The 54,627-nt window shown below is 68.9% G+C and carries 58 protein-coding genes, 1 tRNA gene and 3 pseudogenes (2 of these 62 cut by a window edge); 35 read left to right on the forward strand and 27 right to left on the reverse strand.

What is annotated here, in order from left to right; translation table 11 throughout:
* The 5 genes from ACFC1I_RS13705 to ACFC1I_RS13725 form a co-directional block, all read left to right on the forward strand.
* Window positions 1–231: the 3' portion of a mechanosensitive ion channel domain-containing protein gene (locus tag ACFC1I_RS13705; RefSeq protein WP_376010266.1), read on the forward strand. The gene continues 603 nt to the left of window position 1, outside the view; only the last 231 of its 834 coding nucleotides appear in the window; the start codon falls outside the window, past its left edge; it ends in the stop codon at window positions 229–231.
* A gap of 59 nt (window positions 232–290) precedes the next feature.
* The gene (locus ACFC1I_RS13710) at window positions 291–1,943 is read left to right on the forward strand and encodes a SulP family inorganic anion transporter (RefSeq protein WP_376010268.1); all 1,653 of its coding nucleotides are present in this window, start codon (window positions 291–293) and stop codon (window positions 1,941–1,943) included.
* A 38-nt stretch (window positions 1,944–1,981) separates the two neighbouring features.
* Window positions 1,982–3,853, forward strand: a complete 1,872-nt coding sequence (locus tag ACFC1I_RS13715; RefSeq protein ID WP_376010269.1) for an alkyl/aryl-sulfatase — start codon at window positions 1,982–1,984, stop codon at window positions 3,851–3,853.
* Window positions 3,854–3,989: 136 nt separating this feature from the next.
* On the forward strand, window positions 3,990–4,460 hold the full coding sequence (locus tag ACFC1I_RS13720; RefSeq protein WP_376010272.1) for a hypothetical protein: 471 nt from the start codon (window positions 3,990–3,992) through the stop codon (window positions 4,458–4,460).
* A 5-nt stretch (window positions 4,461–4,465) separates the two neighbouring features.
* Window positions 4,466–5,443: a cation diffusion facilitator family transporter gene (locus ACFC1I_RS13725; RefSeq protein WP_376010882.1), complete on the forward strand. Its 978-nt coding sequence runs from the start codon at window positions 4,466–4,468 to the stop codon at window positions 5,441–5,443.
* 27 nt (window positions 5,444–5,470) lie between these two features.
* On the opposite strand, the gene ACFC1I_RS13730 is transcribed toward ACFC1I_RS13725, so the two are convergent.
* The 4 genes from ACFC1I_RS13730 to ACFC1I_RS13745 form a co-directional block, all read right to left on the reverse strand.
* A complete protein-coding gene (locus ACFC1I_RS13730) occupies window positions 5,471–5,734 on the reverse strand; it encodes a hypothetical protein (RefSeq protein WP_376010275.1) in 264 nt (87 codons plus the stop codon).
* 83 nt (window positions 5,735–5,817) lie between these two features.
* The gene (locus tag ACFC1I_RS13735) at window positions 5,818–6,156 is read right to left on the reverse strand and encodes an ATP-dependent DNA ligase (protein ID WP_376010278.1); all 339 of its coding nucleotides are present in this window, start codon (window positions 6,154–6,156) and stop codon (window positions 5,818–5,820) included.
* Window positions 6,157–6,315: 159 nt separating this feature from the next.
* Entirely contained in the window at window positions 6,316–6,999 is a 684-nt protein-coding gene (locus ACFC1I_RS13740; protein WP_376010281.1) for a DUF6766 family protein, read from the reverse strand.
* A gap of 2 nt (window positions 7,000–7,001) precedes the next feature.
* Window positions 7,002–7,127, reverse strand: a complete 126-nt coding sequence (locus ACFC1I_RS13745) for a hypothetical protein (RefSeq protein WP_376010284.1) — start codon at window positions 7,125–7,127, stop codon at window positions 7,002–7,004.
* Window positions 7,128–7,349: 222 nt separating this feature from the next.
* On the opposite strand from ACFC1I_RS13745, the gene ACFC1I_RS13750 reads away from it, so the two are divergent.
* On the forward strand, window positions 7,350–7,655 hold the full coding sequence (locus tag ACFC1I_RS13750) for an NIPSNAP family protein (protein WP_376010287.1): 306 nt from the start codon (window positions 7,350–7,352) through the stop codon (window positions 7,653–7,655).
* A gap of 116 nt (window positions 7,656–7,771) precedes the next feature.
* Complete coding sequence (locus tag ACFC1I_RS13755) at window positions 7,772–8,689, forward strand: NADP-dependent oxidoreductase (RefSeq protein ID WP_376010290.1); 918 nt, start codon at window positions 7,772–7,774, stop codon at window positions 8,687–8,689.
* Between the two features lie 57 nt (window positions 8,690–8,746).
* Here ACFC1I_RS13755 and ACFC1I_RS13760 read toward each other — a convergent pair whose 3' ends face one another.
* Window positions 8,747–9,328 carry a VanZ family protein gene (locus ACFC1I_RS13760; RefSeq protein ID WP_376010292.1) on the reverse strand — a complete coding sequence of 194 codons (582 nt, stop codon included), beginning with the start codon at window positions 9,326–9,328 and terminating at the stop codon, window positions 8,747–8,749.
* A gap of 365 nt (window positions 9,329–9,693) precedes the next feature.
* Window positions 9,694–9,900: a hypothetical protein gene (locus ACFC1I_RS13765; protein ID WP_376010295.1), complete on the reverse strand. Its 207-nt coding sequence runs from the start codon at window positions 9,898–9,900 to the stop codon at window positions 9,694–9,696.
* 149 nt (window positions 9,901–10,049) lie between these two features.
* Between ACFC1I_RS13765 and ACFC1I_RS13770 the strand changes: the two genes are divergently transcribed.
* Window positions 10,050–10,238: a hypothetical protein gene (locus tag ACFC1I_RS13770; RefSeq protein ID WP_376010298.1), complete on the forward strand. Its 189-nt coding sequence runs from the start codon at window positions 10,050–10,052 to the stop codon at window positions 10,236–10,238.
* A 35-nt stretch (window positions 10,239–10,273) separates the two neighbouring features.
* Here the strand turns inward: ACFC1I_RS13770 and ACFC1I_RS13775 are convergent, their stop codons facing one another.
* Both ACFC1I_RS13775 and ACFC1I_RS13780 read right to left on the reverse strand, forming a co-directional pair.
* A complete protein-coding gene (locus tag ACFC1I_RS13775; RefSeq protein ID WP_376010301.1) occupies window positions 10,274–10,729 on the reverse strand; it encodes an SRPBCC family protein in 456 nt (151 codons plus the stop codon).
* A gap of 238 nt (window positions 10,730–10,967) precedes the next feature.
* A pseudogene (locus tag ACFC1I_RS13780) lies at window positions 10,968–11,147 on the reverse strand (hypothetical protein); the annotation flags it as partial.
* 71 nt (window positions 11,148–11,218) lie between these two features.
* On the opposite strand from ACFC1I_RS13780, the gene ACFC1I_RS13785 reads away from it, so the two are divergent.
* From ACFC1I_RS13785 to ACFC1I_RS13805, 5 genes are all read left to right on the forward strand, one after another.
* On the forward strand, window positions 11,219–12,013 hold the full coding sequence (locus ACFC1I_RS13785; RefSeq protein ID WP_376010304.1) for a hypothetical protein: 795 nt from the start codon (window positions 11,219–11,221) through the stop codon (window positions 12,011–12,013).
* Window positions 12,010–12,426, forward strand: a complete 417-nt coding sequence (locus tag ACFC1I_RS13790) for a phage holin family protein (RefSeq protein WP_376010306.1) — start codon at window positions 12,010–12,012, stop codon at window positions 12,424–12,426. Before ACFC1I_RS13785 ends, ACFC1I_RS13790 begins: the two co-directional genes overlap by 4 nt.
* On the forward strand, window positions 12,426–13,073 hold the full coding sequence (locus ACFC1I_RS13795) for a DUF3618 domain-containing protein (RefSeq protein ID WP_376010309.1): 648 nt from the start codon (window positions 12,426–12,428) through the stop codon (window positions 13,071–13,073). Before ACFC1I_RS13790 ends, ACFC1I_RS13795 begins: the two co-directional genes overlap by 1 nt.
* Before the next feature lie 228 nt (window positions 13,074–13,301).
* Complete coding sequence (locus ACFC1I_RS13800) at window positions 13,302–14,249, forward strand: manganese catalase family protein (RefSeq protein WP_376010312.1); 948 nt, start codon at window positions 13,302–13,304, stop codon at window positions 14,247–14,249.
* 78 nt (window positions 14,250–14,327) lie between these two features.
* A complete protein-coding gene (locus tag ACFC1I_RS13805) occupies window positions 14,328–15,035 on the forward strand; it encodes a glycosyltransferase family A protein (RefSeq protein ID WP_376010314.1) in 708 nt (235 codons plus the stop codon).
* 188 nt (window positions 15,036–15,223) lie between these two features.
* Here the strand turns inward: ACFC1I_RS13805 and ACFC1I_RS13810 are convergent, their stop codons facing one another.
* On the reverse strand, window positions 15,224–16,399 hold the full coding sequence (locus ACFC1I_RS13810; protein WP_376010317.1) for a zinc-dependent alcohol dehydrogenase: 1,176 nt from the start codon (window positions 16,397–16,399) through the stop codon (window positions 15,224–15,226).
* A 179-nt stretch (window positions 16,400–16,578) separates the two neighbouring features.
* Window positions 16,579–17,061, reverse strand: a complete 483-nt coding sequence (locus ACFC1I_RS13815) for a GNAT family N-acetyltransferase (RefSeq protein WP_376010320.1) — start codon at window positions 17,059–17,061, stop codon at window positions 16,579–16,581.
* A gap of 470 nt (window positions 17,062–17,531) precedes the next feature.
* On the opposite strand from ACFC1I_RS13815, the gene ACFC1I_RS13820 reads away from it, so the two are divergent.
* Window positions 17,532–18,626, forward strand: coding sequence for a cytochrome P450 (locus ACFC1I_RS13820; protein WP_376010323.1), 1,095 nt, complete (start codon window positions 17,532–17,534; stop codon window positions 18,624–18,626).
* Between the two features lie 64 nt (window positions 18,627–18,690).
* Here the strand turns inward: ACFC1I_RS13820 and ACFC1I_RS13825 are convergent.
* The 3 genes and pseudogenes from ACFC1I_RS13825 to ACFC1I_RS13835 form a co-directional block, all read right to left on the reverse strand.
* Window positions 18,691–18,843 (reverse strand): annotated as a pseudogene (locus ACFC1I_RS13825) (SDR family oxidoreductase); the annotation flags it as partial.
* Between the two features lie 178 nt (window positions 18,844–19,021).
* Entirely contained in the window at window positions 19,022–19,792 is a 771-nt protein-coding gene (locus tag ACFC1I_RS13830) for a nucleotidyl transferase AbiEii/AbiGii toxin family protein (RefSeq protein WP_376010326.1), read from the reverse strand.
* On the reverse strand, window positions 19,785–20,435 hold the full coding sequence (locus ACFC1I_RS13835; RefSeq protein ID WP_376010329.1) for a type IV toxin-antitoxin system AbiEi family antitoxin domain-containing protein: 651 nt from the start codon (window positions 20,433–20,435) through the stop codon (window positions 19,785–19,787). The genes ACFC1I_RS13830 and ACFC1I_RS13835 overlap by 8 nt, the downstream gene beginning before the upstream one ends.
* A 655-nt stretch (window positions 20,436–21,090) precedes the next feature.
* Between ACFC1I_RS13835 and ACFC1I_RS13840 the strand changes: the two are divergent.
* The 3 genes and pseudogenes from ACFC1I_RS13840 to ACFC1I_RS13850 all read left to right on the forward strand — a co-directional run.
* Window positions 21,091–21,639, forward strand: a pseudogene (locus tag ACFC1I_RS13840) (extracellular solute-binding protein); the annotation flags it as partial.
* The gene (locus ACFC1I_RS13845; protein WP_376010332.1) at window positions 21,566–22,222 is read left to right on the forward strand and encodes a carbohydrate ABC transporter permease; all 657 of its coding nucleotides are present in this window, start codon (window positions 21,566–21,568) and stop codon (window positions 22,220–22,222) included. The pseudogene ACFC1I_RS13840 and the gene ACFC1I_RS13845, both read left to right, overlap by 74 nt.
* Window positions 22,219–23,202: a carbohydrate ABC transporter permease gene (locus ACFC1I_RS13850; RefSeq protein ID WP_376010334.1), complete on the forward strand. Its 984-nt coding sequence runs from the start codon at window positions 22,219–22,221 to the stop codon at window positions 23,200–23,202. Before ACFC1I_RS13845 ends, ACFC1I_RS13850 begins: the two co-directional genes overlap by 4 nt.
* A 6-nt stretch (window positions 23,203–23,208) precedes the next feature.
* On the opposite strand, the gene ACFC1I_RS13855 is transcribed toward ACFC1I_RS13850, so the two are convergent.
* The 3 genes from ACFC1I_RS13855 to ACFC1I_RS13865 form a co-directional block, all read right to left on the reverse strand.
* The gene (locus ACFC1I_RS13855) at window positions 23,209–23,886 is read right to left on the reverse strand and encodes a DUF6766 family protein (protein ID WP_376010337.1); all 678 of its coding nucleotides are present in this window, start codon (window positions 23,884–23,886) and stop codon (window positions 23,209–23,211) included.
* Window positions 23,887–24,160: 274 nt separating this feature from the next.
* The gene (locus ACFC1I_RS13860) at window positions 24,161–26,806 is read right to left on the reverse strand and encodes an AAA family ATPase (RefSeq protein WP_376010339.1); all 2,646 of its coding nucleotides are present in this window, start codon (window positions 26,804–26,806) and stop codon (window positions 24,161–24,163) included.
* Window positions 26,807–27,292: 486 nt separating this feature from the next.
* Complete coding sequence (locus ACFC1I_RS13865; RefSeq protein WP_376010342.1) at window positions 27,293–27,553, reverse strand: hypothetical protein; 261 nt, start codon at window positions 27,551–27,553, stop codon at window positions 27,293–27,295.
* A gap of 415 nt (window positions 27,554–27,968) precedes the next feature.
* On the opposite strand from ACFC1I_RS13865, the gene ACFC1I_RS13870 reads away from it, so the two are divergent.
* Window positions 27,969–28,211: a hypothetical protein gene (locus tag ACFC1I_RS13870; RefSeq protein WP_376010344.1), complete on the forward strand. Its 243-nt coding sequence runs from the start codon at window positions 27,969–27,971 to the stop codon at window positions 28,209–28,211.
* Between the two features lie 486 nt (window positions 28,212–28,697).
* Window positions 28,698–29,039 carry a hypothetical protein gene (locus tag ACFC1I_RS13875; RefSeq protein ID WP_376010347.1) on the forward strand — a complete coding sequence of 114 codons (342 nt, stop codon included), beginning with the start codon at window positions 28,698–28,700 and terminating at the stop codon, window positions 29,037–29,039.
* A gap of 163 nt (window positions 29,040–29,202) precedes the next feature.
* Here the strand turns inward: ACFC1I_RS13875 and ACFC1I_RS13880 are convergent, their stop codons facing one another.
* The 3 genes from ACFC1I_RS13880 to ACFC1I_RS13890 form a co-directional block, all read right to left on the reverse strand.
* Window positions 29,203–29,601, reverse strand: coding sequence for a hypothetical protein (locus ACFC1I_RS13880; RefSeq protein ID WP_376010349.1), 399 nt, complete (start codon window positions 29,599–29,601; stop codon window positions 29,203–29,205).
* Window positions 29,602–29,636: 35 nt separating this feature from the next.
* Window positions 29,637–29,930 (reverse strand): hypothetical protein, encoded by a 294-nt coding sequence (locus tag ACFC1I_RS13885; protein ID WP_376010352.1) that lies wholly within the window; start codon window positions 29,928–29,930, stop codon window positions 29,637–29,639.
* Between the two features lie 332 nt (window positions 29,931–30,262).
* Complete coding sequence (locus tag ACFC1I_RS13890) at window positions 30,263–30,685, reverse strand: Hsp20/alpha crystallin family protein (protein ID WP_376010354.1); 423 nt, start codon at window positions 30,683–30,685, stop codon at window positions 30,263–30,265.
* 95 nt (window positions 30,686–30,780) lie between these two features.
* Between ACFC1I_RS13890 and ACFC1I_RS13895 the strand changes: the two genes are divergently transcribed.
* Both ACFC1I_RS13895 and ACFC1I_RS13900 read left to right on the forward strand, forming a co-directional pair.
* Window positions 30,781–31,137 (forward strand): MerR family transcriptional regulator, encoded by a 357-nt coding sequence (locus ACFC1I_RS13895; RefSeq protein WP_376010357.1) that lies wholly within the window; start codon window positions 30,781–30,783, stop codon window positions 31,135–31,137.
* A 293-nt stretch (window positions 31,138–31,430) separates the two neighbouring features.
* Window positions 31,431–32,774, forward strand: coding sequence for a serine/threonine-protein kinase (locus tag ACFC1I_RS13900; protein WP_376010359.1), 1,344 nt, complete (start codon window positions 31,431–31,433; stop codon window positions 32,772–32,774).
* 403 nt (window positions 32,775–33,177) lie between these two features.
* Here ACFC1I_RS13900 and ACFC1I_RS13905 read toward each other — a convergent pair whose 3' ends face one another.
* Window positions 33,178–33,636 (reverse strand): MarR family winged helix-turn-helix transcriptional regulator, encoded by a 459-nt coding sequence (locus tag ACFC1I_RS13905; protein ID WP_376010362.1) that lies wholly within the window; start codon window positions 33,634–33,636, stop codon window positions 33,178–33,180.
* Window positions 33,637–33,797: 161 nt separating this feature from the next.
* Here ACFC1I_RS13905 and ACFC1I_RS13910 point away from each other — a divergent pair, with 161 nt between their 5' ends.
* Window positions 33,798–34,235 carry a hypothetical protein gene (locus ACFC1I_RS13910; RefSeq protein WP_376010365.1) on the forward strand — a complete coding sequence of 146 codons (438 nt, stop codon included), beginning with the start codon at window positions 33,798–33,800 and terminating at the stop codon, window positions 34,233–34,235.
* Window positions 34,236–34,847: 612 nt separating this feature from the next.
* Here the strand turns inward: ACFC1I_RS13910 and ACFC1I_RS13915 are convergent.
* On the reverse strand, window positions 34,848–35,072 hold the full coding sequence (locus ACFC1I_RS13915; protein ID WP_376010367.1) for a helix-turn-helix transcriptional regulator: 225 nt from the start codon (window positions 35,070–35,072) through the stop codon (window positions 34,848–34,850).
* A gap of 148 nt (window positions 35,073–35,220) precedes the next feature.
* Here ACFC1I_RS13915 and ACFC1I_RS13920 point away from each other — a divergent pair, with 148 nt between their 5' ends.
* Both ACFC1I_RS13920 and ACFC1I_RS13925 read left to right on the forward strand, forming a co-directional pair.
* Window positions 35,221–35,769: a hypothetical protein gene (locus ACFC1I_RS13920; protein ID WP_376010370.1), complete on the forward strand. Its 549-nt coding sequence runs from the start codon at window positions 35,221–35,223 to the stop codon at window positions 35,767–35,769.
* Window positions 35,770–36,002: 233 nt separating this feature from the next.
* Complete coding sequence (locus ACFC1I_RS13925; RefSeq protein WP_376010373.1) at window positions 36,003–37,127, forward strand: tyrosine-type recombinase/integrase; 1,125 nt, start codon at window positions 36,003–36,005, stop codon at window positions 37,125–37,127.
* Between the two features lie 26 nt (window positions 37,128–37,153).
* Here the strand turns inward: ACFC1I_RS13925 and ACFC1I_RS13930 are convergent.
* Window positions 37,154–37,226: transfer RNA gene (locus tag ACFC1I_RS13930), tRNA-Arg, on the reverse strand.
* A gap of 44 nt (window positions 37,227–37,270) precedes the next feature.
* The gene (locus ACFC1I_RS13935; RefSeq protein ID WP_376010375.1) at window positions 37,271–38,095 is read right to left on the reverse strand and encodes an SGNH/GDSL hydrolase family protein; all 825 of its coding nucleotides are present in this window, start codon (window positions 38,093–38,095) and stop codon (window positions 37,271–37,273) included.
* Window positions 38,096–38,256: 161 nt separating this feature from the next.
* On the opposite strand from ACFC1I_RS13935, the gene ACFC1I_RS13940 reads away from it, so the two are divergent.
* The 10 genes from ACFC1I_RS13940 (at window position 38,257) to ACFC1I_RS13985 (ending at window position 50,559) form a co-directional block, all read left to right on the forward strand.
* Complete coding sequence (locus tag ACFC1I_RS13940) at window positions 38,257–39,111, forward strand: transglutaminase family protein (protein ID WP_376010378.1); 855 nt, start codon at window positions 38,257–38,259, stop codon at window positions 39,109–39,111.
* A gap of 43 nt (window positions 39,112–39,154) precedes the next feature.
* Window positions 39,155–40,822 carry an arginine--tRNA ligase gene (gene argS, locus ACFC1I_RS13945; protein WP_376010382.1) on the forward strand — a complete coding sequence of 556 codons (1,668 nt, stop codon included), beginning with the start codon at window positions 39,155–39,157 and terminating at the stop codon, window positions 40,820–40,822.
* A 2-nt stretch (window positions 40,823–40,824) separates the two neighbouring features.
* Window positions 40,825–41,643, forward strand: coding sequence for a DUF2993 domain-containing protein (locus ACFC1I_RS13950; RefSeq protein WP_376010384.1), 819 nt, complete (start codon window positions 40,825–40,827; stop codon window positions 41,641–41,643).
* A 148-nt stretch (window positions 41,644–41,791) separates the two neighbouring features.
* Complete coding sequence (gene lysA / locus ACFC1I_RS13955; RefSeq protein ID WP_376010387.1) at window positions 41,792–43,240, forward strand: diaminopimelate decarboxylase; 1,449 nt, start codon at window positions 41,792–41,794, stop codon at window positions 43,238–43,240.
* The gene (locus ACFC1I_RS13960; protein ID WP_376010389.1) at window positions 43,237–44,550 is read left to right on the forward strand and encodes a homoserine dehydrogenase; all 1,314 of its coding nucleotides are present in this window, start codon (window positions 43,237–43,239) and stop codon (window positions 44,548–44,550) included. The genes lysA and ACFC1I_RS13960 overlap by 4 nt, the downstream gene beginning before the upstream one ends.
* Window positions 44,551–44,574: 24 nt before the next feature.
* Window positions 44,575–45,663: a threonine synthase gene (gene thrC, locus ACFC1I_RS13965; RefSeq protein WP_056370328.1), complete on the forward strand. Its 1,089-nt coding sequence runs from the start codon at window positions 44,575–44,577 to the stop codon at window positions 45,661–45,663.
* 35 nt (window positions 45,664–45,698) lie between these two features.
* Window positions 45,699–46,607, forward strand: a complete 909-nt coding sequence (thrB, locus tag ACFC1I_RS13970) for a homoserine kinase (protein ID WP_376010884.1) — start codon at window positions 45,699–45,701, stop codon at window positions 46,605–46,607.
* 204 nt (window positions 46,608–46,811) lie between these two features.
* A complete protein-coding gene (gene rho, locus ACFC1I_RS13975; RefSeq protein ID WP_376010393.1) occupies window positions 46,812–49,025 on the forward strand; it encodes a transcription termination factor Rho in 2,214 nt (737 codons plus the stop codon).
* Window positions 49,026–49,028: 3 nt separating this feature from the next.
* The gene (gene prfA / locus ACFC1I_RS13980) at window positions 49,029–50,111 is read left to right on the forward strand and encodes a peptide chain release factor 1 (protein ID WP_376010396.1); all 1,083 of its coding nucleotides are present in this window, start codon (window positions 49,029–49,031) and stop codon (window positions 50,109–50,111) included.
* Between the two features lie 49 nt (window positions 50,112–50,160).
* Window positions 50,161–50,559 (forward strand): hypothetical protein, encoded by a 399-nt coding sequence (locus ACFC1I_RS13985; protein WP_376010399.1) that lies wholly within the window; start codon window positions 50,161–50,163, stop codon window positions 50,557–50,559.
* A 19-nt stretch (window positions 50,560–50,578) separates the two neighbouring features.
* Here the strand turns inward: ACFC1I_RS13985 and ACFC1I_RS13990 are convergent, their stop codons facing one another.
* Window positions 50,579–51,184, reverse strand: coding sequence for a TetR family transcriptional regulator (locus tag ACFC1I_RS13990; protein ID WP_376010402.1), 606 nt, complete (start codon window positions 51,182–51,184; stop codon window positions 50,579–50,581).
* Window positions 51,185–51,290: 106 nt separating this feature from the next.
* Between ACFC1I_RS13990 and ACFC1I_RS13995 the strand changes: the two genes are divergently transcribed.
* Complete coding sequence (locus ACFC1I_RS13995; protein WP_376010405.1) at window positions 51,291–52,076, forward strand: SDR family NAD(P)-dependent oxidoreductase; 786 nt, start codon at window positions 51,291–51,293, stop codon at window positions 52,074–52,076.
* Between the two features lie 39 nt (window positions 52,077–52,115).
* Here the strand turns inward: ACFC1I_RS13995 and epsC are convergent, their stop codons facing one another.
* The 3 genes from epsC to cysK (ACFC1I_RS14010) all read right to left on the reverse strand — a co-directional run.
* Window positions 52,116–52,700: a serine O-acetyltransferase EpsC gene (epsC, locus tag ACFC1I_RS14000; protein ID WP_376010408.1), complete on the reverse strand. Its 585-nt coding sequence runs from the start codon at window positions 52,698–52,700 to the stop codon at window positions 52,116–52,118.
* The gene (cysK, locus tag ACFC1I_RS14005; protein WP_376010411.1) at window positions 52,697–53,650 is read right to left on the reverse strand and encodes a cysteine synthase A; all 954 of its coding nucleotides are present in this window, start codon (window positions 53,648–53,650) and stop codon (window positions 52,697–52,699) included. The genes epsC and cysK (ACFC1I_RS14005) overlap by 4 nt, the downstream gene beginning before the upstream one ends.
* A 91-nt stretch (window positions 53,651–53,741) precedes the next feature.
* Window positions 53,742–54,627: the 3' portion of a cysteine synthase A gene (cysK, locus tag ACFC1I_RS14010; RefSeq protein WP_376010414.1), read on the reverse strand. Its footprint extends 53 nt past the window's final position; the window shows 886 of its 939 coding nt (coding positions 54–939); its start codon lies off the right edge, out of view — the gene reads right to left on this strand; it ends in the stop codon at window positions 53,742–53,744.

Below are 54,627 nucleotides of genomic sequence, written 5' to 3' on the forward strand. Positions count from 1 at the left end.
GCCGCCGCCGAGGGCGTGCACGCCGATCCGGCGGTCGGCGTGCTGGTCACCGCCGTGTCGGAGAGACGCATCACCGCACGCGTGCAGTTCTGGCACGATCCCGTGCGCGGCCTCACGGTCACCTCCGGCGTGGTCGCCGCCGTCACGCGAGCGCTGGCGCAGCGCGGGTGGACCTCGACGGTGACGAGCGAGGCGGTCGTTCCGCCACTCGTGCCGGGCGATCCGGTCTGACGACCGGCATCCATGCCAAGGTGGACACGACTGTGTCCCCACGGATCCCAGGAGCAGGAATGCAGCGACCCCTCGCCGGCCTGACCAGGCGGAATCTCGTCACCGAGCTCACCGCGGGCGTCACGCTCCTGGCCATCGCGATCCCGCTCAACATCGGGTACGCGCAGATCGCGGGGCTGCCGGCGACGGCAGGGCTGTACGCCCTCATCGTGCCGACGATCGTCTATGCGCTCGTGGTGTCGTCGCGCCAGCTCGTGGCGTCACCGGATGCGGCGGCCGCCGCACTCGTCGCCTCGTCGATCGGGGGCCTCGCCACCGCGGGCAGCGCCGACTACGCGACGCTCGCGCTCGCGCAGGCGATCATCTGCGGCATCATGTTCGTGCTGATGGCGGTGTTCAAGCTCGGCTTCCTCGCGAACTTCCTCTCGAAGCCGATCCTCATCGGCTTCGTCGGGGGACTGGCGCTCGACATCCTGGTCAGCCAGATCGCGAAGATGCTCGGGGTCAAGATCGACTCGGGCGGCGAGTTCGTCGACAAGGTGTTCGGGCTCGTGTCGAACCTCGAGACGATCAACGCGTGGTCGCTGGCGATCTCGGCCGTGTCGGTCGCGGTGCTGCTGCTCGGCGCGCGGTTCCTGAAAGCCGTGCCGTGGGCGCTCGTCGTGCTCATCCTCTCCACGCTGCTCGTCGTGCTCACCGGACTCGATCAGCGGGGCGTCGACGTACTGGGCGAGGTGCCCGCCGGGCCGCCCACGCTCACGTGGCCGGTCATCGACTGGCAGATGTGGCTCGCCCTCATCCCGTCGGCGATCGCGCTCACGCTCGTCACCACCGCCGAGGGCCTCCTCGTCTCGCGCTCATACGGCGAGAAGCACGGCTACCCGTTCCACGCGAACCGCGACCTGCTCGCCTTCGGCCTCGGCAACATCGCCGCCGGCGCCCAGGGCAGCTTCTCGATGGGCTCCTCCACTTCGCGCACCGCCGCGATGGATCAGGCGGGCTCGCGCACCCAGCTCCCGTCCCTCGTGCTTGCGGTCGGAACACTGCTGCTCCTGCTCTTCGGCACCGCGCTGCTCGCCGACATCCCGTCGCCCGCCATCGGCGCCGTCGTCGGCGTCGCCATCCTGCCGCTGCTCGGCATCCGCGAGTTCCGCCGCCTGTGGCGCCAGGATCGCTTCGAGTTCGCCATCGGCGCGGTGTGCTTCCTCGTCACGCTCTTCGTCGGGGCGATCCCCGGCATCGTCGTGGCGTTCGTGCTGGCCCTCATCAACCTCGCCAAGCGTGCCGCGAACCCCGCGATCGACGTGCTCGCGGCCGACGACGACGCGAAGCAGTCGCTGCTCGAGGACGCCGCGGCCGGCGCGACGACGGCGCCGGGCGTCGTCGTCGTGCGGATGGCGGCGCCGCTGTTCTTCGCGAACGGCGCCGTCTTCTCCACCGCCGTGAAGCGCGCGGTGACCGGCGCCGACGAGCCGGTCGCGCATGTCGTCATCGACATGGAGGCGGTGACCGACATCGACGTGACGGGCGCCGAGGCGTTCGAGGCGCTCGAGGAATGGCTCAGCGATCAGGGCGTGGGCCTGGCGTTCAGCCGGGTGCGCGTGCCCACGAAGGCACGCCTCGAGGAGCTCGGACTGCTGTCGGGGCAGACGTTCTACGCGACCAACCGCGAGGCCGTCGCGGCTCTCGAAGCACCCGCGCCGCGGGACTGAAGACCACGGCCGCCGGGGCCGGGACGAAGGGAAAGACCATGCAACAGCGGGAACCGGAAGCATCGATCCGCGCGGCGCACGCCGCAGCACTCGGATCGCTGCCGTTCGACGACGTCGCCGACATCGCCGCCGCAGAGCGCGGATTCGTCGGCACGCTCGACGACCCGAAGATCCGGAACGACGAGGGCGACGTGGTCTGGGATGCGTCGACGTACCACTTCGTCGAGGGCGACGCGCCGGACTCAGTCAACCCGAGCCTCTGGCGCCAGTCGAAGCTCGTCGCCAAGCACGGACTGTTCGAGGTCGTCCCGGGCCTGTACCAGGTGCGGGGCCTCGACCTGTCGGTGATGTCGTTCATCGAGGGCGACACCGGCGTGATCGTGGTCGACCCGCTGATCTCGGTGGAGACGGCGGCTGCCGCGCTGGCGCTGTACCGCCAGCACCGCGGCGACCGCGCCATCCACGCGGTGATCCACTCGCACAGCCACATCGACCACTTCGGCGGCGTGCTCGGCATCGTCAGCCAGGACGACGTCGCGTCGGGCGCGGTGCAGATCGTCGCGCCCGAGGGGTTCCTCGAGCATTCGGTCGCCGAGAACGTGTACGCGGGAACCGCGATGGCGCGTCGGGCCGGCTACATGTACGGCGCGGCGCTCGAGCGCGGGCCGAAGGGACAGGTGGGCGCAGGACTCGGGCAGACCACCTCCACCGGCAACCCGACCATCCTCCCGCCGACCCTCGAAGTCACGACGACCGGCGAGACGCACACCATCGACGGCGTCGAGTTCGACTTCCAGATGGCGCCCGGCACCGAGGCGCCTTCCGAGATGCACTTCTACCTGCCGCGCTACCGCGCGCTGTGCATGGCCGAGAACGCCACGCACACGCTTCACAACCTGCTGACGCTGCGCGGCGCGGTGGTGCGCGACCCGCACGTGTGGTCGCAGTACCTCACCGAGGCGATCGAGCGCTACGGCGACGAGGTCGAGGTGGTGTTCGCCTCGCACCACTGGCCGACGTGGGGCAACGACGAGATCCGGGCGTTCCTCGCGATTCAGCGCGACCTCTACGGCTACCTGCACGACCAGACGCTGCGGCTGCTCAACCAGGGCTACAACGGCGCCGAGATCGCCGAGATGATCGAGCTGCCGCCCGCGCTCGAGGCCTCGTGGAGCACCCACGGCTACTACGGGTCGGTCAGCCACAATGTGAAGGCGATCTACCAGCGCTACATGGGCTGGTTCGACGGCAACCCGGCACGCCTGTGGCCCCACCCGCCGCAGGCGCTCGCCGAGCGCTACGTGTCGGCGATCGGCGGCGTCGACCGCGTCGTCGAGGTCGCGCAGGAGGCGTTCGATGCCGGCGACTACCGCTGGGCGGCGACGCTGCTCGATCACGCCGTCTTCGCCGACGCCGGCCACGACGCGGCGCGCGTCCTGTACGCCGACACGCTCGAACAGCTGGCATACGGCGCGGAGAACGGCACCTGGCGCAACTTCTTCCTGTCAGGCGCCACCGAGCTGCGGGAGGGCAACTTCGGCACGCCGACGCAGACGGCTGCGCCGCTGATCATCGCCCAGCTCACGCCGGAGCAGCTCTTCGACGCCGTCGCCATCCGCGTCAACGGCCCGAAGGCGTGGGATCTCGACCTGTCGCTCGACGTGACGCTCACCGACCTCGACCGCAGCTTCCACCTGACGCTCCGCAACGGCGTGCTGGTCTACGTCGAGCGCGACGCCGATCAGGCCACGCCGCTGCAGCTCACGCTGTCGAAGCCGCGCCTGATCCGGCTCGCGGGCGGCGACACCGACTCGGACGGCATCGAGGTGCGCGGCGACGCCGGCGTGCTGACGCAGATCCTCGGCGTGCTCGACCAGGGCGACCCCGACTTCGAGATCGTCCTGCCGTAGCCTGCGGCACCACCGATCGCCGGCTCCGCGCACCGCGGCGTCGGCGATCGGCGCTTGTACGCCGTGCGAGTTAGCAGGCACCGGGCAGGGGGTCAAGGCGGTCCCGGCCATCGTGCGCCGGGGCGAGACTCTGGACATGAGCCGGTGGCGACGCGCATGGAGCGTGCCCTTGCTGATACTGACGCTGTGCATCGCGGGTTGCGGCTTCACAGTGCCGAGCGATCCGCAGGGCACGCTCGACCGGGTGCGCGGCGGCGAGCTGCGGGCGGGCGCGTCGGCTTCCGGCGAGCTCGTGACCGTCGACGGCTCGAAGGTCGGCGGTTCGCTCGCCGAACTCGTGGAGGCCTTCGCACAGTCCATCGACGCGAAGGTCGCGTGGACGGTCGGCAGTGAGGAGGACCTCGTCGACGGGCTCGAGGCAGGCGACCTCGATCTGGCGATCGGCGGCATGACCGACGCGACCCCGTGGTCGACGCGGGTGGCGGTCACCCGCGGGTACGACTCGATCCCCGGGGCGAAGGCGCCCGTCGTGGTGCTGCTGCCGCTCGGCGAGAACGCGTGGCAGGCGGCCATCGAGGGCTACCTCGACAAGGAGGCGGCCCGGTGAAGACGATGGGACGCACCGACCTTCCCGCGGCGCAGCAGAAGGCGCTCCGCAGCGCGATCCGCTGGGAGTGGTTCACCATCGGCTACAGCATCGTCACCATCGGGCTCATCGCGCTCGTCGTGGGCGGCTCGCAGGCCATGAAGACCGCGTGGATCGAGGACATGCTGTCGGTGATCCCGCAGATCTCGTTCCTCGTCGCGCTGATCTTCATCCGGCGGGCGCCGAGCCGGGCCTTCCCGTTCGGGCTGCACCGCGTCATGGGCGTCGGCCATCTCGTCGCGGGGGTGGCGCTGCTGGCAGTCGGCGGCAACCTCGCGTACGAGGCGATCAGCAACCTGGTGCGGGCGGAGCACCCCTCGATCGGCACGGTCGTCGTATTCGGGCAGACGATCTGGCTGGGCTGGTTCATGGTCGTCGTCATGACCGTCACCGTCATCGGCCCGTTCTTCTACGGGCACGCGAAGGCCAAGCTGGCCCCGAAGCTGCACAACAAAGTGCTCTACGCCGACGCCGACATGGCCAAGGCCGACTGGACATCGACCGTGGCGTCGATCGTCGGCGTGCTCGGCGTCGGCATCGGGCTGTGGTGGCTCGACGGCGCAGCCGCCCTGTTCATCTCGGCGGGGATCATCTGGGACGGCTGGCGCAACAGTCGTGCCGCCGTCCGGGACCTCATCGACCAGCGCGCCCGCACCGAGGACGACGCGCGACCGCACCCGCTCATCGCGCGCATCGCCGACCGCGTCGAGGAGTTCGGGTGGGTCCGCGAGACCGCCGTGCGCATGCGCGACATGGGGCAGGTGTTCCACGTGGAGGTGTTCGTCGTGCCGCGCACCGACGAGGTGCGTCTCGAACAGATCGAGGAGGCACGCGACGCCGTGATCCATCTGGACTGGAAGGTGCAGGACGTCGTCGTGATCCCCACGGCGTCGCTCCCGGACGAGGCTGAGCCGGCCCGGCAGCCGTCGTCGACGGACGCCTGAGGCGCAGCATCCGTCATCGTTCATCCGTCACCCGGCGACAGGCGGCCCGCCCGCCGACCAGACCTGGTCGGCGGCGAGGGGAGGCGACTCGTCGGGGATGGGCACGATCGCGAGCGGCACCCCCGGCGTCACGAGAAGGTACGCCGTGCGCATCATGCCTTCGCCGTCATTCACCTCGAGCCAGTGCACCCCGCCTGCGAGGCCGCCCTCGACTTCGCGGCGCAGGTCTTCGAGACGACGCCCGCCCACGCTGTAGTGCTCACCGCCGTAATAGATGTCGATCCTCTTCATCGCCGCTCCCGTCGTGATCAGCCCATCCCCGCGCCGCGGTCGGTTCGGCGCCTATCGTCTCTGACAACCGCGGACGTTCGGGTTCAGTCGGCGGCTTCCTGCCCCTCGTGGTCGGGCGAGACCGGCATCGCCGGCTCCGGCACCAGGTACAGCCCGGTGGACGAGTTCGCGGTGTAGGCGAGTGCGTCGATCCAGGCAGGGTTCAGCTGCGGTTTGCGGCTGCCGTAGAACTTGTAGACGAGGGCGCATCGCGGGTGGATCCAGACCGTCGTCCGGCCGTCGCCGATGCTGGCGTCGTCGCGCCACGTGAAGTGGAACGGCTCGCCGCGGCGCAGCTTCGTGCCGATCACGAGTTGCAGGTGCGCGAGTGTCCGGTCGTCGAAGTCGACCTTGACGGTGCCTTCGTAGATCAGCTTGCCCATCGTGGGCCTCCGGACGGAGATGCCGGCGAAACGAAGCGCGGGGCGCAAGAAGGGGGGACGTCGATCAACTCCGCCTCCGATGATCCTCCGCGGAACTCCGGCGTCCTAGGCCTTGACAGGACGCGGACCGGGTGCGAGGACGGCGCGCCGCGGGAGCGGTCAGTCGCTGCCCACGGACGATTCACGATGCGGCGCTCCGACCCGCTTGGACTCGCTGGACCCGCGCTGACGCAGGAAGATCGACAGCGCGATCATCGCGCCCACCGCCAGGAACTCGGACTGCCAGTTCTGCAGTGTCCGGTTCCAGAAGTCGGGGGAGCCGAGATACTCCAGCCACGTGATCGCCGGCACGCCGTGCTCGGCGTTCTCCGCATTCATCACGACCGTGCCGGCGAGCGACTGCGCCAGCCACGACAGCACGAAAACCGCACCCATCACGAGCAGCAGCGAGTTCGAGAAGATCGTGAGACGGATGCCGCGCACCCGCGCCCACGCGGGGGAGTCCGGTCGTGCGTGCTCGGCGACGAGCTGGTCCTCGTCGCTGCCCGGCCCCTCATCGCCCGGCTTCTTCGACTCGGGCGAGCCGCGCTGCACGAGCCAGATGGTCGCGGCGATGAACAGGGTGAACTGCAGGAACTCGGACTGCCAGTTCTCGGCGACGTCGACGACGAAGTCCGATGACGTCAGGTAGGCGCCGAACGCGAGCGGGGCGAGCCCGTGCTGCTGCAGCCGTTCGTTGCTCTCCAGGAACCCCGCGATCGACTGGCCGGCGAGGGCGAGGAGGAACAGCGCGCCGAAGGCCAGGCTCAGCGCGTTATCGCGGAGCGGGCGGATCTGGCGCATGATCAGCGCCCGACCAGCGGGATGGTGATCATGTACGCGAGGCCGGCCGCGAGGAACACGATCCACGACCAGAACACGATCGCCTCGCCGCGCGTGTCGTCCTTCTCGTCGGGTGTGGAATCGACCATGTCCGGCTCCTCTCGTGCGGGCGAGCATCACGTGATGAGTCACAGGCTCCGTCTGTGCCGGGCGCGGAGGAACGGGCTTGACAGGTTGCCCGGGACGACCCGCGAGGCTCTGCCAACTTCTCGAGCTTTCTCCGCCAGCTTTGCGCGCGGGCCCCTCGATCGTCGTCCGTCCGGCTTCCCATCCGTGAGACTCGTGGGTACGGCTGAGCGCAAAGGACTTCGATGATCACTGTTCATCTTCGCTACGAGATCGATCCCGACAAGCTCGACGAGTTCACCGAGTACGGCCGAGCATGGATCCGCCTCGTCAACAAGCTCGGCGGCACCCACCATGGGTACTTCATGCCCAGCGAGGGCGACAGTGACGAGGCGTTCGCGCTGTTCACCTTCCCGTCGCTCGCGGAATATGAGGTCTACCGGAACGCCTCGAAATCGGATCCGGAGTGCCAGGAGGCGTTCGCGCTCGCGCGAGCCACCGGGTGCATCCGTCGCTACGAGCGTCGATTCCTCTCTCCCGTCTTCTCTTGACGGTCGGCGGCCTCCTCGTTGCGTGCGAACCCGCAGCCGTGCAGGGTGGCAGAGGATCACGGAAGGCGCGAGGGATCAGCCCGGGCGCACACGGCCCGCGGACATGGAGGTAGCGAGTGAAAGCGATTATCGCGACGGATCGGTCCGCGGAGGCGGCCGGCATCACGCTCACGGACGTGCCGGAGCCGTCGCCGGCGATCAATGACGTGGTCGTCGAGGTGCACGCGTCCGGATTCGTGCCGGCGGAGTGGGAGTGGTCCTCGACGTGGGTCGATCGGTCGGGTCACGAGCGGGCTCGCCCCATCATCGGTCACGAGTTCGCCGGGGTGGTCACCGCGCTCGGCTACGGCACGACGGGCCTCTCGGTCGGGCAGCGCGTGTTCGGCATCACGGACTGGCATCGCGACGGCACCCTGGCCGAGTACGCGGCCGTGGAGTCGCGCAACCTCGCTCCGCTACCGGGAGACGTCGCCTTCACCGTCGGCGCCGGCCTCCCGATCTCCGGGCTGACGGCGTGGCAGGGCCTCTTCCCGCACGGACGACTCCAGCCCGGCCAGACGGTCCTCGCCCACGGCGCCGCTGGTGCTGTCGGAGCATTCGTCACACAGCTCGCGCGCGAGTTCGGCGCCTACGTCATCGGTACCGGGCGCGGAAAGGACCGACAGGCGGCGCTCGACCTCGGCGCCCACGAGTTCCTCGATCTGGACACCGAGGACCTCGCCGACATCGGTGGGGTGGACGTCGTCTTCGATGTCATCGGCGGAGAGGTCCAGGAGAAGTCCGCCCGCCTCATCCGCCCCGGAGGGACGCTCGTGTCCGTCGTGGGCCCCGTCGAGGCTCATCCGGTCGACGGGCGGGCCATCGACTTCGTCGTGGAATCCATCCCCGAGCAGTTGACCCAGATCGCCCGACGGGTGCGCGACGGTCGCCTGCGCCCGCACATCGGCACGATCGCCTCCCTCGAGGACGCGGTCACCGCGCTCCACCCCGCCACCCGCCGACACGGCAAGACGGTCACCCGCCTGCGCGCGTGATGCTTGCAGGGGTGGGCCGGGCGGACTGCGTCAGTCCGCACGCCGACGAGCCCGGGTTCACCGCCCCGGGTTCGTGCGTTCCACGACGACGTCGGGCTGCGGCCCGTAGTGGAGCGGCGACACGACGAACGCGACCGCGGCAGCGAGTGCGAGCGCGCTGACGATCACGCAGACCCGCGTCATGACGGCGGCCGTGCGCTCGCCGGCGCTTCGGCGCACGGCGAGGAAGACCGCCCACCCGACGAGGGCGCCGGCCGTGTTGACGACAAGGTCGGTGGTGTCGAAGCTGCCCGTCGAGATGAGGTGCTGAACCGTCTCGAGCAGGAGGCTCGCGCCGAGCGCGGCGACACCCGCCCTCCACCACGACCATGTCGGTGCGAGCGCGCCGATGAACAGGCCGAACGGCACGAAGAGCACGAGGTTGATGAGCAGTTCGGCCGGCGCGCTCGCCCCGGCATCGCCGCTCGGCGCGAACGGGACGAGCTTGATCGGCCGGGCGAGCCCCGCGGCGTCACCGATCCATGGCACCTCGAGCTTCCAGAGCACGACCCACGTCAGGAGCGCCAGGTACACCGCGAAGGCGACGATCACCATGACGCGCGCGCGGCCCGACAGGCGCGCCGTGGGCGAAGAGGTCACACGTCATCCTCTCGCGAGAAAGCAGAAGGACCGTGAGTCCTGATGACCCACGGTCCTCTGCTACTTGTGGTGGTGGTGCCCCCGACAGGAATCGAACCTGCGACCTTTGGTACCGGAAACCTCATTCGGGCCGCGTGGACCGCGTCGCCATCGTCAAAAACAGCCAAATTACGGGGAAGTTTGACCGGTCTCGATCCGGCCAATCCACCCCGATCTTCGCGAACTGTTGTCAAAATGTTGTCACGCTGGCGGCGCGCTTTTGCCGCACTCGATGCAGGGCTGGCTCGAGGTGAAGCTGGGCGGCGATTCTGCGTCGCACTTGCGAACCGAGCTGCCTGCTGCCGGGCGGACTCCGGCATTAGTGTTCAGCCCTGATCGCTCTCCATCGCAGGGTCATCGTCGACGAGCACTTCGTCCAGGATCAGGTCCTGGTTGCCCATGGCAGGTCCGACGTCGGGGATGACATCAGGGTCGTCCTTCGGTGAGCCTTCGGTGGGCCGAGCGGAGCCATCCTCGGTGGACGGTTCGACAGGCTGGCCGGTGTCGGGGTCGATCGGTGCGTTCGTGGACATCATTGCTCCTCACGTGGTCGGTAGCAGAGGATGCCGCGCAGCCGATCGGCGGCACCAGTGCCTTGACTCGCATCTGGCACGGAGGTAGCTTCCGCGCCGGTTGTCAACGGGGGCGGGAGTTGTCGCTTCGCTTGGCTAGTGTCTCCGGCATGACCAAGACTGGCGACTCGTCCGGCACCAATTCCGGGCACGGACTCCGGATTTCGCGCAACCGAGCGTCGGGGCGCGAGATCGTCATCGTCGCGTGGAAGTACCCCCACGAACGGGGACAGACGGTGTGGCTGCGACCGACCACCGGGCTCGCGATCGCCCGCACGACGGCTGCGCGCACACGGTAGTCACCCACCCGTGAGCCATCCCCTTCTGAGCGGCGCTAGGCGTCGACGTCGCCGCGCCAGGCGCCGGTCTCGCCGCCCTGCGTCTCGATGAACTCCTTGAAGTTCTTGAGATCCTTCTTCACGGCGTGGCCACCCGCGCCCACCAATGCGCCCAGCCTCTCCGCCAAGCCCTCGGGGGCCCAATCCAGTTGCACTGCGACCCGGCTCGTCGTGTCGGAGAGTTTGTGGAACGTGACGACTCCAGCGTGCTCGGTGTCTCCGCCGGTGCTGGTCCATGCGACGCGCTCATCCGGATGCTGCTCGGTGATCTCCGCGTCGAACTCGCGTCGGATGCCGCCGACCTTCACCACCCAGTGAGTGAGCGTGTCGCTCGTCTGGGTGATCGATTCCACTTCGTCGAGGAACTGCGGGAAGCTCTCGAACTGGGTCCACTGGTTGTAGGCGGTGCGGACGGGGACGTCCACGTCGATCGTCTCGAAGAGCTGCACCATGGGATGTTCCTCTCACTCGCGGATGTGTCCGATCCATTAGGCCGGACTTGGTCCGGTGGTGGTCGGGGGTTGACAAACGAGCGTGCGCGGTCGATGCGACTCCGCATACACGCGTCGTGTCATCGCGCGGTCTTGCCGGGTAGCACGGTGCGGGCGCGGACACAGTCCTGGGGCGCTCGGCGCTGACGTGGTGGGGCACCCCCACCAGCTTGGATTCGGACGAGCCGCGCTGGCGGAGGTAGATCGCGCAGGCCACCGTCGCTCCGGCCGCAAGGGACTCGGACTGCCAGATCTGCAGGGAAAGTTCCAGAACTCCGGGAGACGGCGTAGGCGGCCCACATGAGCGCGCGGGGACGGCACCATACTCCGCCGCGCTCGCGATCTCGACCCCCTCTTCGGATCGGAGCTCCAGGCGCATGGTTTTCGCCACGGCGGATTCCCGACCGGCACGTCGCCGGCCAGACGCCGCCGATGAGATGGAGGAGGAGCATGTCGAGTTACGAGACCGGATCCGCTGCGGATCGCGGCGCGACCGGGTCGCCCGCAGGGGAGAACCCGGATACGGCGGACGTGAAGGAGCGTGCCGTCGACTCGGTCGCCGAAGTCGACGCGGGGGCGATGTACGTCGCCGGCGTCGCGGGCGACGAGATCCAGAGCGTGGCGCACGATGTGAAGGACGCCGCCCGAGGCTTCTTCGACGAGACGCGCGTGCAGCTTGCCGATCAGGCGTCCACCCAGCAGCGTCGCGCGGCCGACGCCCTCCGTGGCACCGGCGACGAGCTGGAGGGCATGGCCTCGGGTTCGGCCGACGGCTCGCGCGGCATGGCCACCAGCGCGGTGCGCGCACTCGGTCAGCAGAGCCGGCGCGCCGCCGACTGGCTCGAGCAGCGCGAGCCCGCGGACGTCGTGCGCGAAGTGCGCGGGTACGCGCGTCGGCACACCGGCGCGTTCCTGCTGATCGCGCTCGGCGTGGGCATCGTCGCGGGCCGTGTGACGCGCGCGCTGATGGCCGACGCACACAGTCGCACGGCACTCGGGAGCGGCAACGGGAGCGCGACGAGAGCCCGGCCGGCCGTCGCGGGCGGATCCGCCGGGCAGCACGCGACCGGGCAGCCCGCGGTCGCGACCGGCGCCCGTCCGACGACCGCCGGCGACGCCGGGGCCGGCGACACCCCGATCGGCGACGCCCTCGCGACCGACCAGGCCGTCGGCTCGACGGGCAGCGGACCGTCGGCCGCGTCCACGCAGGGCGACTGGTCGTCCCGCGACGAGGAGCGACCATGACCGACATGCCCACCCCCTCGCAGCAGAAGGCGGCCGAGACGTCGCTCGGCGACCTCGTGGGCGAGGTGTCGCGCGACCTGTCGACGCTCATGCGCAAGGAGCTCGAGCTGGCGAAGGCGGAGCTCGCCGAGTCCGCCAAGCGCGCCGGCACGGGCGCCGGGCTGCTGGGCGGCGCCGGCTACGCGGCGATGATGGCGATCCTCTTCCTGAGCCTCGCGCTCTGGTGGGCGCTGGGCCTTCTGATGGGCCTCGGCTGGTCGGGTGTGGTCGTCGCCGTCATCTGGGCCATCGTCGCCGGCATCCTCTACGCCGTCGGGCGGAGCCGGCTCAGCACCGTGCGAGGCGCACCGCAGACGGTCGAGACCGTCAAAGAGATCCCGGACGCGCTCAAGAGAAATCAGGAGAACCGATGATGAGCAATCCAGACCAGATCCGTGCCGACATCGAGGTCACGCGCGACGAGCTCGGACGGGACGTGGACGCGCTCGCCGACAAGGTGTCGCCGCCGAAGATCATGGAGCGGCAGAAGACGCGTGCCCGCCAGATGATGGGCGGCGTCAGAGACCATGTGATGGGTGTCGCCGACGATGTCGGAGACACCGCCTCGTCCGCCGGCCACTCGGTCGGCGACGCGATGGACGCCTCCGGTGACGCTGTGAAGGACCTGCCGCACAGGGCGAAGCAGAAGGCGCAGGGTGCGCCGATCGTTGTCGGCCTGCTCGCCGCGGGCGTGGGGTTCCTCGTGGCCAGCCTGATCCCGACCACCGACTCCGAGACGCGTTTCGCCGCCTCGCTGCGCGACCGCGCGCAGCCGCTCGTCGACAAGGCGGTGAGCGAGGCGAAGGATGCTGCGCAGGAGGTGGCCGAGAACCTCAAGGGTCCGGCGCAGGACGCCGTCGAACAGGTGAAGGAGTCCGCTGTCGACTCGGCCGAGACTGTCAAACAGGAGACCCAGGACACCGCGGAGCGGGTCAAGGAGACCGTCGCCGGCAACCTGTCACCGGACGACCGCGCGACGCCCCGCCAGGACGACGCCGAGGGCTGGCACCGGCTGGGCTGAGGCATCCCTCCCCGATACGACGAGGGGCCCCGCCGATGCCGGGGCCCCTCGTCGGCCGCCGCCTGCCCGCTTCAGGCGAAGTGGGCAGATCCAGGAGGCCTGTTGCGCGTTGGGTTTCGGCAGGCGCTGCGCAGGGTAGCGGGTGAGAGGGATCGCGTCGACCCCCGCGACGCGCGCTCGGGTCTCTGCGGATGGTGGGAGTTCCACCGCCACCATCGAAGGAGCATCATGTACTTCCACCTGCAGCAGCTCATCAATCCGATCGAGCAGGACGAGCCCGATCCCGCGGCGGCCAACGCACTGCAGGAGGGGCTCGGCGGGCAGTTCGGCGAGATGCGCACGATGATGCAGTACCTGTTCCAGAGCATCAACTTCCGCGGGCCCGAGGCCAAGCCCTACAAGGATCTGATCCAGGGCATCGGGACCGAGGAGATCAGTCATGTCGAGCTCATCGGCACGACCATCGCCCGCCTCGTGGACGGATCCCCTCGGTACCAGGGCAAGCCCGACGACCCGATCGATCAGCCCGGTGCTGGCGGTGCCGTGCCGCTGAACATCGCACTGTCGGAAGGCAACATCCACCACTATCTCGTCGGTGCGCAGGGCGCGCTTCCGGTGGATGCGGTCGGCAACCCGTGGAGCGGCAGCTACGTGTACAACTCGGGGAATCTGGTGCTCGACCTTCTGTACAACCTGATGCTCGAGTCGACCGGGCGTCTGCAGAAGTGCCGGCTCTACGAGATGACCGCGAACAAGACCGCCCGATCGACGATCTCTTACCTCATCGTCCGCGATCAGGCGCACGAGAACGCGTACGCGAAGGCTCTGGAGACCCTCGGCGTGAACTGGAAGGGCACGCTTCCGATCCCGAAGACGAACGCCGAGCAGTTCCCCGAGGTCAAGCGGCTGCTGGATCTCGGGCTGCAGAGCAAGCAGTACTCGTTCGACCTCGACGATCAGTCCGAGGCCGGCAGGATCTTCCAGGGCCTGTCGCCCTCGGGCGACGGAACGCAGCTCGATGCCTCGCAGCAGGCGCCCGAGGGAGCGCCCATCACCATCGCCCCCGAGCGTCGCGAGGAGTTCTCTCCGGGAGCGGACGCGGAGTTGATGGCGCTGATCCAGGCCACCGCCGAGATGGAGATGGCCGACATCGACGCCACGTTCGGTCGCATGTGAACGGATCGCGGCCGTCGGTGACGGTCGTCATCCCCGTGCGGGACGACGGCGTCGCTGCTGCGCCGATGTCTCGAGGCCTTGGGCCGTCAGACGTGGCCACCGGACGAGGTCATCGTCGTCGACGACGGTTCTCAGGACGACGCGTCGGGCGATGCCGCCGCCGATCACGGGGCGAGGCTGGTGACGCAACCGCCCCAGGGGATCGCCAGCGCCAGCGCCGCGGGCTATGACATGGCACGGGGTGATCTCATCGCTCGGCTGGATGCGGACTCGCTCCCTCCCGACGATTGGCTCGAGCGGCTCCTCCAGGCGCTGATCGACGATGCCTCCATAGACGCCGTCACCGGCGATGCGTGGTTTCTTCATGCGTCACCGCGTGTACGGCGTCATGCCGCGTCGGTGTACTTGGGCGCTTACCGGGCGATGCTCCTGCCTGCCCTGGGGCACACGCCGCTCTTCGGGTCGAACATGGCGTTCCGCCGGGACGTCTGGTCGCAGGTCGCGGCCGAGGTGCATCGGGAGGACGAGCTTCTGCACGACGACCTCGATCTCTCCTTCCATATCGGCAGGACGAGACGGATCCGACACGTCCGCGGGGCAGCGGTGGGCATCTCGGCGCGACCTCTGAAGATGGACCGGGCCCTTCTGCAACGCGTTCACCGAGGTTTCCACACCGTGGTCATTCATTGGCCGCGCGACTTTCCACCCTTGCGGTGGTGGGTGCGAGTGCGTTCTTTGCGCGCGCGGGCCACAGCGAGCGTGCAGCTGTCAACCCCCGGAGAATGAGCGCCCTCTTCAGCGAGGGTTGTTCCACCGTGAACTTGGAGGTCATGAGATGGGCAGATCGGTCGTTTCACCGGGGCGGACGTTTGATGACCACGACGAGTCCCTGCGCGATCAGGCCGATGACTTCGAAGATGCGCTCCGGGCCGACATGATCCGCGCGGGAGTCATCGCTGATTGGTGACGGACGCTCACGGCTTGAGGACGACCTTGATGCATCCGTCGTCCTTCTTCTGGAACGTCTCGTACAGGGTCGGCGCCTCGTCGAGGGACACGGTGTGGGTCACCAGATCCATCACGCCGAAGGGGTCGACGTCGTCTTCGACGAGGGGGAGGAGCGTGTCTGTCCACCGCTTCACGTTGCACTGTCCCATCCTCAGCGAGATCTGCTTGTCGAACAGCGTCTTCATCGGCATCAGGTCGGCGTCTCCTGCATAGACGCCGCTGATCGACACCGTTCCACCGCGACGGACGAGGTCGATGGCGCTGTGGAGTGCGGCGAGCCGATCCATGCCGGCGGTGTCCATCACCTTCTGCGCGATCGCGTCCGGCAGAAGTCCGACGGCCTGCTGGGCGAACTTGGTGCCGGGGTTGCCGTGCGCCTCGAGTCCGACCGCGTCCACGACGGCGTCGGCGCCTCGCCCGTCGGTCAGGTCGCGGAGTCGATCGATCACGTCGTCGGCGAGGTCGAAGGTGTCGACGCCGTGCCGCTCGGCCATCGCGCGGCGCTCGGGGACGGGATCGATGGCGAGCACCCGATATCCCCGGTGGACGCCGATACGGGCCGCGAACTGCCCTACCGGGCCGAGACCCATCACGGCGAGCGTGCCGCCCTCGGGGACCTGTGCGAATTCCACCCCCTGCCACGCGGTGGGCAGGATGTCGCTGAGGAACAGGTACCGCTCGTCGGGCAGATCGGTGCCGACCCGAACCGTGTTGTACTCGGCGAGCGGCACTCGCAACAGCTCGGCCTGACCGCCCGGGACCTGGCCGTAGAGCTTGGTGTAGCCGAAGAGCGCAGCTCCGCTGTCGTACTCGCGGACCTGCGTCGTCTCGCACTGGGACTGCAGTCCGGACCGGCACATGAAACAGTGCCCGCACGCGATGTTGAAGGGCACCACGACACGGTCGCCGACGGCGAGCCCCGTCACGTCCGCACCCACCTCGACCACCACGCCCATCGGCTCATGGCCGAGGATGTCGCCGGCGTCCAGGAACGGGCCGAACAGCTCGTACAGATGCAGGTCGGAGCCGCAGATAGCCGTCGACGTGATCCGCACGATCGCGTCGGTGGGCTCCTCGATCTCGGGGTCGGGCACGGTCTCGACGCTGATCTTGCGCTTGCCCTGCCACGTGACAGCCTTCATCGGTCTCCCTCTCAGTTCCTGTCGGTCTCGATGCGCGCGAAGCATGATTCGCTCACCCGCCGAACGTATGCGGGTGGGTCGCCGACCGCGCGTGGGTTGACGGAATCTGACGCGGGTGCGAGCATGCCCGGTCCTGTGGCCACGACGCCCACCACCGCCCGACTGAGTGAAGCGAGCGGCTACAGCGGCTTGCGGAGGAAGACCTGCTGGATGCCGTCATCGCCGTCGACGCGCTGGGTCTCGCGGTACCCGAGGCTCTGGTAGAGGCGCAGGTTCGCCTCGCTGAGGGATCCCGTGAAGAGCTCCGCTTCCCGGCATCCCGCACGTCGTCCGCGGTCCTCGACGGCGGCCAGCAGCCGCGAGCCGATCCCGAGTCCTTGGAGGTCGGGGGCGATCGCGAGCCGGCCGATGAGCAGCAATTCCGATTCGCGTTGAGCGCGCACAGCGCCGACCAGCCGCGAGCCCTGCAACGCGACCTGCCCGAGATTGACGGCAAGCTCCGCTCTGAGCTCGTCGAGGCTCTGTGTGAGGGGTGGCATGCGGACGGTGTCGTAGATCAGCGCCTCCTGCACGAACGCGGCGCGCTGCAGCGTGAGCACCTCGCCGGCATCCGGTTCACGGATGTCGCGGATGGTCAGGTCTTGGGGATCAGGACTGTTCATCGCGAACAGTCAACCGGCTGTCGCCGATTCCGCCCATCGGGTTGACGTGGGCGCCGCCGGGTGCGGCGACACCTAAAGAGACCTGCTCTCGGCTGCCCGGTATCAGTCGCCGCTTCAGCGCTGCGCCCGGAACCACCGGTAGCACATTCGCGGCGACGCCGCTTCCCCCTGCACGCCGCGCCCGTTCACTGGGACTGTGAGGTATGGCCAGCCCGCATGCCGATCCGCCGAAGACAGACACCTCCTCGGGCGGGGCACCACCGTCGGCGGGCGCCCGCCGCGCATACCCAGACGACTCGGTCGCACTGCTCACCCGGGGGTACGACTTCGGCGCCGGAGTCTGGCGTCGCGTCGCCGCCGGAGCCCGTGCCGCGCCGATGCGTCTGCTGGGCGAAGACGCGCTCCTCGTCCGTGGGGCGGACGGGGTGAGGTTGTTCTACGACCAGACGCGGATCGCGCGACACGGAGCCATGCCGACGATCGTGCAGGAAACCCTGTTCGGCCACGGCTCCGTCCACAGCCTGGACGGAGAGGAGCATCGGCACCGGAAGGCGGCATTCGCCGATGCCGCGTACGACGACGCGCAGGTGGCACGTCTCCTGCCGCTGCTCGAGCACGAATGGCGCAGCGAATTCGACGGTTGGATCAGCGGCGGACGCCGGAGTGCGTATGACGCGGCAGTCGGCGCTTTCGGTCGATCCGTCATGCGGTGGGCCGGCCTCCCCGGCACCCTTGATGCGCAGACCCGCTGGGCTCGCCGGCTCGCCCAGATCGTCGACGGATTCGGTGCACCGTACTCCCCGGCTTTTCCGCACGCGATGGTGAATCGTTGGTGGTCCGACCGACACGCGAAGAACTTGATCGACTCCACGCGATCAGGACAGCTCGCTCCCGCGGCGGACACGGCGTTCGCAGTATGGGCGTCGCATCGAGATGCGAGCGGGGAACTCTTGCCGTCGCGCGTGGCCGGTGTCGAGCTGCAGAACACCATCCGTCCGATGATCGCCGTCGCGCGGTTCGTGGCGTTCGCGGCGAAGGAACTCCACGAGCGCCCGGCGTGGCGCGATCGGATCGCCGCGGAGTCGGCTGAGCGCGGAAGCTGGGTGCAAGGGCCGGCCGCGACGATGTTCGCGCAGGAGATCCGGCGCACCGCGCCCTTCGTGCCGATGCTGCCCGGATGGGCGATTCAGGATGTCGCCCTGGACGGTATCACGCTGCCGCGCGGCCGCCGAGTGGTGCTCGACATTCTCGGCACGAATCTGGACGATCGATCGTGGACGAACGCAGCGGCGTTCGACCCAGACCGCTTCCGCGGGGTCGACGATTACGAGACCCTGACGGCGTTCATCCCGCACGGTGGAGGAGACGTGCGCACCGGCCACCGATGCCCCGGTGAAAAGCTCGCGATCGCCGGCCTTGCGACAGCCCTCGCTGCCCTCAGCGATCACCGTCTGTCGATCGAGAACTCAGGGCTCGGCGTGAATCGGCGACGTCTGCCCACGATGCCGCGGTCGGGTGGACGCATCCGCGCCGTCGATTCGCGATCACGCTGTCCCTTCCCCTGATGGGCGGACCGGTGAACCCGGACGGGACGGTCGATGTCGACCGGGCATCGACCGTCTCCCGCAGTCAGGGCGCCGGCATCCCACCGTTCACGTTCAGCGTCTCGCCGATGACGTAGCTGGACTCAGGAGATGCCAGGAAGACGAATGCGGGAGCGAGTTCGGCGGGCTGACCCATTCGGCCGAGCGGAGTGTTCTCGCCGAAGTGGGCGATTTTGTCCTGCAGCTCGCATCGAGCCCGGGCTCGGGCTGCGCTGCTTGCGGGGTTCGATGTCGGCGTACAGCTGCGCCGGCCGCAGTGTCCGCGCACACGGCCTGGTGTGCGCACGCCGTCGTCGACGAGGGGCCGCGTGGCGAAGGTTGCGCCATGATCGTCGACCTCGACTAGACCGCCTTCGTCATGACGAGAGCGCTGTGATCGCTTCCTTCACGATGTTCGCTGCGTGCTCTGGTGTCGTCGTGATGACGCCCTGATGTGCGAGCGACCCCTCCCAGTCACGCTCGCTCGGCACTTCGGCGAAGGAGATTCTCGACGGAGTCGTGTGTTGGCCGTAGCGGCAATAGAGCGCCGCGGCAGCCTCGTTGATCCAGCCCTTCTCCGCCAGAGCCCATAGGTCGTACAGATCGCGTGGTGCGTGCCGGTCCTCCCAGGCGGTGAGCTTGGACGCGACGAACGCTGGTGGGGTGAGCACGTGGAGCCTCGCGGGCGGGGCGTCGCTGTACCGCTGCTCGAGGTCGACGAGCTGCCGCGGCCACGGTGGGTAACCCTCCGAGTTTAATAACTGCACCTGGATGCGAGTGCCCTTCACATCAAGAATCGATGGCTGCGGGTGCGGCGCTTCACCGAGCGGCGGGGTGAGCGACACGGCGCCCAGGGTGCGCCGGAACCGGCGCTGGACCTCCGCCTGGATCCGCGCGCCAACCTCACGCCGATTGCTGAGTGCGATCAGGTCGATGTCCTCAGACAGCCGCAGCTCCGGCAGCAGCGTTCGAGAGAGCGCCGTTCCGCCGAAGAAGACGACATCGCCCTGCGCGGCCGCCGCGATCGCGGCCAGCCCATGCGAGATGACGTGGTCGCGGACGACCTGTTGGGCGGCGACACCGAACTGCTCCTCGACCGCGCGGCGCTCCTGCGGGTCGAGAACGCCGGGGACCGTCCGGTCAGGCAACGAAGAGTCCATTCCTGAGGTCGCGGACCATGTCTCGCACGGCGTCGTTAGCCCGGCCGTGCCACTCGCAGATCTCTGCAAGTTCATCGCCGCTCACCTGCCCCCGGAAATTCCGCGCGGCATCACGAGCCGCATCCGGCAGCTTGCCCTGGTTCGGCCTCATGAGCAGGTCGTACATCGTCTGACGCGGCGTGGTGACCAGGCCCTCGCCGAGCTCGGTGTCCTCGAGCTGCGCCTCCACCCGGTCTAGGTGGCGAGGGATCATGTACACGGTGCCGCCGCCGCCGAGCCTCACCGGGTGTCGGAGTTCGGGCACCGCAACCGTTGTGACCGCGACCGCGCGTGGGATCGCCGTCCAGTGGCGCGCAGCGCCAAGGCCCATGAGGATGGCGTTGCGCTCTCCGAAGCGAGCGGTTGCTACCGCCAGGCCAGCCGCCTCGATCGTCGGCTTCCAGGTGCGACCGTCCTCGCCGGCAGGCGGCACCGTGTACACGCCCTTGGTGATCCGGGCGACCGCCCCCTGCTCGGCGAGCCGGTCGAGGGCGCGCCAGACGTTGCTGCCGAGTTCCTCGAGGTCCGCATAGCGCGCCGTCCTCAGCGGAGCTCGCTCAATTCTGCGGAGCAGTTCGACGTCCGTTAGCATTCCACCACCTACTTTGTTTATCCCAGTATACGCAAGCGGTATACCTGGATAAAGTAAGTCACCGAATGAGCAGTGCAGCCTGAAGCGGGGGCCAATCAATGGGCCGTGTTGCTGATAGGCCACGAGTGGGCATCGCGTCGATAGGTGGCTGACCACGGCCGGAGTGCCGGGGATGTCAATGTGGAGCACGCGCAGCGCAGCGAGCATGAACGACATTGACACCTCCAAGCGCAGGCTGAGGATAAGCCGTCGAGGCGATGGAAGACGACGCGCCACCCCGTCGCCGGTGGCGGTCCTCGTTGAGACAGTCGACCATGCGCGGCGGCCTTGGTGGAAATCGCAGCGCGCGTAGGGGGATGGGATCGCGGGGATCGAGACTCCTCGGCCCGTGCGTCGACAGGGACGCGCGCGCTACGCCTCGATCGACGGTTCGTCAATCCCCTCGGTGGTCTGGCCGTCCCGTCTTTACCGTCCCTCCACCGCCCACTTCTCACGGGTGGAGGAGGCGATCATGCGTTCTACACGATGGACGGCCGCCGGAGTCATCGCTCTGCTGGCGGTCGGAGCCACGGGATGCGCCGTCGGAACGGGGGGCGCCGGGGACGACGGGGCCAAGTACGATTCCGGCGCGAAGCTGAGCGGCACGCTGTCCGTCATGGGCTTCTCGGGCGTCGACGAAGTGGCGACGAGCCGCGTCGACTACGCGAAAGAGCAGCTGGGCGATGTCGAGGTCAAGCTGGCCGAAGGAGACCTCGATCTGCAGCAGTTCCTCTCCGCGGTCGCGTCCGGCAAACCGCCTGACATCGTCTACGCGAGCCGGGATCAGATCGGTTCGCTTGCGGCGCGCGGCGCGGTCGTTGCGCTCGATCGCTGCATCGACGGCGAGAGCATCCCGACCGACGACTTCGTGAAGTCGGCGCTGGATCAGGTGACCCTCGACGGCACCGTCTACGGCATCCCCGAGTTCAACACCGTCCAGCTCACGATGGCGAACGCAGATCTGCTCTCGGCGGCCGGGCTGACGATCGACGACGTCAACGGCTCCGACTGGGATGCCGTGAGCGCGGCGAACAAGGCCCTCACGGTGAGCGACGTCGCCCACAGCGGCAGGAACTCGGGGACCGCTGTACGTGCTGGTCTCGCTGCTGCTCGCGTTGCTGCTCAACCGTGCCGGGCGCAGCGCCGGGTTCTTCCGCACGGTGTTCTTCCTGCCGAAGATGACCCCACCGGTGGCCGTCGGCATCTTGTTCCTGCTGCTTTTCAACGGGCAGAACGGGCTCTTCAACACGGTGCTGGGATGGTTCGGAATCGACGGGCCATCATGGACGACGGATGCCGCGTGGGTGAAGCCGGGGCTCATCATCATGAGTCTGTGGACGGTCGGCGCCTCGGTCATCATCTTGCTGGCCGCGCTGCAGGCGGTGCCCGACGAGCTCTACGACTCGGCAAAGCTCGACGGCGCGGGGTTCTGGCGTCAGTCGTTCTCCATCACGGTGCCGATGATCAGCCCCGCGCTCTTCTTCATCGTCGTGGTCAACACGATCGCGGCGCTCCAGACCTTCGATGAGGCGTACACCGCGTTCTTCGGCGCGGGCAACACCACCTACAGCAACGACGCTGCGCTGTTCTACGTGATCTACCTGTTTCAGCAGGCGTTCGAGTTCCTGCACATGGGCTACGCCTCGGCTATGGCCTGGGTGCTGTTCGCGCTCATCATGGTCGTCACCGCCATCCAGATCGTGGTGTCGCGTCGCGTCGTGTACTACGAGGGGGATGATCGGCCATGAGCAGGGTGCTCCCTCCCGGCTTGCCGCACGACGAGGACATCGATGCGCAGCATCCCACCGCTTCTCTCGCGCCGTACCCGCACGCCGAGCAGGATCGCCCGGCACCTCAGCGGAAGCCGACGCGGACCGAGGCCGCCGGGCGCGCACGTCGGCGACACGTGGTCCGCCGGTCGCTCGTCATCGCGGGGCTGTGCGTGCTCGCTGTCGTCTTCGCCTACCCGTTCGTGTGGCTCGTCAGCGCGTCGTTCAAGCCCCGCGGGGAGGTGTTCGACAACCGGCTGATCCCGGAGACCTTCACGTGGGACAACTACGTCCAGGTGTGGCAGGCCGCGCCGCTGGCGCTGTGGCTGTGGAACACCCTGCTGGTCACCGTGCTCGCGGCCACCACGGTGACGCTCTCGAGCGCCATGGTCGCGTGGGGGTTCGCGTACTTCCGGTTCCGGGGGAGAGGCGCGCTGTTCGGCGTCGTGCTCGCGAGCATGATGCTGCCCGGTGCGGTCACGATGATCCCGACGTTCCTCATCTGGAACGCCCTCGGGTTCGTCGGCACACTGGTGCCGCTGTGGGCGCAGAACCTCTTCGGCAGCGCGTTCTACGTGTTCCTGCTCCGGCAGTTCATGCTCGGCCTGCCCCGGGACTTCTTCGAGGCCGCCCGTGTCGACGGCGCCTCGAACTGGGATCTGTTCTGGCGGATCGCTCTCCCCCTCAGCAAGCCCGCGCTGGCTGTCACGTTCGTCTTCGAGGTGCAGGCCGTGTGGACCGACCTCATGCGCGCGCTGATCTACCTGCGGGACTCCTCCGACTACACGCTGCCGCGGGGACTGAAGTCCCTCGTCGACGCGTTCGGCTTCGGAGGTGAGTGGCACTGGGAGCTCATCGTGACGGCGAGCGTGATCGCCACGGTGCCGATGATCATCGTGTTCTTCGTCGCCCAGCGGCAGATCATCCACGGCATCAGCGCGGGCGGCGTCAAGGGCTGAGACGCGCTACTCGGATTCCTCGGCGCTGACGTGGTGCGGCATCCCGACCGGTTTGGATTCGCTGGAGCCGCGCTGGCGGAGGTAGATCGCGAAGGCGACCATTGCGCCGACCGCGAGGAACTCGGACTGCCAGTTCTGCAGGGTCCGGTTCCAGAACTCCGGGGAGACGACGTACTCGGCCCACGTGATCGCCGGGAGCCCGTGCTCGGCATTCTCGTCGTTGGCCACGACCACGCCGCCGAGGGACTGGGCCAGCCACGACAGGAAGAAGATCGTCGTCATCACGAGCAGCAGCGAGTTCGAGTAGATCCATCGTCGTGCGCCGCCCACGCGTGCCCAGAGCGGAGAGTCCCGGCGCGCGTGTTCACCGACGTACTGGTCCTCGTCGGTGCCCACGCCCTCGTCACCGGGGATTTTCGACTCAGGTGATCCGCGCTGGATGAGCCAGATGGTGCCGAAAATGAACAGCGAGAACTGCAGGAACTCGGACTGCCAGTTCTCGGCCACGTCGACGAGGAACGCCGAGGACGACACGAACGCGAGGTAGCCGATCATCGTCTGCCCGTGCTGCTGCAGCTCTTCGTTGTTGAACGACCATCCCGCGAGCGACTGGCCCACTAGGGCGAGCACGAAGATCGCGAAGAACGCCAGGCTCAGCCCGTTGTCTCGCAAGGCGCGGCGCATCGGTCACCGTCCCGTCAGCGGAATGACGATCATCACCGTCAGCCCGACCACGATGGTGACCATCCACAGCCAGAAGGCCACCCGCATGCCTACGGTCTCGCCGTCGTCTTGCCCCGTCATGCGGTGAAGCCTAATTACGCGATGCAGACCCTGCGCAAGCCCCTTGTCTGCTCCCGATCGCGCGTGCTGACCTCGCCGGAACTCCCCGCAGCGCGAGACCATGTCGGTAGAACCGGAGTTGCTGGACCCGGTCGTCGAACGGCGGATCGGGCACTCAGATCGAGATACCCGGATGCTGCGCCTCGGTCCCTGCTCCGAGTTGCGGCAGCGACGCTTGGTGGCGTGCGGCCCGGCGCAGTTCAGCTTCAGCGGCGCGACGCGACTCGTTGATGGTTACCTCCGTGGATCCGCGGAGCATGGTGGCCGCCAACCTTTCCCTGGCCGTCTCGTCCGTGCGCCCGATCACGACCGCCTCGTTGTGATGGCGTCCCCGAGTCAACCCGACGTAGAGGCCGGCAGCATCAACGTCCGGACCGACGATGGCGGTGTCGGCGGTCTCGCCCTGGATGCCGTGGACCGTGGATGCATACGCCAGCACGACGTGGTCGAGCGCGTATTCCCGACTGATGCGCCGGCGTTCGCCGGCGTCGGCGGGGGAGACGAGGTCGATCTTGTCTTGGTCGATCCGGCTCACGATCCACTGAGCCCGGTTCTCGACACCCGTCCGGGGATCGTTTCTGCGCGTTTGCACCATGTCGCCGACGAGGAGGCGTTGCTCGTCGCGTCCCCACGCGAGGGTGGTCGGATCGAGTTCGCCGGCCTCAACCCGAATCTGCTGAATGTCGGAGTTGATCGCGTCCGCCTCACTGTTGGAGCCGCACACAAGCGCTACCCGCGATCCGCGGGCAGCACCATCGAGGTAGCACTCGACCATTGCCGCTCGCGCCAGTTCGATGTTGTCGACTCGTCGAAGCTGGCCTCGCATCGCGAGCTGCTCGGCGATCTGCAACGCGTCATCTCGATCGCGCGGATGCCGCAGGCGCAGGGTCAGCGCTGCATATTCAGCGTCGCGGAATCGGTGCACGGTGTCCAACTCGACGGACGCCGAGGCGTGGCGGATGGCGGTCTCCATGGCTCCGGCATGCCCGACCGGCAGCGCCTGATGCGTGTCGCCGACCATGGCGACGCCGGCCCCGGTCTCCAGAGCAAGTTCGGTGAGGGCATCTGCGGTCTGCAGATCGACCATCCCCGCCTCATCGACCACGATCCGATCCCCTCGGCGAAGCCCGAATCGCTGCGGACCGCCATAGGTCAAACCACTCATCGGATCGGCGTCGCCGACAGTGAGGCGCTTCCACACCTGGGCGCCGATCGCGTCCCGGGACCATCGGTACCCGTAGTCATACAGCAAGGCATGCAGGCTGGATGCGTCCGCCCCGGTCTCTCGAGCTGCGACAGACGCCGCCTTGCGGGTGGGTGCGACCACCAGCATCCGTCGTCGTTGCCGATCGAGCCCGGCATAGGCTGCGCGCAGCATCGTGGTCTTACCTGCGCCGGCTGGCCCGGTCACCGCGACGAGCCCATGGGTGCCGGCGATCGCGCACGCGGCTGTCGACTGCGATGCGTCCAGCAGGTCGAGTCCTTCGACGGATGCCGCGACACGGCGTAGTTCGTCCGGTAGCAGCGCTCGCCCGCCGATGGCGATGGCGTCGAAGCGACCCGCGATGCGCACCTTGAGTCGCATCGTGTCGGTCGCCATGAGCGCCTTGATGTGGCCCGGAATGTCGGGTTCGGCGGTGAGGCGGACGATGTGCCGGCCGGCGCGGCTCACGATGTCCTCGAGCAGGTCGTCAACCGCAGCGCGTTCGGCAACCATCCCCGTGGCTGCCAACGCCCGGAGGGCGCCGGCGCGGAGGTCGAACTGGCTGAAGCGGCCGTTCGAGGCGCGCGAGCGATCGTCGGCGTCGACCACGGCTGCGCGCGCCACCTGATCGAGATCGACGCTTTCGGGCGGAGTCGGTCGCACCCGGCGCTCCCCGCGTGCATGGGTGAGGAGGGGGTCGATGGCGATGAGCTCATCTCGCACGGCTGCTTCCCACGAGTCCTCGTCGAGCAGTGTCGGCTTGTTCGGCCGGGAGATCGCCCACGCTCGCCGATCGATCTGCTGCAGGACTTCGATGCTCGGCTGCAGGCCGCCATGCGCTCGCGTCCACTCCGCGATCAGCCGCGCCCGATTCGCTTCGATCTGGGCGGAGCGACGGGAGAACGGGGCAACCGCGGCGGCGAGTTCGGCGATCTCGCCGTCTTCGCCGATCGTGTACCCATGACGCGCGAGCGCCGTCACCCATCGAGGGTCGGTGCGTGCGGCCAGTTCGCCTTCCGCGTTGACGACGGTGTGGAACTTCATTGCGACGCGCGAGTCGACGTTCGACCACTTGCCGTCCTCGCCGAGCACCTTGATGTTCAGCCAGAGATGCCGGTGGATGTGCGGGTCGAGCGCGCGGGAGCGACGGTGCTGCAACTCGACGACTTCGACGCGGCTGATCGACTCGCGGATGCTGCCGCCGTGCCCGCGACGCGCGTTCAACTCTTTCTGCCACAGGAGGATCACGCGGTCTCGAATGCGGTCCTGCAGTGCCTCGAACTCGGCGGCCAGTTCGGGATGCAGCAGTGCCGCGATGCTGTACGACTTTGGGTGATTCAGTGTCCCGTCGAGGAGAAGGTCAGCCTCCGGACGAAGCAGGGTCTTGCCGCGCTCCTCGCCGCTGACCGGGTCGTGTCCACTCAGCCACACCCTTAAGGCGCTCGCCGACAGCTCGTCCGATCGCAGAGTTCCTGTCTGCACGACGAACCTCGTCACCGACGCGTCGCCGCCGCCGCTGTACGCCTCGAGCGCGGCGGCGCCGGGGGAGTGGACCAAGTGCGCGTCGCATACTCCCTCGAGCGCGTAGGCGATCGCGTGGCGAACTCCGCGGGACTCAGCACCCCGTTTCCATCGCTCGAGACCTCCGCGCATGGCGACCACGGTAGCGGGTTTTTTGCATAATCGCTACAGGTTTACACATCTGATGCCTGCGTGCATCGCGGTCTTCGTCTTCGTCTTCGTCTTCTACTTCTTCTACTTCTTCTTCTTCTTGGTCTTGGTCTTGGTACGAGTCTTGGTCCCCTGCTGGTCGCTTGGACCTCGTCCGTGTCTCGGTTGAGTCGGTGCGTGCTTCTCTAGGATCGGGAGCGTGCCCGGCCACGGTGCCGCCATCGTGCAAATCATCGGCCTGACTACTCGGACGAGCGGCCACCATGTCACCTCGACAGGCTCGCGCGCCACCTGTGCGACCGCTCAGGGACCGGCTCTCGAGCGTTCAGAACGACGTCGGGCCGCGGCCTCCGCACATTCGGGCCTGGTAGATCAGGACGCACCTCCCACGTTCCATTGCACGAGGTTCATGAGCAGCGCAAGCAGCGTGATTACCATGGCGAGGGAGAAGAGAACCCAGCGTTCGGCGATGAATCCGAGCACGCAGCACCCGATCGAAGCCACGAGGAGTACCCGCGCAGTCGTCACCCACGTAGCGACTTCGCTCGACTCGAGTCCTCCTCCGAAGGCACCGTGCGCAAGGAATCCGAGAGCGTTCACGACCTGCCACCCGGTTGCCAGCAGCAGTATCACGCATAGGATCCAACCGACCCGCCCGGTGACTATCTGGGCGCGAGAGCGGCGAGGCACTGCGGCACCGTCCCGCGGAGCGCCAGCGTCATCGGTCATGCGGAAATCTCCACGTCGGTGCGGTCTTGAGCAGGCGTCGCAGACGTCAACTCCTTCCGAATCGGACCGATCACTCAACCACAAGTAGCACACGCCATCCTTGCGATCCAGCAATGCGCGACGCCACGCAGGGTGTCACTCAAGGAGCACAATTCGGTCATGCGCCGGCCGCGCGGCTGATGAGCGTGAGCACGGCGGCCGCGATGATAAGCGCGAGCCCCGAGCACCAGAGGCCAGCGGGCGAAGGCGGGCGTCGCACCCGACAAGACGATGCTTGCACTTGCGCCGACAACGAGGTCTTCCAGATGCGGGAAAGTTGGTGTCGGTCGGTGACGATTCCTGGATCGAAACGATTGGCGGACGACGCGCGTTCAAGGTCGACAGGAAGGTCGCCCGGATTCGCGACACGCTTGTAATCCGTGACGTCGCAGGTAACGAGGTCGCGAAGGTGCAGGAGCGCAAGATCGCGATCCGGGACACCATGGCGATCGAGCGTCCGGGCGACCCGACGCGACGATCAAGAAGGCGCTCATCAATCCCCTGCGGGATCGATTCACGCTGAGCGCCGACGATGTCGGCGAGATCGATATCCAGGGCAACATCGTCGACCACGAGTATGACTTTGAACGCGACGGCGCGAAGATCGCCGAAGTGTCCAAGCGATGGCTGCGCGTTCGCGATTCCTATGGTGTCGAGATCGTTCCGGGTGAGGACATCGCTTTAATCCTTCCCGCCACGGTGGCTCTCGACCAGTTGTCCCACTGATCGCAGGAATGGCCAGTATGTGAGCGGCCCGGCGGGCGAGCGCCGGGCCTCACCGCCGGGACCTCGCGGGATGACGGCAGTGGCTCTTCAGCCTAGGTCGCCGAGGACCGTCGGGGAACACCCGCGCCCACAGGCTAAGTGGTGAAGAAGTTGACCGCCGTCCGAGCCCCGATCTCGCAGGCCGAGTTCGACGCCCTCAGGCCAAGACACTGGCGGCTTTAGCCCAGGCTGTGCGGACAACAGAGAAGGCGGCATCCCGCCACCGGGATGCCGCCTTCATCGGATGTACGGTCTTGGGCGGGGGCCGGGCGACGCACGGCGCGCGTTCGACCAGCAGCCGATCGAAGCGGCAGCCCTCGCGGAAGCGGCCACCAGGGCCTTCGAGGCGACTGGCGACGACCGCTGGCCGATGCTGTTACGGGCGACATGGAATTGGTTCGAGGGCGCGAACGACGTCCGCATTGCTTTGTTCGATCCGAAGACGGGAGCGGGCTACGACGGCCTCACACCGACGGGCCGCAACAACAATCGCGGCGCGGAGTCGACGCTCGCTGCGCTCGCGACCCTGCAATGCCTCCAACGCGTCACCGTTGCTGTCCGCTCCGGCGCCATCGACGGGGATTAGTCATCGCCTCCGGGCAGGTTGGAGGAGCAGGGCAACGTTCGCGCCGGGCCAGATGAAGAGATGCGCGGGTCATCGCACATGCCTCCATCGGCACCGAAGACGTTGAGGAGCGCCTGAGCGGTGGAGGGCGGCCGCAGGGACCCGATCACAGATCGGTGCGGGGTTACTGGCCGTGGATGAATTTCTCGGCGTGCTCGACGGCTTTGTGGAACGAGTCGTTGCGTAGGGAGATCGCGGGATCGTCGGTCACGGTCTTGCCGGCGATCTCGGTGTATCCGGTGAGCCCGGGCGGCCGCAGTACCCAGATGCCTCCGTATGGGGGCAGGTAGAACACGGCGAAGGAGCGTTCCGATTGGTCGTCTTCCCAGACCGGGACGACGGCGACGGCGGCGCCTGTGTCGACGTTGATCCATTGGGCTCGGGGTCGGGGTTGGTCGGCGTCGTATACCGCGGGGTCGAGGAATGGGGCGGTGCCTTCCCCGAAGCGCTGTTCGAACCGTTCGTGGAACACGGGGAAGAACGTGTAGTCGTAGCGACGCCACGCACTCGGATTATCTGCCACTTCGCACCTCTTTGTTGTCGTTTCTGCGCGAGGGCTCAGGTGCTGGCAAGGTGCCTGGTGTGGGCCTGGTGTGGAGCGAGGTGGGGGATGGGTACCGGCTTGGTGCGCTGCGGGGTGATGTCGAGGTCTGCGAGTGCGTCGTGCGCGGTTGCGTACCGGGTGGGCCGGGCGAGGTCTCGCATCCAGGCCACTTCGCACTGGTTGGTGTCGACTTCCCAGATCCGGGCCACGGTGCGATCCGCGTGCCGCGGGTGGTACCGGGTGTCGATGATCACCCATTCGCCGGGGGCGTCGGTTCGGAGTTCGAATTGGCTGCGGTTGCCGGTCATGATCGTTCGTCCAATGACTTTCGGTGGTGGCGCGGGGCGTCACCGTGTTTCGGTTCCATCGGTGACTGTCAGCGTGCGCACCGGTCTCGGAGGAGGGCGGCGGCCCGGCCCACTTGAACACGGGCACCGTTGGGGTGCGGGCGTCGCGCACGAGGCTGCGACGGCTCGACAGGGAACGACGCGGGCGGGGCGCGCCGCCACCTCACGAGATCGGCGTGCTAACGCTAAGGAGCTGGAGAGCGTCGTGACGGCGGGGGAGAGCGTTCCCGGGTCGCCGGTTCCCCAGCCGCGCGGACGATTGCGGGCGAGTGGAGCATGATGACCCCGTGCTGTCAGGCGTTGATGGCCTGCAGGTTCTCGCCTGTGCTGATGGTGATCTTGCGCGGTTTCGCGTGCTCGGCGACCGGGATCTGCAGGGCCAGCACTCCGCCCTCGTATCCGGCGGTGATGTGGTCGGTGTCGAGACTGTCGCCCAGGAACAGCTGCCGGCTGAAGAGGCCACGGGGTCGCTCGGCGGCGATCAGGGCCGCGTCGCTGGCGCGGGGTGGTCGCACTGCTTTGACGGTGACGATGTTGTGTTCGACGTCCAGGTCGATCGAGTCCGGGTCGACGCCGGGGAGGTCGAACTCCACGTGGAAGGTGTCGCCGTCTCGCCAGGCGTCCATGGGCATGACGGATGGGTGGGCGAGGGTGCCGTCGAACATCTGTTGGGTGAGCCGGTCCAGTTCACGGAACGGGTCTGTGCGCATCAGCATCGTGTCCTCCTCTATGTTCTGTTGGATGCTTCGAACCGGCACAGCTCCAGGAGGATCTGTGCCCTGCGCTATAGATTTGTTGTAGCACGCGTGACATGCTGTGGCAAGAAGAGATTCTCGGATACTCGATTCGGTCAGGGGAGTGTGAGGCGATGACGGAGGGCGGCGTGGATCGGGCGCGGGGGGTGTACGGCATTTCCGTCGCCGCCGAGCTCGTGGGCATGGGTGTGCAGAACCTCCGTGCGTATGAGGCGCGTGGCCTGCTCGAACCGGGACGCACAGATGGTGGCACGCGCCGCTACAGTGCCAACGACCTGGCCCGACTCCGCCGGATCAGCGAACTGCTCACAGCCGGCCTGAACATCGCCGGCATCGCCATGGTGCTGCACCTGGAAGACGAGAACACCCAACTCCGCGAAAGGCACGCCCTGCTCACCGCCGAGCACGCCTGACATCTCGCAGCGGGCTGAGATAGGGGGTGGCTGAGACGAGTCGAGCGCGCCTCGCGACACCGCACCGACCTCACAGCTCCGCTTCGGGTGATCGCGCCACCGTGGCACGCGATCCGCGGCATCAGCCGGATGGGACGGTGCCGTCCCGCGGACGCGTGAACCGGCCGACCACCGAGCGCGCTCAGCACCGGTGGCACCGAGCTGTCAACCCTGTACGTCCCTGTGCGCCTCCGAGTTAGCGTGAGCCAAGTCGAACGCAATGCTGCCGTGGATGCGGCGGGGAGGACATCAGCGTGACGTACCCGATCGAGCAGTCTCCGACCGTTGCCTTGTTGGATTGCCGGTACCAGCTTCACGAGCGGGTCGGTGAAGGCGGCATGTCCACGGTGTACCGGGCCGAGGACACGATCCTCGGTCGCACGGTGGCCGTCAAGCTGCTCAAGGACGGCGCCGAGGTGCTCGCTGCGCCCGTGCGTGCGCATCGAGAGGCAGGGGCGCTGGCCCGACTGAACCATCCTTCCTTGGTGACTCTGCTCGACGCGAAGCTGGCACTGGAGGGTCCCCGCTACCTGGTGATGGAGTACGTCGCTGGCCCCACCCTGTCTCGGCTGCTCCGTGATGGTCCGTTGTCCACGCTTCAGGTGGCGCAGCTCGCTGACGAGCTGGCATCGGGACTGGGCGACGTCCACGCCGCAGGATTGGTGCACCGTGACGTGAAGCCTTCGAACATCCTCCTCACCCCGTCGCCCGTCGCCGGGCTGGGTTTTCGCGTCAAACTCGCCGACTTCGGCCTCGCGCAGCTGACGGACGCGACCTCGGTCACCACCCCCGGGATGGTGCTGGGCACCGCGGCGTACTTGGCACCCGAGCAGGTCCGCGGCCAGGGCAGCTGTCCGGCGTCCGATATCTACGCCCTCGGGCTCGTGCTCCTGGAAGCCCTCATCGGCAAACGCGCGTTCAGCCACACCTCCGGGATCGGCGAGGTGATGGCCCGCCTCGTTGAATCGCCGGCGATCCCGGAGTTCATCGAACCCCGATGGGCAGACCTGCTCACGCGCATGACTCAGGCTGATCCGGCCGCCCGCCCGAGCGCGCTGGAGGTCGCCGAGATCGCGCGTCAGCTGCCGACCGGTGACGTCCGGCCCGCGAGGACCGCGATGCTGCCGCAACCGACCATTTCGGACACGGCACCTGTACGCATCCGTGCGCGTGCGCCCCATCGCGCCCCGACGGCGCATCGGCGGCGCGCCCGCCGCCCAGGGATACGAGCCTGGGTCGCTGCGGGCGCGGTCGCGTCGGCGATGACCGTCGCCCTCGTGTGCCTTCCCTGGCTGTCCGCCAAAACGGGGCCGGCACCCGTCACCGTCGACCGCGTGTCCGAGCAAGGTGGCGAACAAATGCCGGTCGACATGCCCGCGACCGATGACGCGCCGCCCCAGAACGTGAGCGATGTGGAAGCGCCCGCTCCGGTGAGCGACGTCCAGCCCGCCACCGACGTGACCTCGAAGGCCGACCGAGAAGCACAGAAGCAAGCCCACGCCGAACAGCGCGAGGCCGAGAAGGAGCAGGCTGCCGCGCAACGCGGGACGGAAAAAGCCGCACGCGACCAGGCTCGTCAGGAGAAGAAAGGCAAATAGCCGGCTGAGCGCGCTGGGGCTCGTCGAGGAGCTGCTGATCCAGCTCGTCCCTATCAACTGGGGAGCAACCACTGGTGGTCCCTCCGACGAGCGCAACGGTCGCAGCTGCGCTCCGACAGACGACGTCGTCGAAGCGCGATTACCGGGACGGGCGTCACCTCGATGGAGGCGACGTCGGCTTCCTCGTCCACTGGGCGGCAGCGTCGCACAGGCAACCTCGATCTCCGCAGTGCTGGGCGGGGCTGGGTGCCGATGCGTGCGGTGATCGCCGATTGGCTCGCGCCGGGCGGTAAATCCACGAGTGCTTTCGCTGATCGAATCGCTGCGTGTCAAGGATCAGCACTCGGAACGAGGGACGGTGCTCTCGCCAGACACCCGAGATCCTGGCTGTTGGCGATCGCTATCAATCCGAAGACGGCGCGGGTCTGTCCACGTCGCCGGCCGTGCGGATCTTTCCCAGCAGTCGGGCCAGAGCAGCCAGCTCCGTGTCGTCGAGGGCGGCGAACCACGGGCCGACTCTCGTGACGATTGCGGACTCGTAGACGGCGATCATCTGCTCCGCACCGGGGGCGAGCTCAAGGATGCGGGCGCGGCCGTCGTGCGGAGCGCGGTGGCGGCGCACCATCCCGCTGACCACGAGACCGTCGACCGCCTGGGTGACCGCGCCCGCAGTCAGCTGCAGCGCCTGAGCGGCGGCCGTCACGGTCACGGGCTCGGATGCGTGCGTGATGAGCGAGAGGATCTCCAACTGGGTGCGCGTGAACGAATCGTCCCCCGACAGCTGCAGATCGGTCGGGGGCACCAGGCGGCGGGTCAGGTCGACCAGCACCTGCAGCACTGCCTCGATATCGCGACCTCGCACCTCCACAATGTAACGCGCACCCGCCGCAGGCTCGCCGGAGATATGCTTTAGCTGTTGAAGTAATCAGGGTGCTCGCCCCACCCGCGTCGATTCCGTGCAGTCATGCCTGACGGACATCCTGCACCGTTCGCAAGGCGGCGCCCGGCGAGTGAGGGATTGACATGGGGTCGATCTACTACGGCGATGCGATGGCTCCGATCAACATCGAAGACCGGGCGCTGGCGCACCTGAAGGTCGTTATCGCGACGAGACTGCGGCGTGGCGAGAGTTTCACCGTTTCCTGGCAGCATGCGCAGGGCGAGCTGCCCGGCAGATCCACGATCTGGGTGCACCCTGCCATCCCGCTGCGGTTCGTGTTCGACGACCCTGAGCCCCCCGAGCTCAACCGCAGATGGATCGACGAGCTCGCAACCGCCTCCTACTCGACAGCCGGAATAACCCTCACCGCCGAGTACCTCGAGCCCGACCCTGCCTCCAGCGTCGACCCGCCGTCGGATGTCGAGCTGGGCAACGTCAAGGTCGCCGAGCTCGACGTCGACAAGCTCACCTTGGGTGGGAAGCACGTGACAGCCGCGGATATTCGGCCCGCATCGGAATAAGCCTCCGGTTCAGCCCAGCTGGTCTGGTGTCAAGACGACAGCCCTCCCCGATCCTCACCCTGAAAAGTGTTTGTCCCCCAAACGGGGGACAGCATAAGGTGAGTTCGGGTGTGCGAGGCGCGGGGCGTGGAGATCCGCCCGCCGCCGCCACTCGACTGGGGAATTCTGGGGCCTGGGCTGCCGACTTCCCTCGCGCAACCCCCCCCGTGCGCGAACAGTCGCTCGGACGCCGCAGATAAGGGCTGTGGCGTCCGAGCGACCTGAGCTTCGCCCGGTACGCGCCACGCGCCTGCTGGGGACAGGCTTGGTCTGGGGACACCTTTGTGACACGATTCCCCCCCCGGAATCGCAGGCTCCACTCGCACACCACCCTACGGGCGCCACCGCAAACCACCAAAGCATTCGGCATTTGAATCGATCTCACTCCGAGGAAGTTCACTTTCTCAACACTGGCCACAGCAGTAAGTGCCAATCTCCACGTGGCCTAAAGCCCGATGGCCGCGCGTGTCGGCAGTGGTGCATGCCCGAACAGGGAAGCTCAAGCCCTCCATTGCCTTGCCGGCAGTCTCCAGTGCCGATCACTCCCTGGGGATGGGCCGTCGAGGCGTTGGTCTAGTCCGACGCTGCTCCCGCGACCGATGCGGCGATCCACGCCTCCAGGTCGTCGAGCGCGTAGACGACCTTGCGGCCGAGCTTGTAGTACCTCGGACCCTTGTGTTCGTAGCGCCACATCGCGAGCGTGTTCTTGTTCACGCCCGGGAGCAAGTCGGCGACCTGCTCGGGGCTCAAGAACTCGTGGCTGAGCTTGGTGGCGCGGTCGCCGGCATGAGTCGTCATGATTCACCTCGTTTGCGTAATCGCTGACTGAATTGACACAAGTACACGCCTAAGTGATACTCGTCGTCAAGAGGTTCTGTGAATCAGTCGAGCGAACAGGCAAACTAGCGGGGTGACGGTTGACGTGACGACCCTTGAGGGCGACCCGATGACGGTGGCGGCTGCGACCGAGCCGCTCGGCGACAGGCTTCGCATAGCTCCCGCCTTCGTCGCCACCGCGACCAACGACGTCGCAGGCATCGAGACCGGGATCGAGGCACACTACGTGCGGTCGGAGGGACGGTATGTCGTGCGTACGATCGTCAACCGAGCGACCCGCGATGACTTCGACCAGGACGCGCTGCGACGGATCTCGATCGCCCCCATCATGCAAGCGGCGGTCCCGCATTGCATCGCTTTCGAGGCCGTCGACGTGGACCTCTGGACGACCGTCGCTGACACGACGGCGGAGGAGGGGCGGCTGGTGTCGCCGTTCATCGCGGTTGAAGTGGTGAAGCGTGGGATGAAGGAAGAACGGATGGCCGTGGTCTCGCTGATCTACGGTGCGACCGCTCTTGCCGGACTCCCGCCGGTTCAGGCGGTGGCGCGCGAACTCGACGTGCCCCACCGCACCGCGTCGGACTGGATCATGAAGGCGCGCAAGGCCGGCTATCTCGAAGGCATGGCCTACATCGTGGGCCGACAGCCAGAGCGGTAACTGAACCATGGGCAGCGTTGGGACCCACGAAACGGCCAACCGCCGCCGATGTCGCGGGCGCTCTCGAAAGCCCCATCACACCCCGACCGACAAGGATTGGCTCGCGCGGGTGGTCGGGAGAACGCCAAACCGGTCGTCCTGCCGCGAGCACGACTCGAGGCGGCGGTCGCGTCGTGCGTTCCCACGGCCGACGTCAAGGGAGACGATCTTGAAGCGACGGCCGAAGGACTCCAATGGGTAGCGTTCACCCGTACACGACGGCGGCCGGCGCGAAGCGCTACCGCATCAGCTACCGACGCCCAGACCACAAGCAGACGACAGAGCGCGGCTTCAAGACGAAGCGTGACGCCGAATTGCGGCTGGCAGAGGTCGAGCTTTCCAAGAGCCGCGGCGAGTATGTCGACCCTGCCAGTGCACGCGCGACTGTCGCGGACCTCGGCCGCGAGTGGCTCGCGCACCGTGAAGGCATCCTCAAGCCGTCGTCGTATCGGCCGCTGCAGTCCGCGTGGGGCAAGCACGTCGAGCCGAAATGGGGCAGCCGCTCGGTCGGCAGCATCCGCCATTCCGAGGTGCAGGCTTGGGTATCGGGTATGCAAGGTGGCTCGACGACGGTCCGACGTGCGCACGGGATCTTGGCGGGCATCCTGGACATCGCCGTGAACGATCGCCGGCTTGCGCGCAACGTCGCCCGCAACGTCGACCTGCCGAAGAAGACGAAGAACGCGCCCAGGCACTACCTCACGCACGCGCAGGTGCAGCTCCTCGCCGACCACGCGCGCGAACCCACGCTGGTGCTGTTCCTGGCCTACACCGGCCTTCGGTGGGGCGAAGCGACGGCGCTGCGGGTCCGGCACGTCGACGCGCTCCGACGCCGTGTGAACGTCGAAGAGAACGCCGTGCTCGTGTCGTTCGAAGTCCATGTCGGCACCCCGAAGACCCACCGCACCCGCAGTGTCCCGTACCCGGAGTTCCTCGCCCTGCCGCTCGCGCGGCTCGCCGAGGGGAAGGGCCGCGACGCGCTCCTCTTCGGAGGCGGAACCCAGCACGTTCGGCTGCCAGCGTCGAGGAACGGATGGTTCACCGCGGCCGTTCTCGCCGCGCAGGCGGACGATCCCACCTTCCCGCGGGTCACGCCTCATGATCTGCGCCACACGGCCGCGAGCCTCGCAGTGCAGGCCGGCGCGCACGTGAAGGCCGTGCAGCGGATGCTCGGACACGCGTCGGCTGCGATGACGCTCGACGTCTACGCGGACCTCTTCGACGACGATCTGGACGCCGTTGCGGCCGCTCTCGATCGCGCCAAGCGCGCCACGGATGTTGTCAAAGTGTTGTCACGAGAAAGGGATCGAGAGTCCTGATGACTCTCGATCCCTTGTCCCGACTGTGCCCCCGACAGGAATCGAACCTGCGACCTTTGGTACCGGAAACCAACGCTCTATCCCCTGAGCTACGGAGGCGTGCCGATCGAGACTACCATTCGTGCGCCCGTGGCCCCGCCACCTCAGGGCGCCGGGGGAGTGTCGTCGAGGGGTGCGTCGGCGACGATCGCGGGCTGCTGCTCCATGCGCTCGATCGCCGCCGCGACGCGGTCGGCGAGATAGGCGTGGCCGCCGGTCGACGGGTGGTCGCGGCCGACGGGGCCGGTGTCGATGACGTCGAGGTAGTTGGCGTCGGTGATCCAGTCCTCGGCGATGGGGGAGATGTACCACCAGCCGCGTGCGCCGGCGAGTTCGCCGAGGTCCGCGTCGATCTCGCGCGTGGCGCCCTCCACCGGCAGCACCTGCGGCGATGGGCCGAGGATCACGATCTCGGCGTCGGGGTAGCGGGCCGCGAGGGCGTCCCAGGCGGAGGTCACAGCATCCCGATATCCGGCCGGATAGAGCTTGCGGTCGTTGATGGACCCCTCGACGATGATGAGGTCGGGGTCGAGAGCGGGGTCCAGCGCGGCGATGCGCTCCCCGTACGCGGGGCCGTCGAGGCCCGGCTTGAGGTAGCCGCTGCCGCGCACGCCGTCCACGACGGTCTCGACGCCGAGCTCGTCGGCGAGCAGGTACGCGAAGCCGAGGGTCGGCACGGTCGCCGCCGAGCCGTAGACCCACGAGTCCCCGAACACGAGCACGCGCGCGTCGTCGTCGAGCACGAGCGGGGCGGGAGGAACGGATGCTGCGACCGTCGCGGAACCGTCGGCGACGGCTGCCGGGGCCACCGGCTCGGGAGCGCCCCACGGGCGCAGCACCGCGACGGCGCACACCGCGGCGACGGCCAGTGCGGCACCCGCCAGGGGGAGCCACAGCCGCCGTGCTCGGGGGCGTCCGGGCGCGTGCATAGAGAGAGGGTAAGTCATGCCGGATCGAGGTCCGCCCACGGGCGGCGAACTGGGGAAAAGAGGTGCCCGATCCTGAGGGTGGGAACCGCGTCCAGACCACTCGCAGGTAGACCTTGTCAACCCCGCGCGAACCACCCTCCGCGGCATGCGAGGATACTTCGGTGCAACGCGTCGTGACCGCTGAGATGGACCTCGAATTGGGGGCATCCGTCGACCTCATCTTCCAGATCGCAGCCGCTCAGGCGGTGCCGATCTCGAGTGAGCAGCTGACGTTCACACAGGGCGATCGCGTGTACACGCCGACCGAGATCGTCGACCAGGCGGGAAGCCGCCTGCACCGCCTCACCGGCGAGCCCGGACTCCTCGAGATCCGCTACGAGGCGACGGTCGACGGGCAGGCGGCGACGGGCCGCACGAGCGACCTCGAGGCCATCACCTACCTGCGTCCGAGCCGCTACGCGCAGTCCGACGAAGTGTTCCAGCAGGCTCGCCGTCAGTTCAAGGGGCTCTCGGGCCACGACCTCATCGCTGCCGTCTCCGAGTTCGTCTCGACGAGCACGACGTACACGCCCGGCCTCAGCCAGGGCACCGACAGCGCCGTGACCACCCTCATGACGGGCCAGGGTGTCTGCCGCGACTACGCGCACGTCGTCATCGCGCTGCTGCGCGCCATGGACATGCCCGCCCGCTACGCCGCCTGCTACGCGCCGGGCCTGCGGCCGATGGACTTCCACGCGGTCGCCGAGGCCTACCTCGACGGCGCCTGGTACGTCATCGACGCGACACGTCTGTCGAACCGCAACTCGCTGGTGCGCATCGCGACGGGTCGCGATGCCGCCGACTGCGCGTTCCTCAGCTATCACGGCGGCTACGTGGGACTGAAGCGCCTGCGCGTCGACGCGTGGGTGGTGCCCGAGGCCGCGACCCTCGACGGGCTCGACACCCTCCCCGAGCCGTTGCCCGCGGCATCCGATCCCGCGAACGACGACTTCGGCGCCCTGGTGCAGATCTCCTGACGCGCCGGGCCGGGGCGGGTTGCGCCCGTAGACTTGACGGGCTATGAACCCCGAAGCCCTCTCCGCCGCCCTGCTCGCCGTCATCGCCCCGCTCGCCGAGGCGCGACGACCCGGTGCGGCCGAGGGGCTCACCGCCGCCGATCTGCCGCTCGAGCGGCCCAAGAACCGCGACCACGGCGACTGGGCATCGAACGCGGCGCTCAAGCTCTCGAAGGTCGTCGGCGCCAACCCGCGCGAGTTCGCCGCCGAGATCGCGGCGGGCCTCGCCGCGGTCGACGGCATCGCGGCTGTCGAGGTCGCAGGACCCGGCTTCATCAACATCCGATTGGATGCTGCGGCCGCCGGCGCGCTCGCGAAGACCATCGTCGACGCCGGCGCGGCGTTCGGCACGAACGAATCTCAGCGCGGCAACACCATCAACCTCGAGTTCGTGAGCGCCAACCCCACGGGTCCGATGCACATCGGCCACACCCGCTGGGCGGCTCTCGGCGACTCGATGGCGCGCCTGCTGCTCGCCAGCGGCGCGACGCTGGTCCGTGAGTTCTACGTCAACGACGCCGGCGCGCAGATGGACCGGTTCGGCCGCTCCGTGCTCGCCGCGGTCAAGGGCGAGCCGACCCCCGAGGACGGCTACCCGGGTTCGTACATCGACGACCTCGCGCAGCGCGTCGTGGCTGCGGTGCCCGAGCTGCTCACGCTCCCCGAGGACGAGCAGCTGCGGATCGCGCGCGACCGTGCCTACGAGCTGCAGCTCGGCGACCTGCAGTCGTCGCTCGAGAAGTTCAACGTGCACTTCGACGTCTTCTTCAGCGAGCGCACGCTGCACGCGAAGGGGTCGAAGGGGGAGCCGAGCCTCGTGGACGAGGCCGTCGACCGCCTGCGCGAGCAGGGGCACGTGTTCGACGACGAGGGCGCCGTGTGGGTGCGCACCACGGACTTCGGCGATGACAAAGACCGCGTGATCCGCCGCTCCAACGGCGAGTACACGTACTTCGCCGCCGACGCCGCGTACTACCTCAACAAGGGCGACCGCGGCTTCGCGCACAAGATCTATCTGCTCGGCGCCGACCACCACGGCTACGTGCACCGCCTGAAGGCGCTCGCGGGCGCCGCGGGCGACGACCCCGAGAAGGACATCGAGGTGCTCATCGGGCAGCTCGTGTCGGTCAACGGCGCACGGCTGTCCAAGCGCGCGGGCAACATCATCGAGCTCGACGACCTCCGCGACTGGATCGGCACCGACGCCCTGCGCTACTCGCTCGCCCGGTACCCCGCGGACTCGCCGCTCACGCTCGACCCCGAGATCCTCCGCAAGCGCACGAACGACAACCCCGTCTTCTACGTGCAGTACGCCCACGCGCGCACGCACAACGTCGCCCGCAATGCGCACGGCTCCGGGGTCGACCGTTCGGAGTTCGCGCCCGAGCTGCTCACGCACGAGACCGAATCGGCGCTCCTCGGCGCACTGCAGGAGTTCCCGCGCATCGTGGCTTTCGCCGCCGAGGTGCGCGAGCCGCACCGGGTCGCCCGCTACCTCGAAGAGCTCGCGGGGCTCTACCACCGCTGGTACGACAACTGCCGCGTGATCCCGCTGGGCGACGAGCCCGTCGAGCCGGTCCACCGCACCCGCCTGTGGCTGAACGACGCCACCGGCCAGGTGCTGCGCAACGGGCTCGACCTCCTCGGCGTCACCGCACCGGAACGGATGTAGACATGGCCCGTGGCGACACACAGGTGACCGAACCGCTTCCCGAGGGCATGGTGCCCCAGGCGCCGGAGCGTACGCGCCGCGTGTGGCCCTGGATCGTGGCGTTCGCGATCGTCGCGGTGCTCGCCGTGGCCGCGTGGTTCGCGGCCGAGGCGATTGCACGCCAGGTCGTGACGGGCGTCGTACGCGATCAGGTTCGCACGCAGCTGTCGCTTCCGGCCGACCAGCCGATCGACGTGGAGATCCCCGGAGCGGTGATCCCGCAGCTCATCTCGGGCTCCATCGACGCCCTCACGATCGCGTCCGACGACGTGGCTTTCGGCGGCGTCACCGGCGATGTCACGGTGACCGCGCACGACGTGGCGGTGCGGGGCAGCGGTGAGATGAGCGGTGCCACCGCGACGGTCTCCCTCGACGAGGCGCAGCTGCGCACGCTGCTGTCGTCGGTCGAGGGCTTCCCCGCCGACACCGTCGGTCTCGCCGCGCCCGACGTGACGATGTCGATGGAGCTGCAGCTGTTCGGTGCCGGCATCCCCGTGGGCGTGGCGCTGACGCCGACGGTCGCCGACGGCGACATCGTGCTCACCCCGGCCGTGCTCCGGCTCGGTGAGTCCGAGGTCAGCGCCGACGCGCTGCGCAGTCAGTTCGGCAGGATCGCCGACACCGTGCTGCGCGACTGGGACGTCTGCATCGCGCAGTACATCCCCGCGGGGGTCACGCTCACCGCGGTCGAGGTGACGGGGGAGGTGCTCGTCGCCGACTTCGACGTCGACGGAGCCATCGCCACAGATCCGTCGCTGCAGCAGAACGGCACCTGCGCCTGAGACGCCGTGGGGCGTCACACGGCACGGGGCTCCGGAGCCGCGTGCCCTAGACTGCTACCACCGCCAGGCGCGTGACCCTTCCGGCCTGGCACAGCCGCACCCGGACTCCCGGACGGCCAGCGTCGAAGCTCCCACCGATTGGTCCACCGTGTCCGCCGACCCGCATTCCCGTTCCGTCGCTCCTGCGTGGCTCGAACGCCCCTCCGACGCGAACGGGCTCGCCCCCGCCGTATGGCCGGCAGCCGCGACGCGTGACGCCGACGGCGTGCTCGAGCTCGGCGGCATCTCTGCGACCGCCCTGCGCGAGCGGTTCGGCACACCTCTCTATGTGGTCGACGAGGACGAGGTGCGCACCACCGCCCGGCGCACCCTCGACGCGTTCCGCGCGGCCGCAGCGCTGCACGGCGTGCAGGCCCGCGTGTACTACGCCGGCAAGGCGTTCCTGAGCACCGAGGTCGTGCGCTGGGTCACCGAGGAGGGCCTGGCGGTCGACGTCTGCAGCGGCGGTGAGCTCGCCGTCGCCCTCGCGGCCGGCGCCGACCCCGCGCGACTCGGCTTCCACGGCAACAACAAGTCGGTCGCCGAGCTGGAGCGTGCCGTCGAGGTGGGCATCGGCTCGATCGTCATCGACAGTCTCATCGAGATCGAGCGCCTCGCCGCGATCGTCGAGCGGCGCGGAACGACGCAGGCCGTGTTGCTGCGGGTCAACAGCGGCGTGCACGCCGAGACCCACGACTTCCTCGCGACGGCTCACGAGGACCAGAAGTTCGGCTTCACGCTGACGGATGCCCCGGCCGCCGTCGCGCGCATCCGCGAGCTCGCCGGGCTCGAGTTCGTGGGCCTGCACTGCCACATCGGGTCGCAGATCTTCGGCACCGCCGGCTTCGAGGAGTCCGCCTCCCGTCTGGTGGAGCTCCACGCGGAACTGCGAGAGGGCGGTGAGCTGCCCGTCCTGAACCTCGGCGGCGGCTTCGGCATCGCCTACACGTCGGTCGACGACCCGACGCCGATCGAGGCGCTCGCCCTCGGCATCGCGGAGGCCGTGGCCCGGCAGTGCGAGGTGCGCGGCATCCCGGTCCCGAATCTCGCGTTCGAGCCCGGCCGTGCCATCGTCGGCCGCGCCGGGGTGACCCTGTACGAGGTCGGCACGACCAAGCCGGTCGCGCTCGAGAGCGGCGACACCCGGCTCTACGTGAGCGTCGACGGCGGCATGAGCGACAACGCCCGCCCCGCCCTGTACGGCGCGCAGTTCTCGGCCCGCATCGCCTCGCGCACCAGCGACGCCGCACCCGCGCTCACGCGGGTGGTGGGCAAGCACTGCGAGTCCGGCGACATCGTGGTGGACGCCGAGTATCTGCCCGGCGACGTGTCGCCCGGCGACCTGCTCGCGGTCCCCGCGACCGGTGCGTACTGCTTCTCGCTCTCGAGCAACTACAACTACGTCCCCCGCCCGCCCGTCGTGGCGCTGCGCGGGGGAGAGGCGCGCGTCATCGTGCGCGGCGAGACGATCGACGATCTGCTCGCCCGCGACGCCGGCCTCACGACCGTGCACGACGGGCGCGAGCTCGCCGGCGCACCGACGGAAGGGAACGCATGACCGACTACCGCCGCCTCCGCGTCGCACTGCTGGGAGCCGGAGCCGTCGGCTCGCAGGTCGCCGCGCTGCTGCGACAGCACGCCGACGAGCTCGCCGACCGGGCGGGTGCGCGACTGGAGCTGGTGGGCATCGCCGTGCGCGACGTCGACGCCAAGCGCGAGACCGACCTGCCGCGAGAGCTCTTCACGACCGACGCGGACTCGCTCATCGTCGGCTCCGACATCGTCATCGAGCTCATGGGCGGCATCGAGCCCGCGCGCGAGTACGTGCTCCACGCGATCAACTCGGGCGCCGACATCGTGACCGCCAACAAGGCCCTCCTTGCGACGCACGGCCCCGAGATCTTCGACGCCGCCGACCAGGTGGGCGCCGAGGTCTACTACGAGGCGGCCGCGGCCGGTGCCATCCCGATCATCCGCCCGCTGCGCGACTCGCTCGCCGGCGACCGCGTGCAGCGCATCATGGGCATCGTCAACGGCACGACGAACTACATCCTCGACCGCATGGACACCGAGGGCGCCGACTTCGCCGAGGTGCTCGCCGACGCGCAGCGCCTCGGCTACGCCGAGGCCGACCCGACCGCCGACGTCGAGGGCTACGACGCGGCGCAGAAGGCGGCGATCCTCGCGTCGCTCGCGTTCCACACGACGGTTCCGCTCGATGCGGTGCACCGCGAGGGCATCACGTCGATCGACAAGTCGATGATGGATGCTGCGCGCCACGCCGGGTACGTCATCAAGCTGCTCGCCGTGTGCGAGCGCCTGACCGAGGCATCCGGTGAATCCATCTCGGTGCGCGTCTACCCGGCGCTCATCGACCGCGCCCACCCGCTCGCGAGCGTGCACGGCGCCAACAACGCGGTGTTCGTACAGGCCGAGGCCGCCGGCAACCTCATGTTCTACGGTGCGGGCGCCGGTGGCGTGCAGACCGCGTCGGCGGTGCTCGGCGACGTCGTGTCGGCCGCGCGCCGCCACATCGCCGGCGGTGTCGGCGTCGGCGAGTCGACGCTCGCGAACCTGCCGATCGTCCCCGTCGGGCGCGTCACGACGCGCTACCAGATCACGCTCGAGGTCGACGACCAGCCGGGCGTGCTGGCGACCGTCGCGGGCATCCTGAGCGAGGGCCGCGTGTCGATCGCGACCGTCGAGCAGACGGTCGTCGAGTCGGCCGAGGGCGAGAGCGGCGTCGCGCGACTGGTGATCGGCACCCACAAGGCGCTGGAGCAGGACCTGAGCGAGACGGTCGACCGCCTCGCCGCGAGCGGCGTCGTCGAGCGCGTCGTGTCGGTCCTGCGCGTCGAAGGCAATTGAAGACTTTTCTGAAGGAGAACTGACATGGCACACGTTTGGCGCGGAGTCCTCCGCGAATACGCAGACCGTCTGGGCGTCACGGATGCCTCGACCGTGGTCACCCTCGGCGAGGGCGGCACGCCGCTCCTGCCCGCCCCCGCGCTGTCGCGCCGCACCGGCACCGACGTGTGGGTGAAGTTCGAGGGCATGAACCCCACGGGCTCGTTCAAGGACCGCGGCATGACCGTCGCCGTCTCGCGCGCGATCGAGCACGGTGCGAAGGCCGTCATCTGCGCGTCGACCGGCAACACGTCCGCCTCGGCCGCCGCGTACGCCGCCCACGCCGGCATCACCGCCGCGGTGCTCGTGCCCGAGGGCAAGATCGCGATGGGCAAGCTCAGCCAGGCCGTGGCGCACAACGGCCGTCTCATCCAGATCCGCGGCAACTTCGACGACTGCCTCGAGATCGCGCGCGAGCTGGCCGACAACTACCCGGTGCACCTCGTGAACTCGGTCAACCCCGATCGCATCGACGGTCAGAAGACCGCCGCGTACGAGGTCGTCGAGCAGCTGGGCGACGCCCCCGACTTCCACTTCATCCCGGTCGGCAACGCGGGCAACTACACCGCGTACACGCGTGGATACCGCGAAGAGGCCGAGGCCGGCGTCTCGACCCGCGTGCCCCGCATGTTCGGCTTCCAGGCCGCCGGCTCGGCGCCGCTCGTCACCGGCGAGGTCGTGAAGAACCCGGAGACGGTGGCCAGCGCCATCCGCATCGGCAACCCCGCCTCGTGGGAGCTCGCCCTCGAGGCGCGCGCGGCGACCGACGGGTACTTCGGCGCCATCGATGACGACCGCATCCTCGCGGCCCAGAAGCTCCTCGCGGGCGAGGTCGGCATCTTCGTCGAGCCCGCGTCCGCGATCAGCGTCGCCGGTCTCCTCGACCGCGTCGAGGCGGGCATCGTGCCGCAGGGCGCCCGCGTCGTGCTGACGGTGACCGGCCACGGCCTCAAGGACCCGCACTGGGCGCTGCGCAACGCCGACGGCTCGGAGGTCGAGCCCACGGTCGTCGACGCGACCACGTCGGAGGTGGCATCCGTCCTGGAGCTCGCCCCCGCGGCGGCGACCGCGTGAACGCAGCCGTCGCCCCGGCGCCCGGCCGCCGTGTGATGGTGCGGGTTCCCGCGACGAGCGCCAACCTCGGACCCGGGTTCGACACCCTCGGCCTCGCGCTGAGCGTGTACGACGAGCTCGACGTCACGGCGCTGCCCGAGGGCGAACTCGAGATCGAGGTCGAAGGAGCCGGCGCGGCCGACGTGCCGCGCGACGCGTCGCACCTCGTGGTGCGGGCCATCGCGTACGCGTACGAATCGGTCGGGCGACGGATGCCGGGCCTGCGCCTCGTCGCCAAGAACGTGATCCCGCACGGGCGGGGGCTCGGCTCGTCCGGCGCGGCCGTCGTCTCGGGCCTGCTGGCCGCCAAGGGACTGCTCGAGGGCGATGTCGAACTCGGACCCGACGCTCTGCTGCGCCTCGCGACGGAGCTCGAGGGCCACCCCGACAACGTCGCCCCGGCGCTGTTCGGCGGCCTCACGATCGCGTGGGTCGACGAGGACGGCCCGCAGCACAAGAAGCTGCTGGTGCACCGCGGGGTGTCGCCGCTCGTCTTCGTGCCGGCATTCACGATGTCGACCGAGCTCGCCCGCAGCCTGCAGCCGCTGCACGTGCCGCGCGAGGACGCCGTCTTCAACGTCTCGCGCTCCGCGCTGCTGATCGCGGCGCTCACCCAGAGTCCCGAGCTGCTGCAGGCGGCGACCGAGGACAAGCTGCACCAGAACTACCGCGCGAGCGCGATGCCCCAGACCGACGGTCTCGTGCGGACGCTGCGCGCGGCAGGCTTCGCGGCCGTCGTGTCGGGGGCGGGGCCGAGCGTGCTCGTGCTCGCCGACGGCCCGGGACGACGCCTCGAGGCGGCCGCTCTCGCGGCGTCCGCGACCGACACCCCGTGGGAGTCGCTCATGCTCGCCGTCGACTTCAAGGGTGGTACAGTGAGGGAGTACGCGGAGGGTTCCACGTAAGACGTGAATCTGGCCTCCGTCGCAATTCTGCGAAACCACCGCACGGCATCCTGACCTGCCGACGTCCGCTGAGCACCCTCGCGGTCCCTCACCCCGTCGGCGGGTGTTTCGACAGGCGTGACAACTGATCGAGACAGGCAGACGCCACCCGGCAGCGCCGTGCGATCGTGCACAATCGTTTCCGTTTTTCACAAGGGAGAACTCGTGGAGTCCATCTCCGAGATCCACGCCGATGTTCCGGCCGACGAGCGCGCGGAAGCGCCCGAGGCCGTCGACGGCGCAGGCAGCATCGAAGCCCAGTCCGAGGCCGTCGCCGAGGAAGCCGTGATCGAGGCCGTGGCGGCCGACGGCGTGGCCGAAGCAGCGGTTGAGGTCGCCGAGGCGGCGGACGCCGTCGCTGACGAGGCCGTCGTCGAGGCGCTCGCCGCCGAAGAGGTCGCCGAGGAGGCCGTCGCCGAGGCGATCGTCGCCGAGGAGTCTGGTGACGCCGTCGCCGCCGAGGCCGCTGAGGAGGCAGCCGAGGTGGCCGTCGCCGAGGCGATCATCGCCGACGCGGTCGCCGAAGAGGCGATCGTCGAGGCCGCCGTCGCGGACGCGGTCGCCGAGGAGGCCGTGGCCGAGGCTGTCGTCGCCGAGGTCGTGGCCGAAGAGGTCGTCGCCGAGGTCGTGGCAGAAGAAGCCGCACCGGCCAAGGCGCCGGCGAAGGCACCGCGCAAGCGCGCGCCGCGCCGCGCCAAGAGCACCGACGTCCCGTCGGCCGAGCCCGCCGCTGAGACGCCCGCAGAAGCCCCCGAGGCCGCTGCCGCCGAGGCCGCACCGGCCGAGGCCGGCGAGCAGGCCGCGGCCGAAGCATCCGTCCCCGCGGAGCCCGCCGCCCCCGCAGAGGCTGAGGCGCCCGCCGCCGATGCCGAGACGCCCGCCGAGGGCGAGGGCGGGGAGCAGGCCGCCGAGGGCGAGGGCGCAGACACGCCGTCGCGCGGCCGGAGCCGGAGCCGGAGCCGCAGCCGCAACCGCAACGCGCAGAACCAGAACGGTCAGAACGCGCAGGGCCAGAACGCCCAGGGCGGCCAGAACCAGAACCAGAACGCCCAGCCCGCCGCGGAGCCCGCGAAGGCCGACGCGCAGGACGACGACCAGCAGGCGCAGGCAGGCGGCCGCGGTCGCCAGCGCAACAAGCGCCGGGGCACGCAGGCCGCCGGCGGGGACGAGTTCGAGACCGAGATCGGCGAGGACGACGTCCTGATCCCGATCGCCGGCATCCTCGACGTGCTCGACAACTACGCGTTCGTGCGCACCACCGGTTACCTCCCCGGCCCGAGCGACGTCTACGTCTCGCTCGGCCAGGTCAAGAAGTACAACCTGCGCAAGGGCGACGCGGTCGTCGGCTCGATCAAGCAGCCGCGCGACGGCGAGCAGTCCAGCCGCCAGAAGTACAACGCGCTGGTCAAGGTCGACGCGATCAACGGCCTGTCGGTCGACGACGCCGCCGCGCGCGTCGAGTTCGGCAAGCTCACGCCGCTGTACCCGCAGGAGCGCCTGCGCCTCGAGACCGCGCCCGAGAAGCTGACGCAGCGCATCATCGATCTCGTCGCGCCGATCGGCAAGGGCCAGCGCGGCCTCATCGTCGCGCCCCCGAAGGCGGGCAAGACGATCGTGCTGCAGCAGATCGCCAACGCGATCGCGATCAACAACCCCGAGGTGCACCTCATGGTCGTGCTCGTGGACGAGCGCCCCGAAGAGGTCACCGACATGCAGCGCACGGTGAAGGGCGAGGTCATCGCCTCGACCTTCGACCGTCCCGCCGAAGACCACACCACGGTCGCCGAGCTCGCCATCGAGCGTGCCAAGCGCCTGGTGGAGCTGGGCCGCGACGTCGTCGTGCTGCTCGACTCGATCACGCGCCTCGGCCGCGCCTACAACATCTCGGCGCCGACCTCGGGCCGCGTGCTCACCGGTGGCGTCGACGCGTCGGCGCTGTACCCGCCCAAGCGCTTCTTCGGCGCCGCGCGCAACATCGAGAACGGCGGATCGCTCACGATCCTCGCGACGGCCCTCGTCGAGACCGGCTCCAAGATGGACGACGTGATCTTCGAGGAGTTCAAGGGCACCGGCAACAGCGAGCTGCGCCTGAACCGCCAGCTCGCCGACAAGCGCATCTTCCCGGCCGTCGACGTGAACGCGTCGTCCACGCGCCGCGAAGAGATGCTGCTGTCGCCCGACGAGGTGAAGATCACCTGGAAGCTCCGCCGCGCGCTCGCGGGCCTCGAGCCCCAGCAGGCCCTCGAGGTCGTGCTCGGCAAGCTCAAGGAGACGCAGTCGAACGTCGAGTTCCTGGTGCAGATGCAGAAGTCGATCCCCGCGCCCGCGAACGGGCACGGCGGTGGCCGCAGCCACGATCACGACAACAGCATCCGCTGAGCCGTGTTCGAGTCCGTCAAGGGGCTGATCGACGAGCACCGCGCGGTCCAGGAGGAGCTCTCGGACCCCGCGGTGCACGCCGACGCGGCGCGCGCCAAGCGGGTGAACCGGCGCTACGCCGAGCTGTCGCGCATCGTGAAGGCCCACGAGGACTGGGTGGCGGCATCCGATGATCTGGATGCCGCCCGCGAACTCGCCCGTGAAGACGATGCCTTCGCCGAGGAGGTGCCGGCCCTCGAGGCCGGGCTGGCCGAGGCGCAGGAGAAGCTGCGGCGCCTGCTGATCCCGCGCGACCCCGACGACGCGCGCGACGTGATCATGGAGATCAAGCAGGGCGAGGGCGGCGCCGAATCGGCGCTGTTCGCCGCCGACCTCCTGCGCATGTACCTGCAGTACGCCGCGTCGAAGGGCTGGAAGACGGAGCTCCTCGAGCGCAACGAGTCCGACCTCGGCGGCTACAAGGACGTCCAGGTCGCGATCAAGGGATCGTCTTCCGACCCCTCGCAGGGCGTGTGGGCGCACCTCAAGTACGAGGGCGGCGTGCACCGCGTGCAGCGGGTGCCCGCGACCGAGTCGCAGGGGCGCATCCACACCTCGACCACCGGTGTGCTCGTCTTCCCCGAGGTCGACGAGCCCGAAGAGATCCACATCGACCCGAACGACCTGAAGATCGACGTCTTCCGCTCGTCCGGTCCCGGCGGGCAGTCGGTCAACACGACGGACTCCGCGGTGCGCATCACCCACGTGCCGACGGGCATCGTCGTGTCGATGCAGAACGAGAAGTCGCAGCTGCAGAACCGCGAGGCCGGCATGCGCGTCCTCCGGGCGCGCCTGCTCGCCAAGCAGCAGGAAGAGCTCGAGGCCGCGGCATCCGATGCCCGCAGGTCGCAGATCCGCGGCATGGACCGCTCCGAGCGCATCCGCACGTACAACTTCCCCGAGAACCGCATCGCCGACCACCGCACCGGCTACAAGGCCTACAACCTCGACCAGGTGATGGACGGCGCCCTCGGCCCCATCGTCGAGTCGGCGATCGCCGCCGACGAAGAGGCGCGCCTGGCCGCCCTCGGCTCCGACGACGACTGAGGCTGTGGCGCGTAGGGAGTGATGGTCCCCACGCCGCTAGGCTTCGAGCGTGCTCACGCTCGTCATCCGCGCCCTCATCTTCCTGGTGTCGGCGGCGCTCGGCCTCATCGTCGCCGACCTGCTCCTCCCGGGCTTCTCCCTGCACTGGAACGACTGGTGGGGGATCGTGCTCGCGGTCGTGATCTTCGCGGTGCTGCAGAGCGTGCTGGCGCCCTGGCTGTTCAAGATCACCCGGCGGCACGCCAACGTGCTGATCGGCGGCATCGGCCTGCTGTCGACGTTCGTGGCGCTGCTGATCGCCGTGCTGATCCCCGCCGCGGGCATCGGCATCGACGGTCCGGTCGCGTGGATCATCGGCACGCTCATCGTGTGGCTCGTGACGGCGCTCGCGACGTGGCTGCTGCCGCCGCTGTTCATCAAGAAGAAAGTGTCGGAGCGCCGAGACTGACGGCGAGCCCGCAGAAGGCTCAGACGGCGTCGGGCGCGTGCGCCGACAGCGCGCGGAAGATGCGCAGCGCGTCGTCGTGAGGCGCGTCAGGCTCGTCTGTGGCCGCCCACACCTCGAAGGCGATGCGGATGGCGCTGGTCGCGGCGGCGGCGAGGATCCGCAGCGACAGGTCCGCAGCATCCGTGTCCCTCTCCCGCAAGAGGGGGAAGAGCATCCGCTCGGACTCGCCGTTCACCCGGTACCAGACGGCGGCGAGGTCGGGGTCATCGCCGGCCGCGCGCAGCACGCCACGCACCAGGCCGAGGCTCTCGTCGCGTGCCGGCGGCGACAGGGTCTCGCGGATCGCGCGCTCGAGGGCATCGCGCACCGGGAGGTCGGCCGGCATGCCGGAGATCCGCGCGCGCCACTCGTCGGCGCCGACGGCGAGGAGAGGTGCGACCGCGTCGGCCTTGCTGCGGAAGTAGCGGTAGAACGTGCGCACGGCGACGCCCCCGGCCTCGGCGACCTCCTCGGTCGTCACGTCCTGAGAGCCGCGCTCGGCGAAGAGCCGGGCCGCGGCGCGTGCGACGACGATCTGCGTCTCGGCCTTGCGTCGCTCGGTCAGGGTGAGAGGCCGCTCGGTCATGGTGAGAGCCTACTCGTGCTGGCGAGATGTGCAGGAGTGGCACATCGTGCCAGGTAGGCGTAGGGTGTACGCGATTGCGGGCGAGCGCTCGCGGAAGGGAACGACGATGGAGCGTTACGAAGGGCGTCGGGTGCTCGTCACCGGCGGTGGATCCGGCATCGGCCAGGCGACCGTGCTGCGCATGCTGGCCGAGGGCGGTCACGTGATCGCGGCCGATGTCAGCGAGGCGGGCCTGGCCGACACGCGCGCGAAGGCCGGCGACGCGGCCGAGCGCCTCGGGACCATCGTGGTCGACATCGCGGACGAGGCGTCCGTGAAGGCGGGCGTGGCCGATGCGGTCGCGCAGCTGGGCGGCCTGGACGCGCTCGTGAACGCCGCGGGGATCCTGCGGTCGGCGCACACCGAGCAGATGGCGCTCGACGCATTCGAGCAGGTCATCCGGGTCAACCTCGTGGGTACGTTCCTCATGATCCGCGAGGCGATCCCGGCGCTCCTCGAGGGCAACGGCGCCGCGGTGGTCAACTTCAGCTCGACCTCGGCGATGTTCGCCCACCCGTACATGGCGGCCTATGCGGCGAGCAAGGGCGGCGTGCAGTCGATGACCCACGCCCTCGCGGCGGAGTACGCCAAGCGCGGCATCCGCTTCAACTCCGTGCAGCCCGGCTCCATCTCGTCGGGCATGACCGACGGCAGCGGGCAGAGCCGCCAGAGCATGGGCCCCGGCCTTCCCGAGGACGCGGACTTCAGCCTGTTCGTCAAGCTCGCGCCGGGCATGGGACAGGGCTTCGCCGGCCCCGAGACCGTGGCGTCGGTCGTCGCGATGCTCGCGAGCGACGACGGCTCGTTCATCACCGGTACCGAGGTGCGGATCGACGGCGGCACCCACTACTGAAACCGCAGCCGGGAGGGCCGCTTCGGCGGCCCTCCGGCGTCAGATGTAGTACTCGGGCGTCGAGAGCAGCGCGCGGGTGTCCTCGCCGACGCGGCGGGAGCGCGGCTTCGCGGGCACACCCACCAGCACGCTGTCGGCGGGCGCGTCCTTGGTGACGACGGCGTTCGCGCCGATGACGGAACCCTCGCCGATCGTGATCGGGCCGAGCACCTTCGCTCCCGCGCCGATGGCCACGCCGTCCTCGATCGTGGGGTGGCGCTTGCCGCCCTCGCGCTGACGGCCGCCGAGCGTCACGCCGTGGTACAGCATGACGTCGTCGCCGACCTCGGCGGTCTCGCCGATCACGACACCCATGCCGTGGTCGATGAAGAAGCGGCGGCCGATCGTGGCGCCCGGGTGGATCTCGATGCCCGTGAGCCACCGGGTGATCTGCGAGCCGGCGCGCGCGGCGAAGCGGAAGTCGCGCGTCCACAGGGCGTGCCACACGCGGTGCGCCCAGATCGCGTGCAGCCCCGGGTAGAGCACAGCGATCTCGAGGCCGCCGCGGGCCGCGGGGTCGCGCAGCTTCGCGGCGGCGACGTCCTCGCGCACGCGGGCGAAGAATCCGATGCGTTCGTCGGTCATTTGCTTCCGGCCTCCGGCTCGCGCAGGTGCTCGTACAGAGCGGTCGACAGGTAGCGCTCACCCGAGTCGGGAACGATCACGACGATGCGCTGCCCGGCGGCCTCGGGGCGCGCGGCGATCTGGAGCGCCGCCCACACGGCGGCGCCGGCCGACATCCCGGCGAGGATGCCCTCGCGGGTCGCGAGCTCGCGCGCGACGGTGATGGCGTCGTCGAACTCGACGTCGAAGATCTCGTCGACGACAGAGCGTTCGAGCACGTCGGGAACGAAGTTCGGGCCGATGCCCTGGATGCGGTGGCCGCCGGCGCGGCCCTCGGTGAGGACGGGGGAGTCCTTCGGCTCGACGAGCACGATCTTGACGTCGGGGTTGCGCTGCTTGAGCACCTGGCCGACGCCGGTGACGGTGCCGCCGGTGCCCGAGCCCGCGACGAACCAGTCGACGCGGCCCTCGGTGTCGCGCCAGATCTCCTCGGCGGTGGTCTTGCGGTGGATGGCGGCGTTCGCCTCGTGCTCGAACTGGCGGGCGAGGACGGCGCCGGGGGTCTCGGCGACGATGCGCTGGGCGGTCTCGACCGCCTCGGTCATGCCCTTATAAGGGTCGGTGAGCACGAGCTCGGCACCGAACGCCTTCAGCAGCGTGCGCCGCTCCTTCGACATCGACGCGGGCATCGTCAGGATCACGCGGTAGCCGCGCGCCGCGCCGATCAGCGCGAGCGAGATGCCGGTGTTGCCGCTCGTCGACTCGACGATCGTGCCGCCCGGCAGCAGCTCACCGGCCGCCTCCGCGGCCTCGACGAGGGCGTAGCCCAGGCGGTCCTTGACCGACGAGCCCGGGTTGTAGAACTCGAGCTTCGCGAGCACCTCGGCACCGAGGCCCTCGGTGAGCGCGTTGAGGCGCACGAGCGGCGTCTCGCCGAAGGCGGTGGTGATGTCGGAATGGATGCCGGGCACGGTGGAGCTCCCTCGATTCAGTCGGCGCGGACGACGACGACGGCGCGCCGGCGCCCGAACGGGTCGGTAGCCGGCGCGCCGTCGTGATGACTCAATCTTCGCGCAGATCCTCGAAGAGCGCGGTCGACAGGTAGCGCTCGCCCGTGTCGGGGGTGACGACGACGATCTTCTTGCCGGCGTTCTCGGGACGCGCGGCGAGCTGCAGAGCGGCCCACACGGCGGCGCCGCTCGAGATGCCGACGAGGATGCCCTCCTTCGCGGCGAGGTCGCGCGACGTCGAGATGGCGTCCTCGAACTCGACGGTCACGACCTCGTCGAACACCTCGGTGTCGAGGATCGGCGGCAGGAAGTTCGGGCCGATGCCCTGGATCTTGGCGGGGCCGGGCGTGCCGGTCGACAGCAGCGGCGAGGCGGTGGGCTCGACGGCCACGACCTGCACCTCGGGCTTGCGCTCCTTGAGCACCTGGCCGACGCCGGTGATGGTTCCGCCGGTGCCGACGCCGGCGACGAAGATGTCGACCTCGCCGTCGGTGTCGCGCCAGATCTCCTCGGCGGTGGTCTTGCGGTGGATCTCGCGGTTCGCCTCGTTCTCGAACTGCTTCGCGAGGATCGCGCCGGGGGTCTCGGCGACGATGCGCTCGGCCTCGGCGACGGCGAGCTTCATGCCGCCGGCGGGGTCGGTGAGCACGAGCTCGGCGCCGAAGCGCTTGAGCAGCTGGCGCCGCTCGACCGACATCGACGACGGCATCGTCAGGATGACCTTGTAGCCGCGCGCGGCGCCCACCAGGGCCAGCGCGATGCCGGTGTTGCCGCTCGTGCCCTCGACGATGGTGCCGCCGGGCTTCAGCGCACCGGCCGCCTCGGCGGCGTCGATGATGGCGATGCCCAGGCGGTCCTTGACGCTGGAGCCCGGGTTGTAGAACTCGAGCTTGGCGAGGACCTCGGCACCCGAGCCGTTCGTCACCCGGTTGAGGCGG

Origin of the sequence: Microbacterium sp. NPDC056044, from assembly GCF_042267145.1 — a bacterium.
Taxonomy (GTDB): Bacteria; Actinomycetota; Actinomycetes; order Actinomycetales; family Microbacteriaceae; genus Microbacterium.

Coding starts and splice junctions, on each gene's coding strand:
- ACFC1I_RS13710 (WP_376010268.1), top strand. CDS start 291: ATGCAGCGACCCCTCGCCGGCCTGACCAGGCGGAATCTCGTCACCGAG.
- ACFC1I_RS13715 (WP_376010269.1), top strand. CDS start 1,982: ATGCAACAGCGGGAACCGGAAGCATCGATCCGCGCGGCGCACGCCGCA.
- ACFC1I_RS13720 (WP_376010272.1), top strand. CDS start 3,990: ATGAGCCGGTGGCGACGCGCATGGAGCGTGCCCTTGCTGATACTGACG.
- ACFC1I_RS13725 (WP_376010882.1), top strand. CDS start 4,466: ATGGGACGCACCGACCTTCCCGCGGCGCAGCAGAAGGCGCTCCGCAGC.
- ACFC1I_RS13730 (WP_376010275.1), bottom strand. CDS start 5,734: ATGAAGAGGATCGACATCTATTACGGCGGTGAGCACTACAGCGTGGGC.
- ACFC1I_RS13735 (WP_376010278.1), bottom strand. CDS start 6,156: ATGGGCAAGCTGATCTACGAAGGCACCGTCAAGGTCGACTTCGACGAC.
- ACFC1I_RS13740 (WP_376010281.1), bottom strand. CDS start 6,999: ATGCGCCAGATCCGCCCGCTCCGCGATAACGCGCTGAGCCTGGCCTTC.
- ACFC1I_RS13745 (WP_376010284.1), bottom strand. CDS start 7,127: ATGGTCGATTCCACACCCGACGAGAAGGACGACACGCGCGGCGAGGCG.
- ACFC1I_RS13750 (WP_376010287.1), top strand. CDS start 7,350: ATGATCACTGTTCATCTTCGCTACGAGATCGATCCCGACAAGCTCGAC.
- ACFC1I_RS13765 (WP_376010295.1), bottom strand. CDS start 9,900: ATGTCCACGAACGCACCGATCGACCCCGACACCGGCCAGCCTGTCGAA.
- ACFC1I_RS13770 (WP_376010298.1), top strand. CDS start 10,050: ATGACCAAGACTGGCGACTCGTCCGGCACCAATTCCGGGCACGGACTC.
- ACFC1I_RS13775 (WP_376010301.1), bottom strand. CDS start 10,729: ATGGTGCAGCTCTTCGAGACGATCGACGTGGACGTCCCCGTCCGCACC.
- ACFC1I_RS13785 (WP_376010304.1), top strand. CDS start 11,219: ATGTCGAGTTACGAGACCGGATCCGCTGCGGATCGCGGCGCGACCGGG.
- ACFC1I_RS13790 (WP_376010306.1), top strand. CDS start 12,010: ATGACCGACATGCCCACCCCCTCGCAGCAGAAGGCGGCCGAGACGTCG.
- ACFC1I_RS13795 (WP_376010309.1), top strand. CDS start 12,426: ATGAGCAATCCAGACCAGATCCGTGCCGACATCGAGGTCACGCGCGAC.
- ACFC1I_RS13800 (WP_376010312.1), top strand. CDS start 13,302: ATGTACTTCCACCTGCAGCAGCTCATCAATCCGATCGAGCAGGACGAG.
- ACFC1I_RS13810 (WP_376010317.1), bottom strand. CDS start 16,399: ATGAAGGCTGTCACGTGGCAGGGCAAGCGCAAGATCAGCGTCGAGACC.
- ACFC1I_RS13815 (WP_376010320.1), bottom strand. CDS start 17,061: ATGAACAGTCCTGATCCCCAAGACCTGACCATCCGCGACATCCGTGAA.
- ACFC1I_RS13820 (WP_376010323.1), top strand. CDS start 17,532: ATGCCGACGATCGTGCAGGAAACCCTGTTCGGCCACGGCTCCGTCCAC.
- ACFC1I_RS13835 (WP_376010329.1), bottom strand. CDS start 20,435: ATGCTAACGGACGTCGAACTGCTCCGCAGAATTGAGCGAGCTCCGCTG.
- ACFC1I_RS13850 (WP_376010334.1), top strand. CDS start 22,219: ATGAGCAGGGTGCTCCCTCCCGGCTTGCCGCACGACGAGGACATCGAT.
- ACFC1I_RS13855 (WP_376010337.1), bottom strand. CDS start 23,886: ATGCGCCGCGCCTTGCGAGACAACGGGCTGAGCCTGGCGTTCTTCGCG.
- ACFC1I_RS13875 (WP_376010347.1), top strand. CDS start 28,698: ATGTACGGTCTTGGGCGGGGGCCGGGCGACGCACGGCGCGCGTTCGAC.
- ACFC1I_RS13885 (WP_376010352.1), bottom strand. CDS start 29,930: ATGACCGGCAACCGCAGCCAATTCGAACTCCGAACCGACGCCCCCGGC.
- ACFC1I_RS13890 (WP_376010354.1), bottom strand. CDS start 30,685: ATGCTGATGCGCACAGACCCGTTCCGTGAACTGGACCGGCTCACCCAA.
- ACFC1I_RS13895 (WP_376010357.1), top strand. CDS start 30,781: ATGCTGTGGCAAGAAGAGATTCTCGGATACTCGATTCGGTCAGGGGAG.
- ACFC1I_RS13910 (WP_376010365.1), top strand. CDS start 33,798: ATGGGGTCGATCTACTACGGCGATGCGATGGCTCCGATCAACATCGAA.
- ACFC1I_RS13915 (WP_376010367.1), bottom strand. CDS start 35,072: ATGACGACTCATGCCGGCGACCGCGCCACCAAGCTCAGCCACGAGTTC.
- ACFC1I_RS13920 (WP_376010370.1), top strand. CDS start 35,221: ATGACGGTGGCGGCTGCGACCGAGCCGCTCGGCGACAGGCTTCGCATA.
- ACFC1I_RS13925 (WP_376010373.1), top strand. CDS start 36,003: ATGGGTAGCGTTCACCCGTACACGACGGCGGCCGGCGCGAAGCGCTAC.
- ACFC1I_RS13935 (WP_376010375.1), bottom strand. CDS start 38,095: ATGCACGCGCCCGGACGCCCCCGAGCACGGCGGCTGTGGCTCCCCCTG.
- argS (WP_376010382.1), top strand. CDS start 39,155: ATGAACCCCGAAGCCCTCTCCGCCGCCCTGCTCGCCGTCATCGCCCCG.
- ACFC1I_RS13950 (WP_376010384.1), top strand. CDS start 40,825: ATGGCCCGTGGCGACACACAGGTGACCGAACCGCTTCCCGAGGGCATG.
- ACFC1I_RS13960 (WP_376010389.1), top strand. CDS start 43,237: ATGACCGACTACCGCCGCCTCCGCGTCGCACTGCTGGGAGCCGGAGCC.
- thrC (WP_056370328.1), top strand. CDS start 44,575: ATGGCACACGTTTGGCGCGGAGTCCTCCGCGAATACGCAGACCGTCTG.
- thrB (WP_376010884.1), top strand. CDS start 45,699: ATGGTGCGGGTTCCCGCGACGAGCGCCAACCTCGGACCCGGGTTCGAC.
- ACFC1I_RS13990 (WP_376010402.1), bottom strand. CDS start 51,184: ATGACCGAGCGGCCTCTCACCCTGACCGAGCGACGCAAGGCCGAGACG.
- ACFC1I_RS13995 (WP_376010405.1), top strand. CDS start 51,291: ATGGAGCGTTACGAAGGGCGTCGGGTGCTCGTCACCGGCGGTGGATCC.
- epsC (WP_376010408.1), bottom strand. CDS start 52,700: ATGACCGACGAACGCATCGGATTCTTCGCCCGCGTGCGCGAGGACGTC.